39 protein-coding genes and 2 pseudogenes (1 of these 41 running past the window's edge) are annotated in these 57671 nt (G+C 33.2%); 32 read left to right on the top strand and 9 right to left on the bottom strand.

The window, feature by feature from the left end; all coding sequences use genetic code 11:
* The 6 genes from ACXAGJ_RS23075 to ACXAGJ_RS23050 form a co-directional block, all read left to right on the top strand.
* Positions 1-420 carry the 3' portion of an alpha/beta fold hydrolase gene (locus ACXAGJ_RS23075; protein WP_474843353.1) on the top strand. 381 nt of this gene lie to the left of the window's left edge, so the window shows 420 of its 801 coding nt (coding positions 382-801); its start codon lies off the left edge, out of view; the stop codon is at positions 418-420.
* Between the two features lie 168 nt (positions 421-588).
* Complete coding sequence (locus ACXAGJ_RS23070) at positions 589-2334, top strand: N-acyl-D-amino-acid deacylase family protein (protein ID WP_474843351.1); 1746 nt, start codon at positions 589-591, stop codon at positions 2332-2334.
* Between the two features lie 208 nt (positions 2335-2542).
* A complete protein-coding gene (locus ACXAGJ_RS23065; protein WP_474843349.1) occupies positions 2543-3430 on the top strand; it encodes a carboxypeptidase-like regulatory domain-containing protein in 888 nt (295 codons plus the stop codon).
* 276 nt (positions 3431-3706) lie between these two features.
* On the top strand, positions 3707-4111 hold the full coding sequence (locus tag ACXAGJ_RS23060; protein ID WP_474843347.1) for a PaaI family thioesterase: 405 nt from the start codon (positions 3707-3709) through the stop codon (positions 4109-4111).
* 83 nt (positions 4112-4194) lie between these two features.
* Entirely contained in the window at positions 4195-4587 is a 393-nt protein-coding gene (locus ACXAGJ_RS23055; protein WP_474843345.1) for a transposase, read from the top strand.
* A gap of 30 nt (positions 4588-4617) precedes the next feature.
* Complete coding sequence (locus tag ACXAGJ_RS23050) at positions 4618-4878, top strand: hypothetical protein (RefSeq protein WP_474843343.1); 261 nt, start codon at positions 4618-4620, stop codon at positions 4876-4878.
* A gap of 19 nt (positions 4879-4897) precedes the next feature.
* Here the strand turns inward: ACXAGJ_RS23050 and istB are convergent, their stop codons facing one another.
* The 3 genes from istB to ACXAGJ_RS23035 all read right to left on the bottom strand — a co-directional run bounded on the left by istB (position 4898) and on the right by ACXAGJ_RS23035 (position 7212).
* Entirely contained in the window at positions 4898-5617 is a 720-nt protein-coding gene (istB, locus tag ACXAGJ_RS23045) for an IS21-like element helper ATPase IstB (protein WP_474843341.1), read from the bottom strand.
* 92 nt (positions 5618-5709) lie between these two features.
* Entirely contained in the window at positions 5710-6528 is an 819-nt protein-coding gene (locus ACXAGJ_RS23040; protein WP_474843339.1) for a Mu transposase domain-containing protein, read from the bottom strand.
* 126 nt (positions 6529-6654) lie between these two features.
* Positions 6655-7212 (bottom strand): LuxR C-terminal-related transcriptional regulator, encoded by a 558-nt coding sequence (locus ACXAGJ_RS23035; protein ID WP_474843337.1) that lies wholly within the window; start codon positions 7210-7212, stop codon positions 6655-6657.
* A 392-nt stretch (positions 7213-7604) separates the two neighbouring features.
* Here ACXAGJ_RS23035 and ACXAGJ_RS23030 point away from each other — a divergent pair.
* The 11 genes and pseudogenes from ACXAGJ_RS23030 to ACXAGJ_RS22980 all read left to right on the top strand — a co-directional run.
* Positions 7605-7823: pseudogene (locus ACXAGJ_RS23030) on the top strand (IS5/IS1182 family transposase); the annotation flags it as partial.
* A gap of 322 nt (positions 7824-8145) precedes the next feature.
* Complete coding sequence (locus tag ACXAGJ_RS23025; RefSeq protein ID WP_474843335.1) at positions 8146-9429, top strand: hypothetical protein; 1284 nt, start codon at positions 8146-8148, stop codon at positions 9427-9429.
* A gap of 167 nt (positions 9430-9596) precedes the next feature.
* On the top strand, positions 9597-9806 hold the full coding sequence (locus ACXAGJ_RS23020; RefSeq protein WP_474843333.1) for a hypothetical protein: 210 nt from the start codon (positions 9597-9599) through the stop codon (positions 9804-9806).
* 236 nt (positions 9807-10042) lie between these two features.
* Positions 10043-12697 (top strand): LamG-like jellyroll fold domain-containing protein, encoded by a 2655-nt coding sequence (locus tag ACXAGJ_RS23015; protein ID WP_474843331.1) that lies wholly within the window; start codon positions 10043-10045, stop codon positions 12695-12697.
* 276 nt (positions 12698-12973) lie between these two features.
* On the top strand, positions 12974-13282 hold the full coding sequence (locus ACXAGJ_RS23010) for a hypothetical protein (RefSeq protein ID WP_474843329.1): 309 nt from the start codon (positions 12974-12976) through the stop codon (positions 13280-13282).
* 167 nt (positions 13283-13449) lie between these two features.
* Entirely contained in the window at positions 13450-14763 is a 1314-nt protein-coding gene (locus ACXAGJ_RS23005; RefSeq protein WP_474843327.1) for an HlyD family secretion protein, read from the top strand.
* Between the two features lie 42 nt (positions 14764-14805).
* Complete coding sequence (locus ACXAGJ_RS23000) at positions 14806-16200, top strand: TolC family protein (protein WP_474843325.1); 1395 nt, start codon at positions 14806-14808, stop codon at positions 16198-16200.
* Between the two features lie 27 nt (positions 16201-16227).
* Positions 16228-18444 (top strand): peptidase domain-containing ABC transporter, encoded by a 2217-nt coding sequence (locus ACXAGJ_RS22995; protein ID WP_474843323.1) that lies wholly within the window; start codon positions 16228-16230, stop codon positions 18442-18444.
* A 41-nt stretch (positions 18445-18485) separates the two neighbouring features.
* Positions 18486-20312 (top strand): vitamin K epoxide reductase family protein, encoded by a 1827-nt coding sequence (locus tag ACXAGJ_RS22990; protein WP_474843321.1) that lies wholly within the window; start codon positions 18486-18488, stop codon positions 20310-20312.
* 147 nt (positions 20313-20459) lie between these two features.
* Positions 20460-22358, top strand: coding sequence for a tetratricopeptide repeat-containing sensor histidine kinase (locus ACXAGJ_RS22985; protein WP_474843319.1), 1899 nt, complete (start codon positions 20460-20462; stop codon positions 22356-22358).
* Positions 22358-23113 carry a LytR/AlgR family response regulator transcription factor gene (locus tag ACXAGJ_RS22980; protein WP_474843317.1) on the top strand — a complete coding sequence of 252 codons (756 nt, stop codon included), beginning with the start codon at positions 22358-22360 and terminating at the stop codon, positions 23111-23113. Before ACXAGJ_RS22985 ends, ACXAGJ_RS22980 begins: the two co-directional genes overlap by 1 nt.
* A gap of 103 nt (positions 23114-23216) precedes the next feature.
* Here the strand turns inward: ACXAGJ_RS22980 and ACXAGJ_RS22975 are convergent, their stop codons facing one another.
* Positions 23217-24287 carry a matrixin family metalloprotease gene (locus tag ACXAGJ_RS22975; RefSeq protein WP_474843315.1) on the bottom strand — a complete coding sequence of 357 codons (1071 nt, stop codon included), beginning with the start codon at positions 24285-24287 and terminating at the stop codon, positions 23217-23219.
* A gap of 431 nt (positions 24288-24718) precedes the next feature.
* On the opposite strand from ACXAGJ_RS22975, the gene ACXAGJ_RS22970 reads away from it, so the two are divergent.
* The 6 genes and pseudogenes from ACXAGJ_RS22970 (at position 24719) to ACXAGJ_RS22945 (ending at position 32004) form a co-directional block, all read left to right on the top strand.
* Positions 24719-25966 (top strand): hypothetical protein, encoded by a 1248-nt coding sequence (locus ACXAGJ_RS22970; protein WP_474843313.1) that lies wholly within the window; start codon positions 24719-24721, stop codon positions 25964-25966.
* Positions 25967-26142: 176 nt separating this feature from the next.
* Positions 26143-27027, top strand: a pseudogene (locus ACXAGJ_RS22965) (IS982 family transposase).
* Between the two features lie 49 nt (positions 27028-27076).
* A complete protein-coding gene (locus tag ACXAGJ_RS22960; RefSeq protein WP_474843311.1) occupies positions 27077-27550 on the top strand; it encodes a sporulation protein in 474 nt (157 codons plus the stop codon).
* Positions 27551-28101: 551 nt separating this feature from the next.
* Positions 28102-30330 (top strand): GMC oxidoreductase, encoded by a 2229-nt coding sequence (locus ACXAGJ_RS22955; protein WP_474843309.1) that lies wholly within the window; start codon positions 28102-28104, stop codon positions 30328-30330.
* Between the two features lie 349 nt (positions 30331-30679).
* Positions 30680-31174, top strand: a complete 495-nt coding sequence (locus tag ACXAGJ_RS22950; protein ID WP_474843307.1) for a hypothetical protein — start codon at positions 30680-30682, stop codon at positions 31172-31174.
* Positions 31175-31368: 194 nt separating this feature from the next.
* The gene (locus tag ACXAGJ_RS22945) at positions 31369-32004 is read left to right on the top strand and encodes a hypothetical protein (protein WP_474843305.1); all 636 of its coding nucleotides are present in this window, start codon (positions 31369-31371) and stop codon (positions 32002-32004) included.
* A gap of 177 nt (positions 32005-32181) precedes the next feature.
* On the opposite strand, the gene ACXAGJ_RS22940 is transcribed toward ACXAGJ_RS22945, so the two are convergent.
* The gene (locus ACXAGJ_RS22940) at positions 32182-32586 is read right to left on the bottom strand and encodes a hypothetical protein (RefSeq protein WP_474843303.1); all 405 of its coding nucleotides are present in this window, start codon (positions 32584-32586) and stop codon (positions 32182-32184) included.
* A gap of 863 nt (positions 32587-33449) precedes the next feature.
* On the opposite strand from ACXAGJ_RS22940, the gene ACXAGJ_RS22935 reads away from it, so the two are divergent.
* Positions 33450-35246, top strand: coding sequence for a M12 family metallopeptidase (locus tag ACXAGJ_RS22935; RefSeq protein ID WP_474843301.1), 1797 nt, complete (start codon positions 33450-33452; stop codon positions 35244-35246).
* Between the two features lie 254 nt (positions 35247-35500).
* Positions 35501-37069 carry a hypothetical protein gene (locus tag ACXAGJ_RS22930; RefSeq protein ID WP_474843299.1) on the top strand — a complete coding sequence of 523 codons (1569 nt, stop codon included), beginning with the start codon at positions 35501-35503 and terminating at the stop codon, positions 37067-37069.
* A 277-nt stretch (positions 37070-37346) separates the two neighbouring features.
* Here ACXAGJ_RS22930 and ACXAGJ_RS22925 read toward each other — a convergent pair whose 3' ends face one another.
* From ACXAGJ_RS22925 to ACXAGJ_RS22915, 3 genes are all read right to left on the bottom strand, one after another.
* A complete protein-coding gene (locus ACXAGJ_RS22925; protein WP_474843366.1) occupies positions 37347-38219 on the bottom strand; it encodes an IS3 family transposase in 873 nt (290 codons plus the stop codon).
* 9 nt (positions 38220-38228) lie between these two features.
* A complete protein-coding gene (locus ACXAGJ_RS22920) occupies positions 38229-38483 on the bottom strand; it encodes a transposase (RefSeq protein WP_474843297.1) in 255 nt (84 codons plus the stop codon).
* A gap of 164 nt (positions 38484-38647) precedes the next feature.
* On the bottom strand, positions 38648-44131 hold the full coding sequence (locus ACXAGJ_RS22915) for an Ig-like domain-containing protein (RefSeq protein WP_474843295.1): 5484 nt from the start codon (positions 44129-44131) through the stop codon (positions 38648-38650).
* Between the two features lie 1394 nt (positions 44132-45525).
* On the opposite strand from ACXAGJ_RS22915, the gene ACXAGJ_RS22910 reads away from it, so the two are divergent.
* Positions 45526-48702: a chitobiase/beta-hexosaminidase C-terminal domain-containing protein gene (locus ACXAGJ_RS22910; protein WP_474843293.1), complete on the top strand. Its 3177-nt coding sequence runs from the start codon at positions 45526-45528 to the stop codon at positions 48700-48702.
* A gap of 74 nt (positions 48703-48776) precedes the next feature.
* On the opposite strand, the gene ACXAGJ_RS22905 is transcribed toward ACXAGJ_RS22910, so the two are convergent.
* On the bottom strand, positions 48777-49652 hold the full coding sequence (locus tag ACXAGJ_RS22905) for an AraC family transcriptional regulator (protein ID WP_474843291.1): 876 nt from the start codon (positions 49650-49652) through the stop codon (positions 48777-48779).
* A 149-nt stretch (positions 49653-49801) separates the two neighbouring features.
* Here ACXAGJ_RS22905 and ACXAGJ_RS22900 point away from each other — a divergent pair, with 149 nt between their 5' ends.
* The 6 genes from ACXAGJ_RS22900 to ACXAGJ_RS22875 all read left to right on the top strand — a co-directional run bounded on the left by ACXAGJ_RS22900 (position 49802) and on the right by ACXAGJ_RS22875 (position 57468).
* A complete protein-coding gene (locus ACXAGJ_RS22900; RefSeq protein ID WP_474843289.1) occupies positions 49802-50998 on the top strand; it encodes an ABC transporter substrate-binding protein in 1197 nt (398 codons plus the stop codon).
* Between the two features lies 1 nt (position 50999).
* On the top strand, positions 51000-51881 hold the full coding sequence (locus tag ACXAGJ_RS22895) for a carbohydrate ABC transporter permease (protein WP_474843287.1): 882 nt from the start codon (positions 51000-51002) through the stop codon (positions 51879-51881).
* A gap of 8 nt (positions 51882-51889) precedes the next feature.
* Positions 51890-53455, top strand: coding sequence for a glycoside hydrolase family 32 protein (locus ACXAGJ_RS22890; protein ID WP_474843285.1), 1566 nt, complete (start codon positions 51890-51892; stop codon positions 53453-53455).
* Positions 53452-54276: a carbohydrate ABC transporter permease gene (locus ACXAGJ_RS22885; RefSeq protein WP_474843283.1), complete on the top strand. Its 825-nt coding sequence runs from the start codon at positions 53452-53454 to the stop codon at positions 54274-54276. The genes ACXAGJ_RS22890 and ACXAGJ_RS22885 overlap by 4 nt, the downstream gene beginning before the upstream one ends.
* Before the next feature lie 9 nt (positions 54277-54285).
* Complete coding sequence (locus tag ACXAGJ_RS22880) at positions 54286-55398, top strand: ABC transporter ATP-binding protein (protein WP_474843281.1); 1113 nt, start codon at positions 54286-54288, stop codon at positions 55396-55398.
* A 69-nt stretch (positions 55399-55467) separates the two neighbouring features.
* Positions 55468-57468: a glycosyl hydrolase family 95 catalytic domain-containing protein gene (locus ACXAGJ_RS22875; RefSeq protein ID WP_474843279.1), complete on the top strand. Its 2001-nt coding sequence runs from the start codon at positions 55468-55470 to the stop codon at positions 57466-57468.
* Positions 57469-57671: the final 203 nt, after the last annotated feature.

Genomic DNA, 57671 nt, shown 5'->3' with positions numbered 1-57671 from the left:
CATTTTTGGGCCAGAATCTGGAGACGTCCGATTTTAGGAGAAATTTCTAATAGGTTTATGAATAAGTGGTTATTCAGGCGAGAAACCAAAAAAGGAGGTCCTTTGTTAACTGATTCTTTCGTTGATAAAAGTTATCCCCATATCACGCCAAAGATGAAAAATACTGTATTGAAGTTATACAGGGCGATGGATCCCGAAGTCTTTAAAGGGTGGGAAGATCAATACCTCGCGCTTACAGAATCAAAGCCTATTTTAGTGGTTTGGGGAGAAAAGGATACTTATATCCCATTGTCTTTTGGCTATGCCGAGCGCTTTGCAAATGGGCATGATGTCTTTAGACTTCCGGGCTGTGGTCATTGGGTAGCAGCCGAAAAGCCTGAAGAATTAGCGAAACATATGATGTCTTTTTTAAAAAAATAGAAACATATTAAACGATTGAATATTTAAATAAATCCTACTTACTTTTCTGAACATTATTGAGAGGTTCAACTTTTTAAAAGGTTGCTCTAATAGAGTTAAATATTCACAAGGTTATATTTTCAGGTAGGGTTTGTAATTAATTTAAATTAAAGAAAAGTACAATAAGCTATGATATTAATTAAAAACGGTAAGTTATTTGACGGCACACAAAACTCTTCCAGAATAGTTAACATTTTGGTAAAGGAGGGTAAAGTTAAAACAATAAGCAAGCAAGAAATCCCAGTATCTGATAATACAAAAATTATTGATGCCACCGGTAAATGGGTAATGCCTGGGTTTATAGATAACCATACACATTACGATGGCGAGGTCTTGGTAGCACCGGGTTTAAGGGAGTCAGTGAGGCACGGAGTAACGACAGTTATGTTGGGTGGTTGTTCTTTATCCTTTGTCTATTCCGATGTTGAAGATTGTTGCGATATGTTTACAAGGGTTGAAGCATTTCCCAGAGAGATTCTTAATCCTATTTTAATGGAGCAAAAAAACTGGTCTACACCATCAGAATGGAAATCACATATTAATACTTTAGCGTTGGGGCCTAATGTAGCATCTTTTATTGGGCATTCTGATATACGAGCGGCCGTAATGGGGATCGATAGGTCTCTAAATAAGGATGAAAAACCTTCCAAAGAGGAAATCAAACAAATGGAAAACTATTTGGAAGATGCTTTGGATGAGGGGTTCTTAGGAGTTTCTATGCAACATAACCCTTGGGATAAAATGGATGGCAGGCATTGGTCAAAATTATTGCCTGCTACGTATGCTAAAACTAAAGAACGAAATGCGCTTACCAAAATTGTTAGAAGGCGAAGAGCCCATTTACAAGGAGTGCCAAATATTGTTAATAGAATAAATATCTTTTGGTATCTATTTCAAAGTGCTTCTTTTCTTTTTAGAAAGAAACTTAAAACTTCGGTAGTGGCAATGATGGATCTAAAAGGCGATCCCTACATTCGATCTGTACTTAGTGGATTAACAGGTTTCTTCAATAAAGTACTAGGATCCAATTTTCGAATGCAAACATTTCCAGTTCCTTTTAGAGTACTAGCAGAAGGAATGGAGTTAGTGATATTTGAAGAATTCCCAACAGGGCAACTAGCGCGTCATTTGTCGAGAGATACTATAAAACGTAATGAAGCAATTTCGAGTCTGGAATATCGTCGCCAATTCAAAAAGCATTATAAAAATAAATTAGCACCTAAAGTTTGGCAAAAAGATTTTGGAGATGCATATGTCTTAAAATCACCTGATGCATCTATGATAGGAAAGTCTTTTGTCGATATAGCAAATGAACGCAATCAACATCCCGTAGATACTTTTCTTGATCTAGTTATAGAAATGGATAAAGATATTCTTTGGGAAACTACTATTGGTAATCATGACCCGTCTAAGTATAAAAAGCTTTATAATGACGAAAATGGTATTATTGGTTTTGCAGACTCTGGTGCACATATTAATAATATGGCGTTTTATAATAATCCTATTCGTTTTTTACGATATGTGCAAGAATCTCACGAAAAAGGAGATCCAATCATGTCTTACGAAAGGGCTGTCTGGCGTTTAACTAAAGAAAATGCAGATTTCTTTAATATTGATACAGGGCATATTGCAGAAGGAAAGCGAGCTGATATTATTATTTTAGATCCTAATCATTTGTCTGATAAAGTGCATGAATATCATACTACTGAGTTTCTACAAGGATGTGATCGCCTTGTTAATCGTAATGATGAAGTAGTGGATATGGTAATGATTAATGGTAAAATTGCCTGGGAAGGAAATGATTTTTCACCCGATTTTGAAAAAGAAAGATTTGGACAATTTCTAAAGGGAAATCATCTTTCTGCAAATACTTGATAAAATTGTCTTTTGTTAATGTTTGCAGTACTATAAAATAGGGTGTTTCTTGTTCAATCAAAATGTTGATACTCCCGCGTTACTGTCATAGGAAAAGTCAATATTGAATTTATTGTTTGGATAGCTTTTTTAGTTGCAACTTTCTGTAAAACAAAAGATTTTGTAACAAAAAGTTAATTAATGAGACTTATGAATATAAATAATTCGAATGAAAAGTTCTTTATTACTCGTTGCTATATCTTGTTTTGTATTAAGTATATCTGCTCAAGAACATGTGGTAGGATCTGTACAAAACAAATTAGATGAACCTTTGAAGTATGTTAATATTAGTATTTTGGGAACTGATTTGGGCACAGTTTCGGATGAAGAAGGATATTTCAGTTTAGAAATATCAAATATTAACTTACAATACAAGGTTGTGTTTTCGCATATAGGATATCAGGATCGAACTTATGCTCTTGAAGATCTAGTCACACAAAAAAAAGTCGCAATTCAACTTTTTCCAGCTATCAATGACTTAGAAGAGGTTACCATTAATACTACGAAATTGAAAAAGAGATGGGTGGGCTATAAAAAAGGATTAAATTTTGTTCACATAGGATGGAAATTGAATCAAGGAGGTAATGAAATTGCTGTAATGGTCAAAAATCCAAAACGAAAAATGTATATAGATTCATTTGCTTTTCATCTGGCAAAAAATGAACGTGGTTTAATAAAGGCTAGAATCAATGTTTATGAATTTAAGGATGATTCTATTACCAAGAACGTATTGAAAAAGCCTATTTATATAACAATAGACAAACCGAAGTTATACAAGTTTGATTTAACTGAATATGGAATAAAATTGAAGTATGATGCGTTGGTGTCTTTGCAGTTTCTTACTTCTTTTGAGCAGAAAAAAGGTGTTTTTTTCAGTAGAATCCCTTCTTCTATCTTTGTAACTTATGGCTTGCCTATCTATACAAGAACTACTGCAAAACAGTATTGGAAAAAAAGAAGAGGAAGTTCAATTGCTTTTGCCGTTTATAAAAGGGAACCTAAACATTCAGGTGTGGAGAGTAAGGTAAAACGTTCCACCTTACATAAATATAGGTAGCAGTATGCATTTACTTTCTGGTAGGCCATCATGAAGAAATAGCTCGGATTTCTTACTTTTAACCAGTACCTAAATCTGGGAGGAGGTCAGTATAGCTCAGGTTTTATGCTTTTAACCAGTACTTAAATCTGGGCGGGAGTCACGAAGTAAACAGAGAACATACTAAAGTGTCCTTAGGCGTCATATGATGAGGCTATATCATTTAACCTTTTCTCTGAAAGCAGAAAACTAACAATTGAAGGTGTTAGCACCTTTACTATAAAACAACTCACGATAATGAAAGAAATAATAAAAAAGAGTTTTGAAAAACAAGGCTTTATGAAGTTATTGAATGCTAAGATGATTGAAGTTGAAAAAGGTCAAGTTAAAATCATTTGCGAGTTTTCGAAAGCAATGACCCAACAACATGGTTTTTTTCATGCAGGAGTAACCACTAGCATTGCGGATAGCGCTTGCGGATATGCTGCTCTAACAATGATGACTGAGAATATGGAAGTTTTGACTACGGAATTCAAGGTTAATTTTTTAAAGCCTGCTCTAACCAATAAAATTATTGCCATAGGAAAAGTATTACAATCAGGTAGGACTTTAACAGTTTGCGAAGGGTATGTATATGATGATAGTCAGACCAAATTAATTGCAAAAATGACAGCAACTGTTATAGCAGTTTTAAAACATTGAAGTGGTTTAAACTTTTTTGAATTGAATAAAAGGGTTGTAGATATTTGCGTTACCACACGTAAACAATCTAAAACCAACCCTTTATGTATACAGTACTTGACAAAGATATGATAGAATTTGAAATTGTTCCATATATCCCAAAAACAAAAAGAGGTTTTCCACCAAGTGTTCCCTTGGTAGAAATCATTAATGCCATTCTTTACAAGCTTAAAACAGGAGTTCAGTGGAGGCAATTACCAGTAAAAGCACTTTTTGGAATGCGAATATTAAGCTGGCAATCGGTGTATTATCATTACAGAAAATGGTGTTTATCCTCAGTATGGCAAGGATGTTGGATTGAATTATTAAGAAAAAATAAAAATCATTTAGATCCTTCTAGTGTTGACCTAGATGGAAGCCATACTCCGGCAGTTAGAGGTGGTCAAGATGTAGAATATCAAGGAAGAAAAAAACGAAAGACTACTAATGCCCTCTAGCTTAGCGATAGACAGGGATTACCTCTTGCTATGTCAGAACCTGTAGCTGGACATTATAACGACCTTTACATTATTGAAGTGCGGTTCGAAATAGTTACAGCAACTCTTGAAGATGCGGAGACACAAACAGAAGGACTATTCTTAAACGCTGATGCAGGATTTGATTCCAAGGAATTTAGAAAAGCGCGCGATCTAAAACAAATTAACGCTAATGTTTGCTTTAATGGATATAACTATGATGTTGCCCCCCTTTATGGTTATGCTGACCCCTCTGTAGATTTTGGTCTTTAAAAGATAAGTTATGACAAAATTACAGTTTTTTTCTTAGACTTTCTCTTTTGAGTTCTATTCGGTGTGATGTATGTACCAGCCTATCTAAAATTGCATCAGCAATAGTAGCCTCTCCAATTACATCGTACCAGCTGGCTACAGGGAGCTGATTGGATATTATAGTTGAGGATTTACTATGCCTATCCTCGATAATTTCCATTAAATCCATTTGCTGTTTTTTGTCTAAGTTTGCCAATCCAAAATCATCAAGTATTAGGAGACCAGCTTTGGCGATGCGTTCAAATAGTTTGAATATGCTCCCATCAAGCCTTGCCATTTTTGTTTTTATAAACAGTTTTTGAGTATTAAAGTAATAGACCTTTGTTCCTTGAGAGCAAGCCCTATGTCTCAGTGCTGATGCCACAAAACTTTTACCACACCCTGTTGCTCCTGTGATCAGTATAGATTCCCCTTTGGATATATACTCTCCAGTGGCCAGTTCTGTGATTTGTGATTTATTCAATCCCCTTTTAGCTTCGAAGCCCAGTTCTTCTATAGTAGCACTATATCTAAATTTAGCAGTCCTTTTTAAGCGTTCAAACCCCCTATTGGCGCGGTCTTCTTCTTCAGCTTGCAATAGTATTTCCAACCCTTCACTTAGAGAAAGGCCATGATGTTGCCGGGTTTCCATAAAAGCTTCCCATCTGCTGGACATTCCAAGCAAGCGCAATTGTTTAAAATGGGCTTCAATAGTTGTCATTTGTTATCTGATTTTATACCTGCTTAGTTTTTGCAGGTGGGTTAATGAATCTGTTTTTATATTATTTATAAGAAGAAGCTCCTCTAATATTTTTATGTTTGGGCAGTGGATCGTCCGGGACTTTTTGTTTGACCCGGGTCATTTTGTTTTCTAAAAACCCTTTTTAAGAATATGTAGGAGTAATTGCTATGTTCCAATGCAATTTCAAGAGCTAGTATAAATTTTTTCTTTTCCGTTTTCTTGGCAAGGTTCAATATCCCCTCACAAGTCCTGTAGAGCTGTTCAGGATATTTATCTTGTTTGAACAGGTTGTTGATATACTGGTACAATGTTTCCGAGTGATCGTAGCCCCTTTGTATGTAATAGGTAGGGCTACGTTTCTTGTAATATTGGTGGTGTGAGCACAGATGTTCCTTTTGGGTAGTATATCCTGATTTTTTGAAGCTTCTGGGATGAATAGCTATTTGTTTTCCTTCTTCTGCAAAAATCCTTACTAGACTCCTAGTGTAAATGACTTTTGTTTGTTTTCCAATATAGGTAAAAGGAACGCTGTAGTGATGTTTATCAGTACTGAGATAGATATGGTTGTTGTGGGCTACTTTAAGACTTTTATAATACTTTATCTCAAAATCATCTTTTACCAGGGGTTGTAGTGTGTGCTTTTCATCTGCAAGAAATTTCTCTTCTCTAGAATAGTTCTTGCGCTGCATTCTTGTTTGATTATGAGCTTTCATTTTTTCTTTGATAGCCTGGTTTAAAGTGGGCAGGTCAAAAAATGTTTGTTTGCGAAGTTTTGCATATACCCGACTATAGTCAAGTTTTACATGGTTTTCCACAAGTGCTTTGTCTTGTGGCTTTCGAACCCTTGCAGGGGTTACAGTAGTTTGGTAATGATTTGCAAAATCCTCCAAACCCCCCTGTTGATACTTGGTTCATACCTACTAGCTTTGACTATTGCGGATTTAAGATTGTCTGTAACTAATGTTTGTGGTACCCCACCCAGATCTTTCAAGCAAGCTTGTAATGCAGCTATAAAATCATCTGTTTTTTTGGGTGGGTACAGCCACAGCAAAACCATAATCAGAATAAGGAAGACAAGCCACAAAAACCTGAACTGGTACTTCTTCCACTGTTTCCTTATCAATATAGGATAAAGGTTTTCCAGCAAAATCTATATATAATTTATCCCCTGGATGGTGGTCCAATATCAAGGAAGGTTTACTGGCAATACGGTGCTGGCGGATCACTACACAAAACTGACTGTCACTATAATGGGATGTGGGGTTTTCAGCCTTGTACTCCTCCCATAGGACTACACGGTTGCCCCCCGTTTTTTCAAGTTCTTTGATATAATAAAGCAACTTCTGTTTCAACGGACCATAACGTGCATCTCTGTAAGCAGGGTTACCTGTTATCAACGCAGCTTCCAACTCCGGATCTTCCAAAGCAAGGAGTGAGGCGATAGGAATACGGCTTACAGTAACTTTGCCCAAATAGCTCTTTACCGTGTTTTTACTTATACCAAGGGTCCTGGCAATTGTTTTGATCGCCTTTCCTTGATGATGCATCCTTAATATTTGTTTTACAAGACTCATACGTTTTGGTTTTCCTGCCATGGATTATCTTTTGACGGTTAAAAACCACCAAGTAAAACCAAAATCTTACATCCAATAAATAACCAATTTAGGGGTCAGCTTGATCAAGAATACTAAACACAACTTTATCAAAGGGGGCAGTATGATCAAGAATCTTTTTATATTTTCCTAACTAAAGGGGTCAACATGCTTAACAATCTCAACAACAACCCTATAACAGGGGTCAGATTGGTCAAGAATAATTGACGCCAAACAAGTTGAAAAATCAATTGCAAACTAAAATTGGTTATCTTTTTTGAACAGAGGGGTCAGCATCAGCCAGAACGTCAGTAAAACGACGAGTAATTTTATGATCTTTTAAAGGGGTCAGTTTAATCAAGTGTATCCACTTTAACAAACGTAACGGTAATACGAATAAAGATGAATATTTCGATCAAAAACTATATGATCAAAGGTATGCTATTGAAAGAACCAATGCCTGGATCGATAGCTTTAGATCACTGCTCAATAGATTTGATACCACTGCTGAAAGCTGGAAAGGGTTTAACTATCTAGTGTTTATGGTGATAGAAATTAGAAAATTCAAAAAGAAAGAAAAACATAAAGTTTAAACCACTTCTATGTAACTTTATGTTATTAGCAAGTTCATTATAAATACTTTTCATCATTTGAATTACATTAAGAGAAAAGATCAGTTTCAAATTAAATACAAGTTGGCGTTCTGCTTTGTTATTATTCCAAAGGTTATATTATTTAACTCATGAAAAGTCTTAAATTGTAATTAATAAACTCTAAAATGCTATCTATTTGCCTTTAAGGTTACTTGTGAATCTGTTCTAATCTTGAGTGAGTTGTTTCTGTACATTTGCACCCCATTTAGAAGAAGTAATAATCATGTAAAAGGCTTTTTGCCTTTTAAAATCAAGTATTAAGATGAAAAGATTAAACCTTATTTGGAAGACATGTCTAATGTTAGCTTTTGTTGGATGTGAAACAGAAAACATATCAGATGTTTCGTCAGAAAACATAGCTACTCAAAAGAGTACTACCTTAAATAAATTTCCTCAAAACGTATTTGGGAGTAATGAGTGGACTTCAGGAACCCTTCCAAATACCGGAGATTATAATAAAAGAATTGTAAGTCCAGAAGGATTAAAGTTTCTTCGATTTGATAAAGAACATGGAGCTCCATTGGTAGTAAGTAATAACCCTGAAGCTGTACATTCTGACGGGTGGTTAATGCAAACATCAGATAAAGGAAGAGGAAGCAAAAAACATACTTTCTCTAATGAAAAGACAAGAGTATACATTTTTCATTATAATAGAGCTTGGGACAAAAAAGGTTTATATGTTCACTTGCTGGTAAGTAACCCAAGTGCGAACCCATTACAAGTAAGCTCTAAGGGTAAAATGTATTCAAAAGACACACCTCCTGGGGTTGCTGGTTCTGGACCTAGTTATGCGGTTTCAGAAGACTGGATTAAAGGAAATCTGGATATTAAAAATTCTCCAGAAATATCGCAGTTCAAAATGCATGAAGTAGCAAAAATATTTGTGCCCTACAACAAATTTGTTGATGGTTTATTTGAATTAGATATAAAAGGGGATGGTTTAGTATACATTGTTGCTACAAAGGATGGAAAAACCGATACAGCAATTCGTTTGTCCCAAACCAAGCAAGCTCCTGGTAAAATTGTGAAACCTAGTGCAAATGAATTTGGAAGGTCAGCGGGTGTATATATCGCATCAGAGCATAAAGGAACTACTACTTTTTTGTTACCTGAAGGGAAAGCCTATATAGGGGCATGTTTTAATACGACTAATAAGTTTGATAAAAACTTACAAGAATTAAGTCCTGGAGCATGGATGACATTATTCGATTCATCACCGTTATTGTATGGAATGTATGGGATGCACTTTGATCAAAATTATATACTTAGTAATAGAACCAATAGAGCTAGAACAGTGAAACTATATATTGCTTCGAATAATCATGTGGATAACTCTGGAGTAAGAAGAAATCAGTTGACCTATAATGGGGAGATTAAGCTAAACGGAGTAGCTTTTAAAACAGTGGCACTAAGAGGAGATAATCCAAAACAAGAATTGGCACATTGGACCATACCTGCTAACAAGGATTTTCATGCCAGAATTGAAGGGTATTTCCCAGGGTTATTAACTGCTGGACAACAAATCATTATCGAAACTACCAATTAATGATTGACCTCACAATAGAAGCCATTAAATAATTTAATATAAACTAATAAGAGTGTTCTTTTAGGGAATGCTCTTATTTGTAAATAGAATATTCGATGTATTCAGAATCACGGTTGTTTACAAACCCATTTATACAGAAGATAAAGTTTTTTATTATTTGAATAGGTGTGTGGGGAGGAAATCAGTTGACCTATAATGGGGAGATTAAGCTAAACGGAGTAGCTTTTAAGACAGTGGCACTAAGAGGAGATAATCCAAAACAAGAATTGGCACATTGGACCATATCTGCTAACAAGGATTTTCATGCCAGAATTGAAGGGTATTTCCCAAGGTTATTAACTGCTGGACAACTAATCATTATCGAAACTACCAATTAATGATTGACCTCACAATAGAAGCCATTAAATAATTTAATATGAAATAACAAGAGTGTTCTTTTTAGGGAATGCTCTTATTTGTAAATAGAATAAAAAACAGAGAAGTCTTCAATTCGATGTATTCAGAATCACGGTTGTTTACAAACCCATCTATACAGGTGGTAAAGTTTTTTATTATTTGAATAGGTGTGGGGTGTAATTTTACATTCAATTCCCAATTGTATTAAGAAATGGTAATGACTAATAATTATAGAAGATTTCTCGTGTATTTACATAACCTAAGATTAAGAAAACAATTATCAGTAATATTTATTTTTATTCCACTATATGTAGTTGCTCAACCAGAGTTTAAGGAAATTACAGCGACATTTTCAGAACCTCTATCGTATTCTGACCAATCAAATTTTGTTATAGAAGGTAAACGAATTACTACGTTTTCTGGTTCAGGTATCGGTATTTTGCTCAATAACTGTCATAATGTTATTATTAGAAACTGTATAATTGGGCCAACAGCTCAAGAAGGTATTTTTATTTCCAACAGTTCTAATATCAGAATTGAGAATTGCAGTTTTGAAGGAAATATTACTGGTGTTTATGCTTTTCAAAGCAATGCAATTGGTATTTCTAACAATCAATTTTCAAATCCAAAAGGAGATCATAAAGGAGGGCCTCAAGGCCAAATTAAAGGAGCCTTCGTTCAATTCAACGGAGTTACGGGAGCAAATAATTACATTGCCCATAATGTCGGAGAATCCATATTAGGAATTAGTTATCCTCAGGATTTAGTTAATATGTTCCATTCTGGAGGTACAGAAGACAGTCCGTTGTTAATTTTTAATAACAAATTTAGAGGAGGTGGTACTTCGAGTTCGGGAGGAGGTATTCTTGTGGGAGATGGAGGAGAAGGAAATTACATTACGGTGCAAAATAATATTTTGATAAATCCAGGACAGTATGGATTAGGAATTGTAGGAGGTCATCACAATAAATTAATCCATAACATAGTCTTTGGAGAGGAACAATGTTTTACAAATGTTGGGCTTTATGTAGCAGATTTTTACAACAATAATAACTGTGAATTCAACGAAATAAAAGACAATCAGATATATTTTATCAATGGTATATGTGATTATACTTCCAATGGGACTAGTAGTGGAAGATGGATTCCTTCTGACCCTCAAAGTTCTTTTTCTTGTTCAAACCTGATCGTTGAAAATAACAATTGGGAAGCTTCTTACCTTAATGATAGCATTTTACCAGAAAATCTATTGATACCTGATAATATGTTATACTTATCATTAGATGATAATATTTTGGACAGTAGTGGAAATCAAATGCAAGGTAGAGTGAGAAATGTAGTATATGAAAGTACAGGTAAAGGATTATCTGCTTTTTTCAATGGAATAAATTCTTCTATTCAAATGGGTAATCGTCATTTGTTGACTCCTGGAAATAATAAAATTTCAGTTTCTGCATGGGTTAAGCCAGAGAACTTTGATCGTATGCAAGGCATTGCTCGTTCTGCAAACGCAGATGGTTTTAACAGTGGGTGGCGATTATTGATTGATGATTTGGGAAGATTTATGCCAAGAATAATTACTGAAGATATCCATATTTTCGATTACAGAGATGAGATTGTAACCGATGATGGGGAAATAGTATGTAATACTATAGCCTGTGATTATATAATACCTGGCAGTGCAAAAACTATTAATGGTGGTCATTTGCAAAAAGGACGATGGAACAATGTTGTTCTGACCTATGACGGAAAGAAAGCTAAAGTGTATGTAAATGGAGAATTAAGAAATCAAAGCGACTTAACAGGTGAAATTAAATATAATTTAAATACCCCAATGATTATAGGGCATGCAGGTGGGGCGCATTTTTTTGATGGAAATATAGATGAATTTAAATTATACAGAGGAGTGCTCAATGAGGAAGTAATACAAGAAAGCTATGAAAAGGATTTGGCATATTTTAACGGGGTCGTATTGAATTATGAATTTGATGGAGATGCCTCGGATTCTAGTATAAATGGTATTAATGGAGTTAAGGTAGGGGGAAATATCACTAGTACTAGTTTTAATACAATAGGTGGTGGGTATATTTCCTCGCCTAAGAATGAGAAATTGGAATTAAAAAAGAACTTTACAGTATCGGCAATTATAAAACCAGAGTCCTATTCTGAAGCTTCGGCAATTATTAGATCTCAAAATTCTCATGGCTATAGGGATGGATGGCGGATGATTTTGAATAATCAAAATTTAGTGCCAAGAATTACTACAGAAAATGGTTCAGCAGTAGTACATTGTGATGGAATAAAATTAAATGATTGGAATCATGTAGCTTTTTCCTATGATGGAAACGAACTAAAAGGATACGTGAATGGTGTTTTAAAATCGTCTGCATTAATAGAAGGAAAAGTCATCTATCCCAAAATAGAGAATATGTTGATCGCCAACGCAAATGGTGCAACTTTGTTTAATGGTGAAATTAATGATATAAGTATTTTTGATTTTGTGTGCACTGATCAGGAGATTAGTATACTTGCAGAAGAAGTTGAAAATTTACAATTTAAGAAAAGTAAGCCACAAGTCAACATTACAAAAAGTAGTGGAGGTAAATCGTTGAAAATATTCCCTAACCCTGTTTCTGGAGGGTTATTGCAATACTATTTACAAGATAATACCATCAAGAATGATAATGCTTCTGCCACTATCCAAATTTTTGACATAACTGGAAAAGTAGTGGTACGATTTTCCAATGTAAAATTGCAAAATGGTTTTAATAAACTTACTCACTTAAATTTGAAAAATGGAATATATTATTTAATGGTTAATACAGATGGGATTAAACATCTTAAAAATTTTGTAGTTAAAAACCATTTCTAACTATAGCGGATTTTAGGGATACTTACATTGCCACTTGTCTATTTTTAGAGTCTTTAGCAAAAAATCATATCGTCATTTTATCAACTAAAAAGGGCTTTTCTATATTACATGTTTATTTGATAGAGAGGAAGTAACTTAAAATTGTGCAGGAATTATTAGTAAGAATAAAATCTCTATATAAAATATATTCTCTGGCCAGAGGACAGACTTTGTATAGTCCTGAAGTCTATAAATATCCAGGAGTATAAACTAATATTAATTTTTAAATATCAAATCATGAATCGATTATCAAAATTTAAAGAAACAGCATTAGCAATAGAAGACCAGTCTGTATTGCTTTCTATGGAAGAAATGGATCAAACAGAAGGAGGAGGACTTATAGTAATTCCTATTGTGGTGTCTGTTGTGCTGTTTGGATTGACCATTTGGTCAAGAGTAGAAACAATTCAAATTAATGAGGGAACCGATCAGCGAGAAGCAGATACGTTTTGCCTTCAAACATGTCACGTCCGAGCTTTACAAAACGGAAGAACGTATTCTGGACATTCTTATTCTAATGGAAACTGTAGATGTAACGTTAGGTAAAAAATCTCTTAAGGATTTTCTGAAAAAGTTAATTTAAATTAAAAAAGATCCTCGGGGGCGTTAGTTCCTCCGGGGTATCTATTTGCTGCTATACCGCAAAAACATTTTATGGTAATTTATTGAATAAATTGCCAACAAAACTTTCTTAATCCTAAAAAAACAAAATAATGCAAAAGTATCAAGTTGAAGACCTTGAAGAACAAGTGTTGAGTGATGAGGCCAAAGAAGTCTTGGGAGTTGCTCCAGGTATTTTAATTCGATATGGTATAAGTATTGTGTTTATTACAGTTGTTATTTTGATTGCATTGAGTTATTTGATAAGATTTCCAGACAAGGTAACAGCCGAAGTATTGGTCATTTCCAAAAAGCCCCGGGCTTCTATCAAAGCAAAAAAGGATGGAGTAATAGAAAGACTTCAAGTTATAGATGGGGAAAGTATTTGTGAAGGGCAGGTACTGGGAGTTTTAGAGAGTACAGCACAATATGATGATATAGTAGAGTTTAAAGATTGGTTTTATACGATTAGGAGTCAATTTATAAAAGATAGTGTGGTTCCCTCAACAGTATCGATAAGAAGAACAAATTGGGATTTGGGAGGGCTTTCAGAAAGTTTTCAAGATCTATATAATAACATTCTTCAGTATCATATTTCAGAAAGAAAAAATCAGATTAGATTTAAAGAAATTGCACAAATTAAACAACGAATTTTGGTGCAACAACAATTGGATAAAGTTTTTTTTAAAAAACAACAATTGGAAAAAGAAAAGTTTGAACTGTTGCAGAAGCATTACAATGCAAATAAAGTTTTGACGGATAAGGAAATATTGACATCATTTGATTTTGACAAGGCAAAAGAGACTTACATAGCTGCACAATTAAATATGGCTAATCTAGAAGAGACAAGTGTCTTGAATACCTTAAAAAAGGAAGAACTTACACATGAGTTGGTAAAATTACATCAGCTAATAGAAGAAGAGATACTTGGTTCTTATAAGACTTTGATGAGTAGTATAATCAGTGTAGATAAATCTATAGATATTTGGAATAATGAAAACCTATTGATCTCGACGATCGACGGGATTGTGGAGTTTGATGGGTATTTGTCCCAAAAAGAACAGCTTTTAAACACTCAAACGGTTTTTACCGTGGTTCCACCAAAGGGAACAGGCTTCTATATATCTGCTCGACTGCCAGAAGCTAATTCATCTGAAGTTTCCGAAGGACAAACATTATTTATTGATTTTGCTAAATACCCTTCACATGAATATGGTAGGCTTCAAGGTGTAGTAACTCAAAAATCTGAAATAGTAAACGAAGATGGGTATTTTATTAAAATAGCATTAACCGACGAGAATGTTTCAGATTATGGTTACACACTTAAACTTACATCAGGAATGAAGGGCACTGCCACCATATATACGGATAACAAAAATTTATTTCAGCGATTGTTATCTATCTCGCAAACTATACTATCTGAATAAGAGAACTTTAAGAAAAACTATGTGATTTTAATCATCTCTATAATGAATGTTTATCAAAAAACAATTAAGAAAATACTGCTAGGGGTCTTCTTTCTAATTTATAACTTCTCTTTTATTTATGGTCAAAATCCAGCTTGGAGTTTTGAAAAATGTTTGTCATATACATTACAAGAAAATAATACAATTGCATTGGCTAATTTAAACCAAGAGCGCACACAACTTGCATACAAAGAATCTAAATTAGATTTTTTACCATCCGTTAGTGCATCTGGAGGATATAATATTGCAATAGGTAGATCGATTGACCCTTTGACTAATGACTTTACGACAGAGACTATATCCTCTTTAAATCTAGGGAGTTCGATCAATTTGAATGTGTTTAATGGATTTAGAGCTTACAAAAATTTGAAAATAAGAAAATTGAATTTAAAAAGAGCCGAACTACATTCAACAAGTCAAAAAGGAATAATTAGTATCGAGCTCCTCGAACAATTTATAAATACCTTGTTTTTGAAGGAGCAAATACATATAAATAAACAACTTCTACAAAACTCTAAACAACATGAATCTTTGATTAAGAATCAGATAGAAACGGGGGTGTTTTCTGGAGGAACTTCAAATAAGGAAGTGATTTTGAATAGTAAAGCTGATGTTGCAGATAGCGAAGCTAAACTTCGAAATAGCATTGTTTACTATAATACAGCAATACGGAATCTTAAATTGATGATGAATTATCCTATCGAAAGCAAATTGCAAATCAAAGATATCTTGATACAAAACCCTGATAGCACGCAACTTCCAACCTTTGATTATGTCTGGAGCCAAATCTTACAAAATCATCCTGAAATGAAAGCAGATGTTATAGAAATGGAGACAAAAAAACTTGAAATAAGCTTAGCGCAATCTAATAATTACCCTAGTTTAACAGCTTCTTACGCTATAGGGAGTGGATATAGTAGTGCACTTCAAAATTCTATTATCAGCCCTACTGGAGAGGTGTCTTTTGAAAATGTTCCTTTTAATGAACAAATAACTAATAACTTAAATCAATCTATCGGTTTGAGTCTTAATATACCTTTGGAGAGGCTGTATAAAAACAAATCACAATATAAGGAAGCTCAGATAGCTTACCAAGAGGAAATAATTAATCAAAAGTATGAAAAACATCGCTTGTTTAATGATACTCAAGAACTTTATTTGTCTATTATGGATGCTTATCATACATATGAAATTGAAGGAATCAAAGAGTTAGCGGCCAAAGAATCTTTCAGAGTTATCAACGAAAAAAGGATATTAGGTCTGGTAAATTATGTTGTGTTTTTTGAAGTCAAAGATCAATTACATCAAGCGATTATTCGCAAAAACAAAGCTAAATATGAATATTGGTTGAGAGTGAATAGGTTGCGCATATTTACAGGGCAAAAAATTGAGTTTTAAACAATACTTATTAATAGAAAAAATCTAATGATGATAAGAAATAATAATTTTCCTTTTTACAAGCAATTGGATATGATGGATTGTGGACCAACTTGTATCCGAATGATTGCCAAATATTATGGAAAGAGTTATTCTCTGCAATATCTGAGAGAGATTACGAATAAAAGTAAGACAGGAGTTACTTTAATGGCATTAAGTGATGCATCTGAAAAAATAGGGTTAAAAACACTCGGTGTTAGATCTACATTAGAACTTATTCAAAAAGAAAATACGGTTCCTTTTGTTGCTTTTTGGAATCAAAACCATTTTATAGTAGTATATAAAATTACCAAAAACAAAGTTTACCTAGCAGATCCAATGCAAGGAAGGTTGGTAATGAATAAAGAGGAATTCAAGAAAAATTGGTACAGGAATCAAGGAGACTCAAATCATCAAAATGGTATAGCATTACTAATAGAGCCTACTCCATTGTTCTATGAGCTTGATATGGACATCAAGAACGCTGATATCTCCCGAAAAATTAATTTTACTTTTTTTGCTAAATATTTTTTGCCCTACAAGAATTTGATATTTCAAATATTGTTGGGGATGGTTTTAGGTAATATTTTTACATTGATCGCTCCTTTTTTAACACAATCCCTTGTTGATGATGGTATTGGTAGTAAACAAATGAATTTTGTTTACATGATTTTAATTGCTCAATTGATGGTGTTTTTTGGACAGACCAGCGTATCTATAATAAGAAGTTGGTTAGTACTTCATTTATCTACTCGAATCAACATAGCAATCATTTCTAGTTTTTTGATGAAATTAATGAAACTACCATTAGGTTTTTTTGATCGTAAAAATCTGGGGGATATTTTGCAACGTATATATGATCACAAAAGAATTGAATCTTTTATTTCGGGACAATCACTAGAGATACTCTTTGCGATGTTTAATCTAATTGTTTACAGCTTTATAATTCTTAAGTATAGTAATCAATTATTTTTTGTATTTGTTGGATTTAGTATTGCAAATATTGCGTGGGTACTTTTGTTTCTAAAGCAAAGAAAGAATCTGGATTATAGTAGGTTTAATGCTTCTTCGGCCAATCAAAACTCTGAAGTAGAGTTGATACAGGCTATGCAGGAGATAAAATTAAATACTTCTGAAAAATACAAAAGATGGCAATGGGAACGTATACAAATAAGATTGTTTAATGTAGCAAAGAAAACATTGGGGTTAGAACAACTACAAAATAATGGAGCTCTTTTAATTTCAAGATTGCAAGATATTGTAGTAACCATTTGGGCAGCAAAAGAAGTAATAGAAGGAGATATGACTTTAGGAATGATGATGGCAGTAACTCAAATTTTGGGTCAATTAAATGCTCCCATATCTCAATTTGTAAGTTTTATACAACAAGGCCAGGATGCCAAAATAAGTTTAGAAAGATTAGGGGAAGTTCATAACCTCCCTGAAGAAGAGAAATCTGAGAACCTTATAACGAATATACCAGATAGACAAGATATCGTTTTAAAGAACTTATCTTTTAGTTATGATAATGCTAAGACATGGGTTTTGGATAATGTTAATATAAGAATTCCTTATGGAAAAACTACCGCTATTGTAGGAGAAAGTGGTAGTGGTAAAACTACACTTTTAAAATTATTATTAAAGTTCTACACACCTCAAAAAGGAGATATTTTCTTAGGAGATGTTCCTTTAGAATTGATTAACCCTAGTTCCTGGAGAAAAAAATGTGGTGTTGTGATGCAAGAGGGGTATATCTTTTCAGATACTATTGCTAATAATATTGCTATCGGAATTGTGACTCCAAAAACAGAAAACCTTTTAGAAGCTATTGAGATAGCTAATGCAAGTAATTTTGTAAAAAGTTTACCTCTTGGCTATCACACAAAAATAGGATCTGAAGGTAAGCAACTTAGTACTGGGCAAAAGCAAAGGTTAATGATTGCAAGAGCTGCATACAAAAAACCAGATTTTTTATTTTTTGACGAAGCTACAAGTTCTCTGGATGCAAAAAATGAAAGAGAGATAAGTGAGAAATTGAATGTCTTTAACAAAAATAGAACTGCGATTATAATTGCTCATCGTCTTAGTACCGTAAAAAAAGCTGATCAAATTATTGTACTTGATAAAGGAAAAGTAGCAGAACTAGGAACCCATGAAGAACTTTCTTTACAAAAAGGAATTTATTATAATCTAGTAAAAAATCAATTAGAATTATCTAATTCGTAATGAAGGTATTTTTTTTGACCTAAATGAATTAAATGAAACCTATGAAATCGAAAGCAACGAGAATACATTGGACAAAAGAAGGTAATATAATATCAAATCCAGTAGCTACTTTACATAATTTCATAAAAGCACTTGATTTACCTGTAACCTTAACAACTGTTAGAGATAAAGTCACAAATAAAAGACAAGTTCCGATAACTGAACTTACAAATGCATTAAGTAGCTGGCATGTAGAGAATATAGTTGTCCGTTTTGAAAAGACGCAAACCGAATTTAAAAAAACTGAGTTTCCTGCAATAGCACTTACAAAATCATCATTAAATGGAATAAAGCTTTCTAAATATGTTCTTGTTCTGGAGATGGATAAAAATAATGTAATAACTTTGGTAGATTCACTTAAGGGAGTAGTACGAATGTCTTATGATGATTTTTCAAAAATTTGGACAGGTGTATTGTTAATGGCAGCTACTAATCCAGTATCTGGCGAATATAATTATAAAGAAAACAGGTTAAACGAAAATTTAATAAAAATCCGAAGAGGTTTGAATACAAGTATTATATTTTTACTATTCTCGGTTTATATTTGGTTATCAATTCAGGCTCAAGATTTCCCTTCTTGGATTTCTATTTTGACCTTTGTTTTTAAAATTATTGGATTAGGATTTTCTCTACTTATTTTCCTTAAACTAGTTGGAAAAGGTTCGGATGCGTTAAATAAGTTGTGCAACTTAAATGGAAAAACAAGTTGTGATGAAGTGCTCAATTCTAAAGGAAGTACAATATTTGGGATTAAAATTGTCGAAATAATATTGGTTTATTTTACTACCACCCTCATAACACTTTTTATTGGTTTATTTTCCGTAGAGCCATATGGTATATTTTCTTTGCTTAGTATATTAGGGGTAATTCCTGCTATATTTTCCTTGTATACATTATTTCTTCAGATTTTTGTTATCAAGCGATTATGTATACTTTGCTTAGGAATTTCAATTTCAATTTATCTTGATTTAATTCCATTGCTTAGTTTCTATCAATATTTATCAATGCCAGATATTATTGATGGAATAATATTATTGTTTAGTGGTGGGCTTACTGCTGTTGTTTGGTTTAATTCAAGGCAGGGTATTGGTCAAAGAGAAAAAATATTTCACTTACAAGATAAGATAGAAAAAATTTATAGTGAACCTTATTATGTTGAACATATACTAAATAATGGAAGAGAAGTAAAAGGATCTCAAATGAAAGGAGATTTGATTTTGGGAAATCCAGATGCTTCTAATACTATATTGATGATAAGTAGCACTTTTTGCGTGTATTGTGCAGAAAGATATCATCAGATAACCTCTTTAATGTATCATTTGAAAGACGATATCCAAATCAGAATACGATTAATACCATCTACATTGATACAGGTAGATGAAGAATTGAATCATCTCTCTGATGTTTTTAATAATGGTACACAAAAAGAAAAACAACATATTCGAGAGAACTTAGGGAATACAGAAAACGATTGGAAGCGAAGGTTGTTAGAAAGGAATAATGAAATTACATTAAAAAATATGGTTACAAAAACTATCGTTAATATGGTTTTGAATGAAGGTAAGAATTTTGAGGCGCATATAGCATTAAGTGATTGGTATACAAAGGGAAGAGTAAAAGAAGAAGATATAAAAGAATGGATTTCAAAATATCCTATTTCTGGTTCTGTTAAATATGATGACGAACAAATAATGATTGAAAATTTGGAATGGCTAAAAAATAATGATATAACAGCCACTCCAACTATGATCATTAATGATAGGATATTTGAAAATTACGAGATGGATTATGGAGACATTATTTATTATTTAAGAACACTTAATTTTTAAAGTTTATCCTTAAGGTTTATGATAATGACAATATCAAATTTTGTATTTTTCAGGTAAGAATAACCCTGTATTAATATTACCGATTTGCATAGAATTGCATTTAACATAGTTCTTTTTAGTCTTTTCTCGTATTCCATACACTATTCAATGAATTACGAAAATAACCTATTGACTAATGCCATTCAAGAGGTAAAAACCCAAGAGCAGGTAGACACCATAGGAAAATCTTATATCAATCTAGCAAAGCAATATTTAAATTCAAATCCGGATAGTACTTTACATTACGCTCAAAAGGCTTTAAACATTGGGCTTACAAATAAAGATAGTTCTCTTATAGGGTATGGTAATTATTATTTAGGAAAGTCCTATTTCTACCAGAGAAAGTTTCAAGACGGGTTCAAGTTTTTAAGAGAATCCTATCAAATTGCAGCCAAGGCTTCAGATAGTTTATTAATCATAAAATCTGGAATCAACCTGATCAATTACTCAAACATAGCTGGAGATTTTAACGAAGCGCAGAAAGTTTTTAACGAAACCATCAACGTAGCAATAGCATATAATGATCCTGAATATATACTGATTCTTAATGCTAATATGGGAATATTATATGACGCTATAGACGAGTACGATTTAGCCTTACATTATTATACAGAAGCTTTAAAAATTGCTTTGAGTGCAGATTATAGAAAACAAAGAAGTGCTCTATTTAATAATATCGGAACAACATTTATCAGCAAACAGGATTATAATAGTGCGATAGAATACCTCAAAAAAGCCTTAAAGATTCATATAGAAGACAATAATTGGAATAAACTAGCAATGGTTTATAATAACTTTTCTGATATCTATTTAAAAAAGAAAGAATATGATTCTGCCTTATATTATAGTAAGCAAGTTCTCACTATTGCAAAGAAAGAAGAAGTATCGACAGGAACATTGAATTCTAACTATTGTAATCTAGGAGAAATATATCTTAGAAAAAATGAAGCTGAGCTTGCTCGAATGTATTTAGACACTTCAGAGCAAAGAGCCATAAAGTTTAATGACATTGATGTTTACCCGGAAACTTTATTGCTGAAATCACAGTGGAATGAAAAATATGGGAATTTGGAAAAAGCTATCCTATTACTAAAAAAACATTTTCAATATAAAGACAGCACATATAAGAGCAACAGAATTATTAATACGTTAAACAAAGAATACGAAACAAATCTAGAAAGCCAAAAAGAAAAAATCTTTGATTTAGAAGTCTTATATGACAAGCAAAAAATCAAGACTAAATCTCTTGGCTTATGGATATGGGTAGCTTCTTTTATCATTTTAACCTTTATAATTTGGGGTTATATTTTTTACATACGAAGCAAATCAAAAGAATTGGCCATTTTAAAAGAAGCTGCAGAAAACAAATTAGAAGCTTTACAAAATCAAATGAATCCTCATTTTGTTTTCAATTCTTTTAACGCCATTCAACATCATATAATCACTTCTAACAAAAAAAAGGCCAGTGAATACCTCGTTAAAATATCGAAACTCATAAGAAATATATTAAGTAATTCTTCAAAAATGGAAATTGATTTTGAAGAAGAAATCGAGCTTCTTAAAAATTATGTAGAATTAGAGGCAATGCGGTTTCAAGGGAAGTTCACCTATGATTTTAATATTAGCGATGAATTATTAGAAGAAAACCCAACTATCCCCTCTATGCTTCTACAACCAATTATAGAAAATGCGATTATTCACGGATTAGCCAATAAGCATACAGATGATGGCAAACTGATCATATCAGCAGAAACCACAGAAATTAATTCTATCTTGTTTACCATTACAGACAATGGAATTGGGAGAAAAAAAGCCCAAGCAATCAAGAAGGCTAAAGCGTCTTTGATGCATCATGCCTCTATAGCCGAAAATAATATCAAAACCAGATTACAGATTTTAAAAAAAATAGGATATCCCAATAACAAAATCACTACCGAAGATCTTTATACAGATCAGAATATTCCTTCTGGAACCAGAGTTTTGTTAGAAATTAATAAAATTACGTAATGACACACCTTATAAATGCTCTAATTATAGACGATGAACCTAGCGGAAGAGATATTTTGGCATTTTTGCTGAAAGAAAACTTTCCTGAAATTCAACTTATAGGAACAGCTTCTAATCTAGTTGAAGGAAAAGCCCTTTTGTTAAATGAGAAACCCTCTATTGTTTTTTTGGACATAGAAATAGGTTCACAAACAATTTTTGAACTTTTAAATGAAATTGAAACCATTGATTTCCAAATCATATTCGTAACAGCATATGAAAATTATGCTATTCAAGCTATAAAATTTATGGCAATAGATTATATTTTAAAACCCATAGATGAAACCTTATTTGTAGAATCAGTTAACCGAGCTCTTAAAAATGTAGCAACTCACCAAACACATTTGATGTATAAGGGGCTCATAGAAAATTATCACCAAACTGAATTTGATAAACAAAAAATTGCTTTGATAACTTCGACCGGATATGAATTAATTTTGATTAAAGACATATTGTATTGTCAAGCAGAAGGCAGTTATACCACCTTCTATATAGATTCTTTAGAAAAAAAAATGGTATCGAGAAATTTGAAACACTATGAAAATTTACTAATTAAATTTGATTTTTTCCGAGTTCATTCTTCATATCTAGTCAATCTAAGAAGAGTAAAAAAGATTCTTCATATAGATGGAGGGACTTTGGAGATGGAAAATGGTGCTAAATTTCCTATCTCAAGGAATAAGAAAAAGGAATTATTAGAAAGGTTGAAAATATAATTTGATTAAAATGACAAAGGCACTCTCTTTGTCAAGAGAATGCCTTTTTGAATTAGCCCCAATGACAACCTTCTAATCTATAAAAGGCTAAACAAAGTTCTTATTACCAATTGGGCCAAGCACTAAATTGTTCACAATAAATAGCATTATCATCGCCCTGAAGCTGTGAATTAGTTTGACCTATATAAGCAGCATTCATAACATTTTTTGGAGTAAAAAATAGTTGAGGATCATCCCCATTGTCAAATTGTTCTAATAATAATGTTCCTGTATGACCAAGTCCAAAAGCATGTCCAATCTCATGAACCGCAACATGAGCGATATCAGCAGTTCCATTACGAAGTTCTTCTAAGGAAACAGGAGTTTCTATTACCCAGTTAAATCCGGCATTAAACCAAATCTCTACAGAGTTAGTGTCTATTTTACCATCATTGTTAATATCGGTAGGTTGTCCGTTTTCATCAAAAAATGCCAACGTAAGAGCTACTCCCAATGTACGCTCGGGATCGCTTCCTATAACTGGAAACAGTCTTGATTGAACAAAACCAAGTACATTTATATCTGTTTGTGCTCCTCTGGGAGGCCCTCCTATACCCAAGAACCTACTAGGCAATCCAACCTCTGCAAAATTGAGAGGAACCTTATCTACTACAACATTGTTACAATCTGTAGTCTGTTCCCATATATCAAAAGCTATGTCAAATACAAAATCATAATCTATACCATTATCCACATTAAAAGGTACGGTGCCATATGTTATATTTTCTCGACCATCTCTTCTGGGATCTCTCGGCACAAATCTAAATCCATTTCTAGCTAAATTTTGTGAAAGTGCAGGATTGATAAAAATTCTACTTTGATCAACATGTCCTGTTTGATTAGTTATATCTTCGGGGGTTACTGCATTAAAAAATTCTATTTGACCAATTCTGGCTCCACCAAAATCTATTTCGAATAATTCTTCTAAACTGTTTACATTTTGAATAGCCCATTGTACACCTTCTGGATTAAGTTGGTGTCTAGCAATTGACTGTTTTGCACCATTAGATTCAATAGCTTCAACAAAATCACTAGAACAAGATACAAACAAACTAATAAGGAGAGATAAACTAATTATCCATAAAATAGAGATAAGACTATTTAAACTAACTATAAGCTGATTTTGTGTTTTCATAATAAACAAAAATTAATTAATTATAAATTTGTGTGAATGTAAGTGGTGAATTACCGAATAATTAGATCTGTATACAACCACAAATTGATTATTTGTAGTGCCGATTTCTTGATTGGTGGTTTTGATTTGAAATAGGTCTGCAACTCTATCTAAACGAATTTGTTTACAAACTCAACCGAAGATATTTTGAGTGAAAACTAATTTGATAGACTGGTACTAGCAAAAATAGGGAAGCCTTCAGAATTATACGATTGTTAGTAAAAAGGATATTCGATTTTCTTGATTTTTTATAGCGCAGTAATTTAGGTTTAAAATGCATTTTGTTCTTTCAGAAGGTTGTTCACAAACCAAAAATGGCTTTTTGCAAATCGAGAAGATCCATAACACTTGCAAGTTGTAATTTTGCGGTCGAATTTTTAAAACCTGAAATAATGAAAAAATTAATTTTAATTACTATGCTTTTGGCAGCACTGGTTGGATGTCAAAATGATGATGCTAATTTTTTTGAAGAGAAATCAAGACAAAATAATTTACTTCAAATTGAAGAGACTTTTCCTAAACCAAATGTGAAAATTTTATCTTCCGAAGTAATAAGAATGAAAAAAAGAAGCGAAAATGAATTTCCATACTTAACTGTAGCAGAGGTGGGTACGCCAAATGGTCAATTGCCAACATTGACAGAATATACACCTTATACTACTATGGATTTTTTTTTCGAAACAGAAGTTGGGAGCACCGTTCAAGACTGGCGTAATTCATCAATTGAAAAAAAAGTTTTAACCGAAGGACTTATCGATTATAGAGGAGCGGCAGAAGATAATTTTGCTTATTTAATGGAAATTACAAGTGGGTATAACCAATCTACTGTAGAAATTACAAGTGAAATAGATTTAGGAACATATCAAATCATTGCGGTAGTTTATTACTGGGATTTTGAAGAATCTGATTGGGTAATGGTATCGAGAGAAGTCAATTCTTTGGATACATCAACTAATAGTAATATCACTTCTTTTGTTTTTGAAGGAGATGAAAGGGATCGAATATACACTATAGTTTCCAGATTAAGAGTTAAAAGTACAGCTCCAGATTCAAATACATCACCTTATGAAACCTTATTAGATATTCACTCAAACCCTATCTTAATTGAGGGAACAGGAGACACATATATTCCTACAACAAAATCAGTTAATCCTTTCATAAATCCATCAACAAGCGTACAGTCAATATTCGACTATGTTAGTTCGGAAATAAATTATGAAACTGAATTAGGTGATTTCACAACTTATGATAAGCTTACCAAAGACAGAATCATTTCTACCAAAGGAATCTATTCTCTGGATATTTTAGGAAATAGACCAACACCATTTAGCAATGAAATACGCATATCAAATAGAGCAAATCAGGCAAACATAGATGTTGAGTTTTTTATTCAAGAAGCAGGGGAGTTTTGCAATTGCTTTGCAGAAACCTATATATATAATATTGATGAAAATCAAAATTTAGAATTGATACAATCTGATACATCTACTTTTAATAAAAGTGATCGTTATCGTTACTCATATAAAATAGATGATAATGATAGAAATCAAAAATTTCATGTAGTAACACGAATTGTGAATCAACAAAGTGATGCGATGGTTAGAACACAGAGTGGTACTATATTTATTGAAGGAATATAACTATTGAATTGGGAACTACGATATGTAATTTATTTATTGATAAAGAACAAATTCTTTTTCGAATACTAGATTTATATATCAAGCTCATATTTACTATTAAAACTCATAGTGTATTTAGAAAAAGTTATGCATATTGCTGAATACCAGTAAATTGTTTTGACCATAAAACAAGCCAAATGCACAACTTTGGAACAAAGTACAAGGAAATTTTAAAGTTTTCAATATTGTAGAGCCTAAAATGAACTATTTGTATCAAATTCGTACTTCCAAATTATCTGATAAAGAGTTGATAGTTTTTAATTTAATTGAAGAGTATATGAGTATTGGCATCGAATATCAGCTTTTCAGCATATTGCCGGAGAGTTTGAGTTCTAAAATAGAACGCGAAGTGTCTATAACCTAAGAACGCTAAAACTATTTGCTTTTTTGGAGCATATTAGAGCGCAGTTATTCAATGAGTTTGAAAACTACTTTATTGTTGATAGCATGCCTTTAGAGGTGCGGTGTTTAAATTATCCAAAAGTTCACGATCGAAATTTGTAAAGAAGTATAGTGTCCATACATAAGTCCGGACAAAGGGTATTGCGCCTCACATTTCTAATTATTATTGATCTAAATTACACGCAGTATGTTCAGTAAATGGAGTATTTAGGAGTTTAGATATAAGTCCAGTTTCTGTACATGCACATGCTGTCAACTATTTAAAAGATGTTCACCATCAACTCAGCAATTGAACACCAATTGGTGACAGAGGGTATACCTCTGCAGAGATACAACTCGATTTATTTGAGACTTGTAAGATCAATCTAGACACTCCTATGAGAGCAGATCGAATTATCTATAAAAAACAATCGTACGTTTTTTGAAAAGCTAGAAAACGAATTGAAACTCTTTTTTTACAACTATGCGACCAATTTATGATACGAAGAAATTATGCCAAATCATTCGAAGGGTTTAAAACCAGAATATTGATTAAGGTAACTACAATGACCGTTATACAATACATTAACAAATTTGTATTCAATCGAAATATTGACAATTTAAAAGTTAACCTAAACTAAATGCATTACGGGTTATTAAAATTTAAATAATAAATAAACACTAAACACAATGAGTTTTTTTGAGAAAATCAAAAACAGATTAAGTATTGGCGGGGTTAAATTATCGATAACAATACCTGAAGAAGTTAAAAAAAGTGACTATGTAATTAATGGGAAGATTCATTTTACGACGAAAAGTGATCAAGATGTTGTTTCTTATTCTGTAAAGTTAGTAGAAGAATTAACTATAGGAAGAGGAAATAAAAAGAAAACGCATAAGTTAGAAATCGGAAAGATTGAACAGCGCAATAGTTTCATAATTAAAACCGGTGAACAAAGGGAAATTTCCTTTGATTTACCTTTTGAGCTGTTAAAATCTAATAATGAAGAATTAAAAGAAAAAGGAGGAGCTTTAGGCGTATTTGGTCAATTAGGATCTTTTGTAAGTAATGAGCAATCAAAATATTTTGTTGTAGTAGATGTGGTTGTAAATAGTGCTTTTTTAGATCCTATGGAAGAAAAGCGAGAAATAAGACTTGTTTAATAGAATTATTAAGGATGCCTTAATTGAAAACTAATAATCAGAAGATAGGTATGTAGGTTAAACCCTGGATGAAGTCCCACTTTCTTGGAAGCTCTCTAATTTAAACTTAACCATATCTAATTATGGAAAGCGCTTTAAAATGTTAAATATAGATCATGAATTTTAAAAATGACTTAGATGATTACATTCTTATTATGATAAAGAATGTAATCAAAATATTTTACCCTATCTCCTTAGATGATAAAATGAGCTTAGAATTCTCTATAGAGCTTTTTCTGAATTATTAAAAATAGTTAAATACTCAGATTAAATGTTAATTTTTTTAACAATACATTATGGCAATAACCTTACTCTAATCTTTTTATTTAGTATTTAGTCAGTGGTTAAACTACACTTTAAAAATGTAATCAATTGTTGTTAAGGGCTATGTTAATTAGTAAGCTACAATTGATTGATGATTGATGGTGTCCAATGCTTTAAAATGAAATTGATTAATTTAAAATTTCTTACACAGTATTCTTGTGTTATAATAACCTTAAAACCTAAATGTTATGAACAAAAAAAAGATTTCGCGCCGTCAATTCGCAAAAAAAACGTCGATAGCAGGAGTTTCAATGGCGGTTCTGCCACACGTTATGAAATCAGAAACTAATTCAAACAAGAATCAAGGATATGATTATATAGTGGTAGGGTCAGGAGCTGGAGGAGGGCCTTTGGCCTCAAATTTGGCAAGACACGGGTTTAAAGTACTTGTATTAGAAGCTGGTTCCAAAGATCCTAAAACAGATACCTATAGAATTCCTGCTTATCATACTTTTGCTTCAGAGGATAAAGATTTATCTTGGAGTTATTATGTAAAACATTATTCGGGAGAGCGAGCTACTTTAGATAGCAAATATGTTCCTAATAAAGGAATTTTATATCCTAGAGGAGCTACTATTGGTGGATCTACTGCGGTTAATGCTCTTATCACAGTATATCCACATGCAAGTGATTTTGAATATATAGCAGATCTAACGGGTGATCATTCCTGGAGAGCACCTAACATGAGGAAGTATCTTACTTATCTCGAAAACTGTGAATATTTGAGAGAAGATGAAGCACTTGCAGAAGGCCATGGAGTTGACGGTTGGTTACCAACAAATTATAATAATTTTAATATTAATACTTTATTAGATAATGCCGCTACTGGTGGTGTTATTTTGTCCAATCTAGCAAAGCATGGGCGTAATATTACGGATTTATTATTTAATGAAAAGTCATTTGATGTTAATCAACGTTCTTTCGAACAAGGTGCAGAAGGAGCAATACTTGTTCCCCAATGTATGGATCAAAAATCTCAGCGACATGCAGTAAGAGAGTTTTTATTGGATACAGCAGAAAAGTATCCTGAGAACCTTACGATAATTACCGATGCATTGGTTCAAAAGGTAGTTTTCAATGAAAACAATGAAGCAATCGGTGTGGAATATATCAAAGGTAAAGGACTATATGAGGCCGATCCTGATTTTAATGAAGATAAACCGGTTAATGATCCTGTTTTTGTTCAAGCCAGTAGAGAAATTATCCTTTCTGCAGGAGCATTTAACACTCCACAAATTTTACAATTATCTGGGATAGGAGATACCGATTTTTTAAGTAAAAATGGCATAGATACAGTAGTGGATTTACCTGGAGTAGGTAAAAATCTTCAAGATAGATATGAACTAGGAGTAGTATATGAACTTAAGGGAAGAATACTTAGTGACTGTACTTTTTCTCAAGACGAAAGCGATCAATGTCTTAATGACTATAATAATGATGCCTCTGGAGCCTATACGGGTAATGGAGCAATTTCTGCAAATATTATTCGTAGCAATCCTGATTTACCAGATCCGGACTTGTTTAATTTTTGTTTAACTACCGATTTTAGAGGATATGCTCCTGGATATAGTAATGCTATAGTAACTTCAAAAGATAAACTTACTTGGGCAATTCTGAAAGGGCATACCAATAATACAGGAGAAGTAAACATTAAAAACAAAGATCCAAGGTCTACTCCTGATATTAATTTTAAATATTTTTCGGACGGCGAAAATATTAAAGATGGCGACATGGATGCATTATTGGCAGGGGTTGATCATGTTAGAGATATTATGAGTTCGCCCTTAGTAAATCTTACTATAGAAGAAGAAGTTTGGCCAGGAGAAGGGTTAACGGATAAAAATGAATTAACAGAATTTATTGCAAATGAAGTTTGGGGGCATCATGCATCTTGTACTTGTAAGATAGGAAATGGAGATGATAAATATGATGTTTTGGATAGTAATTTCAAAGTGAGAGGAGTCGATAAACTTAGAGTTGTAGATGCATCGGTTTTTCCTAAGATCCCTGGTTTTTTTATTGTTACACCTATATATTTAATTAGTGAAAAAGCTACAGATGCAATACTTGCCGATGCTGGGGTTGAGAGAAAAGATAATTTGCTTAGAAGTGGAATTCGTAGTTTCGTAAGGAAGCGAAATGACAATAAACTTCAAAATATAGAAGCAGTAGCTTTCCCTAATCCTTTTACTGATAATCTGGAATTTAAAATAGGTAAAGAGCTATATGAAAACGAAAGTGTAGATGTAAGTATAATTAATCTTTCTGGTCAGATTGTAAAGAAAAAAACAATAACTAATCTAAAGCAAAACAAAATATCTTTAGATGTATCAAATTTATCTTCTGGGAACTACATTTACTCTCTTTTATTTAGTGGAGGTGTTTCTAAAACAGGTAAAATCAATAAGAGTATATAAAATAATTAAATTTAAAATCTTGAGATAAATCAAAATTAAGGGTCAATTAATAATTACAAATTCCTTTTTAAAGAACTTTTTACAAAAACTTTCAAAACCTATTTACAATTATGAAATATTTTTTTTAAGCATAATCATCCTGTTTTTATATTCTTGCAAAGACGAAGATAGCGATGAATACATAAATTTAGAAACCAAAAACGATACTGATATCACGGATGAAGGTCTGCTGGCTTTTAGAAAACAAGGGGTAATTGACGAAGGAGCTGCTTGTGCTAATTGTCATGCTCCTGATGGTTTAGATTTGGCTTATATTAATTTTACAGATAATGATTTACGAAGAGTTGCTATGCCTCATTTACAAAATGAAGAAGATGTTGAAAACATTGTAATTTTAATTAATAGACTTAGGACTCAATACAACATTACCCCCAAAGATCCTTTTGAATTCAGGCCTTTTCAACCTGGGGGAATTGTACTCCCAGGTAATTCACCTATGGAAAGGGATTTAAACTTTGGGAATCAACTTGTCGATAAAGGGTTTAGATTTGCTACAGTTCCAATAACTACTATCGAAGAGGCACTTGCACAGAGAGATGAGTGGTTAAATTTAATCGTAAAAAGTCTTCCGATCGGTATTCCGTTGAATAGGTGGAGTGAAGACCCTCACCATGGAGAAGAGCATCGAACCATTGCAGAATGGCTTCCTTTTGCTCCAGTTTTACCAATAGATAAAGAAAAAGAAAAAGAGTGGTATTTAATTCAGGATGAGTATATTAAAAACTATAATTTTCTTAACTTTTTTACTCTTTTTAATATGTTCACCTTTAAAAGCCCCCTTTAAACTTTCTATAAACGAATTACAAACTCATCAGAGTGTTTTAAGAATTTGCACTAACCACTTATAAATTTTAATCAACAAGGATTTACAAAGACATATAAATTTATGAAAAAGTTCAAAAGCATCATTTTAATGAGCTACATCCGAATAGTTAGTTATTAAATAAGCGTTTAATCGAAACAAACAAAATTATTATTATGAAAAACTCATTTTTTGTGTTACTAATAGGTTATTTTTTAGTAGCCTCCTGTCAAAGAGACAATATTGAAGATACCGTTTCTATAAATGAACAAATTGATCCACCATCTGTTGAAAACATAACTTCAAAATCATCTCAACTAATTAAATATGTTTACGTGGAAGATGTAGACATTAAAAGTGGAGAATTATCCCTGGATTGGCATGAAGTTAATGACCTTATTTTTGCAGACTTTAGATTAAATGGAATACTTTATGATAGCTGGATATCAGAACAAGAAAAAGAAATTATTCTTGACCCTTCAACAAATTTAATAGCTTATTTGTACCCTTTAACCGATTATGGACAACGTGCTATTGATCATCATCCATATGTTACTGGGGCTATGGGTAATCAGGAAGACAAATTAAGACCTAAATTTTTATGGGGCATAAATAGTAGTTTTATTCCGCATGGGAATCCCTGGATAAGCTCTTTTGTTGTCATGAAAGAATGGTGGGATGATAAATATTATGATAGTTCTAAACCAAGTACCCACTCGTCAAGACAAAATTTTGCACGTACCTTGGGCCCGGCTTTTTTTAAAGAAAATTATTATTTAAAATTAGTATATGAAGGACCTAAGGTTAGATAAGATAATTTAAAATTCTATATGTTAAATATTCTTTCTTTACCTTTTTTTATATCAAAGGATAAAGAAAGAATATTCACACTTTTTGTTTTACAGAGTATTGCTACTAAAACAGCTACTCCAAACAATGAGTTCAGTGTTGACTTTTTCTATGATATTAGTGTAATCAACTCGTGGATATCAAAGTAAAGATTGTATCCAGGATATTGCATTTTCAAAATCATTAAATCTTTTAAAAGGTTTTTTTACAAATATTTCTTCTACGGCTGCATTAGTATCACTTAAAGGTCTATAGGTAACTACCGCAAAACCAGCAAAATTATTCATAAAACTCCCTTTACATGCTAAATGATCTAAAGGACTTATCGAATACGAATTTACCCTGTTGGAAATATACCCAAATCTTTTTGATCCATATATTTCTGTACCCAAATCTAGAATTTCTTCAAAATCTTCTAATTGTACATTAACCCCTTCTTTCATTTCTCCAATAATAAAACCTTCGTAAAAATAAAATGTTCCAATCCCTTTTAAGAATTGGTCTATAAAATTGTACTTTTTATGTAATTGTAAATATGTTTCCATTTGGCTAAACTAATCCTTATGTTTTTGTATTAAAAAGATAATCAATGTGTTATAGTGTAAAACTAAATGCTTCTACCCACTTTTACCCTACCCTCCAATATCTTATGAATAACTAAAAATAAGATGTGCCTTAAAAAAGGAGAGAATCAGAGAGTAATAGTTTTTGATTAAACTAATTAATTAATACTATTCCAATTAAGTATTTATTAAACTTTATGAATGAATCATAGTAACCATACTAAAAATACAGCTTATAAATAACTTTACTTTCTAATTTTATCTATTAGATAGAAAAAAATCCAACACTCGAACTAAAAAAGTAATAATATACGACTCTTTTGTGAAAATACTTTTTTTTTAAACAAAAATCACTTAAATACTTGGTTTTAAGCAATTTTTATCAGAATTAAAATGACTATTATTTCGTTTAGATCATAATACGTTACTTCCATTTATTTTAATTTTCCTTAATTCATCGATTAAATTCTTTGCTCCCGATTTTTCTGATTGTAATTCCTTTATAGTACTCCCCATTTTTAAGACAGCCAGTGACCTCCTCCCAGATTTACAAGCGAAGAATAATAAAAAAGATGGTTCAACTTTAAATCTTGTTTTTTTTTATAACAGATTCTGTTTTTTTCACCACAGCATGTAAGTTATTTTACAAAACACACCATCTAAAAATCCAAATTAACAATTTACAAAGTTCAAGATATCTATCATTTTCACTCTACATAATTTTGCACCCGATTTAGAACTCAAAAACAGCATAACCAACTCACAAACAATAAAATACACTTTTGAAAATTGCATTTAAGTCTATATAAAAGTGAACTAAATTACTCTTTAAAAAAACAAAAAAAATGATACGTTTATTTTTAAAATCGTTTCTTCTACTTATTACTTTTGGAATATTACAAAGCTGTCAAAATGATACCGGAGAACAATTTGAAGAACTGGAAAACTTGAATACAGAGGAGAAACAAACTCCAGAATTAGCATACCCTAATATGTTAGGAGAGATTACAACGGTATTATACGAAGAACAGGAATTCATCGTTGAAAAAATTAATGATGATTATGTTTTTGAAGGAGATATTCTTATCCCTAGCGAAAGCTTACAAAAAAGTGCGGGTCGCTCCAATAAAGTAAGACGGTGGATCAATGGAATAGTTCCTTATGTAATTGATCCAGCATTACCCAATCAACAACGTGTTACGGACGCAATAGCACATTGGGAAGAAAAAACAACTTTACGTTTTGTATTAAGAACAAATGAAAGTGACTATGTAAACTTTCGACCTGGCAACGGATGCTCTTCTTTTGTAGGTCGCATAGGAGGTATTCAAAATATCACTCTAGATACGGGTTGTACAACAGGTACTACTATTCATGAAATTGGTCATGCCGTTGGTCTATGGCATGAACAATCCAGAGCAGACAGAAACCAACATATCATTATCAACTTTAATAATATCCCTCCACATAATCAATTTAACTTTCAAACATATGTGCAACAAGGGACTGATGGCCAGGAATATACTACAGATTTTGACTTTAACAGCATTATGATGTACGGACCATTTTTCTTTTCTGCTAATGGACAACCTACGATTACAAAACTAGACGGTTCTACTTATCAATTTCAACGAGATGGCCTTTCTGAAGGTGATATTAAAGGTATTGAAGCCATGTACGACAATATTTGGCTTAAAGAATATGCTATTGGTGCCGGTGGTTGGAAAGTAGAAAGAAACCCTAGAGTAACGGGAGATGTAAATGGTGATGGACTAGACGATGTTGTTGGGTTTGGAGAAAACAGTGTGCTCGTTTCATTATCAAATGGAGGTGTATTTTCTCCTTCACAAGAATGGAGTAAAAGCTTTACGTTTTCCAGTGGTTGGACTCAACAACACCCAAGAACCGTAGCTGATGTAAATGGAGATGGGAAAGCTGATATCGTCGGATTTTTCAAAGATGCTGTATATGTTTCTTTGTCCACAGGTAATGGGTTTTCTTCTGCAACCAAATGGAGCCAAAGCTATACCTACAATAGTGGATGGAGAATAGCAAAGCACGTAAGAAGACTAGCCGATGTAAATGGAGATGGAAATGCAGATATTGTAGGATTCTTCAAAGATGCTGTATACGTTTCTTTATCCAACGGAAGTAGTTTTTTACCCGCAAAAGTTTGGACCAATAATTATACAGTAAATCATGGGTGGGAAGTAGATAAGCACCCCAGAGTTCTGGCAGACGTAAATGGAGACAATAATGCGGATATTGTAGCATTTGGACAAAACTCCGTATTTGTGTCTTTATCCGACGGAATTACTTTTAAGTCTGGACAAGTATGGTCTACCAATTACACCTATGCCAACGGTTGGAGAACAGATAAACATGTTCTTACTGTTGCCGATAATGACGGTGATGGAAATGCAGATATTATCGCCTTTGGGCAAAACAGAGTAGAGATTGCAGAATCTAATGGCTCCAGCTTCGGAAATCCATTAATATGGATAAGTAATGATTATACATATGAAAAAGGAGGATGGAGAGTTAAAGATCATATTAGAGCAACTGGAGATTTTGATGGAGATAATAATGGGGATATAATTGGTTTTGGCCAGGGAGCTGTATATGTATCCTTGGGCAATTAATACAGAACTCGGATATCTAATAACAAGATATCAATATTTCACATCGCAATTAAATAAAAAGGCGGTATCCTTATCGGGATGTCGTCTTTAATTTAATTCATAAACAAAAAAATGCACTTCAAAAACTCAAAATCACCAATTATAAATTCAAAAGAACACTTCATCAATTACAACTTCTCGTTACAAATAATTAATCGGTTATTGAGTTCTGTTTTTAAATGCTAATTATTAACATTAACCCATATCAACTACCGATGAAAAAATTATTTCCCTTATTAATCGTAGCAATATGCTTAATTTCCTGTAGCAATGAGTCTTTTGACGAATATGTTGATGTTTCACAAACGGATACGATTGTAGGAGAAATAAGTTCAGGTTTGGCAGCATTCAGAAAACCTGGAATAATAGACGAAAATTCAGCTTGTGCAAACTGTCACGCTCCAGATGGGATGGATTTGGCCTATTTAAACTTTACCGATGAAGATATCATACGGGTTGCAATGCCACATCTTGAAAACGAGGAAGAGGCTCAAAGCATAGTGGATATGATCCATGAGATAAGAGAAAAGTATAATATCGTTCCAAAAGACCCTTTAACATTTAGACCTTTTCAACCTGGAGGTTATGTCTTACCTGGAAATACTCCAATGGAAAGAGATCTCAGTTTTGGAAAACAACTGGTAAATCTGGGGTTTAGATTTGCTACAACACCGGTGTTAACATTGGAAGAAGCTAAGAAACAAAGAGATGAAATCAAAGATATTAATGTAAAAAAACTACCGATAGGTATCCCTTTCAATTTATGGAGTGAAGATCCTCATCATGGTGAAGAACACAGAAGCGTTGCTGAATGGCTCCCTTTTGCTCCTACTCTAATATTAGAAGGTAAAGAAAATGAATGGTATGGGATACAGGATAATTATATAGAAAACCCTACTGATCATGCATTTTTGGAAATGTATGAAAAAGCCGAGGAACTATTAAAAGTAACTGGGGAACACTCACAAACCAATCAAACTCCACGTTTTAACAAATTAAAATTTTTGTCCGTTTTAATAGCACAGCATTTTTTTAGAAGAGAAGTGATTCATGGTGAAATGTTTGATGACCGACCGAATGTTGCTTTTTTCCCTTCTAGAGGTGATTGGTCTGATTCTCAAAAGAGAACATATAGTCCCCCCGCAGTTTGGGAAATAGGAACAATGGCTACAAGAAAAGCCCATGTAATGGAAATCCCAACAGTTGAACTGAAAGCCGGTCAAACGGTTAAAGAAGAGATGAAAAATATTTCTGCACAATGGTTTTACAATGGATGGATGTTTGAAAGCACCTTACAAAGAACTGATCAAAGTAATTCAACAAAGAATGCCGAGTATTTTACGAGAACTTTACAATGGCATGAAAATGAAAACAAAAATCCAAGCTACGCCATTCATGGTTTGTTTGCAGCTCTTAAGAAAACCATTGATCAAAATTATTCAACAGTTATCAAGAAGGTGAATCCTGAGAGCCGATGGTACGAACCTTACCCTAGATTTACTATGGGAGTAATTTCAGGATATGGAAACGACTGGAATAACAGACCAAAAGAAAATGAAAGAGAAGAAATATATCTAAAAATCTTTGAGAATGTATATCGCATGCAATTGTTTTTGGTCGAAGAACAATTACAAATAAATCCCTTCCCTATAAGTGACGGTATTTTAAGACATTATAAAAGCATGATAGCGTATACCAAATTGTTCTTTTCTAAATATAACAATTCGGAATTCTATGAAACTAATATGGAATTGGTTCATCGAGTAGAACAACTTTTATTGTAAGCAATACTTTGAAATACCCCTATTATTTTGATATGAATTCAACCGAACTAACCCCTTGGATTAAATTTAATACTATTCTTATTAATTCACTCAAATAAAATAAATAAAACAATAACTTGATTGATTATTATTCCATAATATTTTATCCCTCTAGTTTTAACAATTACATATACAAAATATAGATTCTTGAACCACTTTGTTTTACCTAACATTTACTAATATTAATAGATTATGACTAGACTCTAAAAAATGTAAGTACCCCTAAAACAGCTACGGTCTAATTTATACAAATTTCATTATTCTTTAAGTTTTCAAATAAGGAAAAGCTAGCTTTTCCATATTTGGCCGAAAATTCTATGGGTGTCAGATCACCCAGAGCCTCGTGAGGTCTTTTATTGTTGTAATGTTCTATCCATTCTTCGGTTAAAATATTCACTTGTTCCAAGGAAGAAAAAAGATAGGCATTGAGTATTTCTTCTCTATAACTTCGATTGAATCGCTCTATAAAACTATTCTGCACCGGTTTTCCTGGTTGGAGATACCGTATTTTGATATCATTTTGCTCACACCAATCTTGGAAATGAATACTGGTAAACTCTGGTCTGTTATCCACTCGTACCCATTCTGGTTTTCCACGATAATCAATAAGCTTATCCAACTCTCTGGTAACTCTTGATGAGGCAATAGATACATCCGCAGTAATCCAAAGACACTCTCGGTTAAAATCATCTATAATGTTAAGTGTTCTAAAGCTTTTATCATTTAAAAAACTATCCTGCATAAAATCAATACTCCATATGATATTGGTATTTATGGGAAGTGTCAATGGTTCTTTAACTCTCTTTGGAATGCGTCGTTTACGTTTTCTTCTTATGTTTAATCCCATTTGTTTGTATACTCTGTAAACACACTTATGATTATAAATATATCCTTGTTTTCGTATCATTTTAAAAAGCTTCCTAAATCCATAAGTAGGATGTGATTCGGCCAACTGATCCAGTAAATCTATAAGTTCACTATCGTCAGTGTGCTTGGTGCGGTAGTAATATACCGAAGTACTTAAACGTAAAAGTTTGCGAGAGATCCGTGCACTGAGCTTATGCTTACTGATCAGGTAACTTACACTCTCTCGCTTGTCAGTTGACCTTATAGCTTTTTTTCAATCAAATCTTTTAGAGCATAATTTTGATGGGCTAATTCTGCATACATCTGGCTTGTACCGGGAAAGTTCTGATTCCATTTCTTTGAGCTTTTTAAGTTGAGAAGCATCCATACCTCCATATTTACTCTTCCAGTTGTAAAAAGTGGCTGCACTTACTCCATACTCTTTACAGAGTTCTTTAACTGAAACTCCCAATTCATGTTGCTTTAAAACTTTGACGATTTGTACTTCGCTTAATCTACTTTTTCTCATATCCTAAATTTACAGTTATTTTCTAATTCTAACTGTAGCAGATTTTAGGGATACTTACAGAGATCCGCTCAGAATTATTGTCCCTTTTCAAAGTAAGAAAACAGCAAGAGCTTACTTGATGATGTAACAATAGAGTATCGGAATTTTCACTATTTAGAATTCAATTAACGAATAAGTAACTTTCGAATTAAGGTTTCTTTATTTTTCATTTTAATTTTTATCAAATACATTCCTGAATTTACAGTAGACAGATCAATATAAGTAGTTCGATCACTAACTTCTTTTATTGTCTTTATTAGTCTTCCTGTAATTGAATAAATTGATATACGAATTATACCATCACCGATTATGTTTACCTGATTTTCTACTGGATTAGGGTATAGAACAACCTGCTTACTTCTATTTATATTTCGTTCAAACAAACGATTTGAACCATCAACTTGGACCTCTATTTCTAACAGATCCAGATTGGGTCCACCAGCATCGCTATTTGCTACAACACGAATTGTATTTACACCCTCAACAAAATTTACATCTTCAACCGTGTAAATCTGCCAATTAGCCCAATCTCCATTAGTGGCGAATGGTAGATCATTAACAAACTGCCCATTTACCAGTACTGTTCCTGGGCGTGCCGATACATCTCCATTACCATAAATAATATTAATATTCCCTAAACCAGCTTCAGTACTGGTAAATTGCCACTCTCCATAACTACCATTACCACCATAATCAAAGAATCCCGTGCCACTAAATCCACTTATATGAGTTCCTATAAAACCGCCATTTTGCTGAGTAAATTCTTCTCCTTCTAAACTGTATGTAAGAATAGTCTCTACATTTTTATAGCTAGCTGTTAAATTAATGTCATTTGTGGTAATAGCAACGGTAGTATTGGGCTCGTTTACATTTGCAACTGTACTAATGTCTCCAACCCATCGATCAAATATTTGCCCTTCGGATGGAGCTTCAGCTGTAATTGTCACGACCTCTCCTTCAGCATAATCTCCACTCCCAGAGCCATTAGTAACTGTTAGAGTATAGGTTTCTGAATTTGTAGCTTCAGAATCAACTATAACATTAAGAATATCTATATTTGGTCCTCCATTAGTACTATTAGCGGTTATAGTAATAGTATTTGTGCCTTCAACAAAATTGACTCCATCTACAGAATATATCTGCCAATTCTCCCAATTCCCATTTGAAGAAAATGGTATATCCTCTATGACTTGACCATTTATTTCAATAGTTGCTGACCGGTCAACATCGCTACCGTTACCAAAAACAATCTCAATAGAGCCTGATCCAGAAGCTGGATTATCAAACTGCCATTCACCAAAACTACCATCCCCACCATAATCTAAAAATCCTGTACCACTAAATCCACTTATATGCGTTCCTATGAAACAACCATTTTGTTGTACAAATTCCTCTCCTTCAAGACTAAATTCTCTAGTATTAATATTTGGCAAAGCTATTTCAATATAATCAATATCAACACCTCCAAAAACCGAACTAGTTCTTATCCTTATGGTATTTATACCAGATCTAATATCGATATTATCTATTTGTACAGATTGCCAACCATAACAATTGCCTTGGCTGTTAAAAGAAATCTCCTGAATAAATGTCCCGTTGAGTATCAGATCTGCAGAACGACTACTAGCAAAAGCATTATTATAGATAATATTTAACGAACCTGAGCCATTACCTTCGCTTTCAAATTGCCACTCACCAAAACTATTATTACCTCCCATATCTAGAAACCCAGTTCCTGTAAAGCCTAGAATATAATTACCAAAAGTACCATCTTGAACATCACTAAAATCTTCACCCTGCAAAGTAAGTAACAATTCATTTGAGTCCGATTCATCATTACCTGATGCTACAATAGATAATGTTTGATCTTTACTTATCGTTGCCATGCCATCATGCAAGGCTTTAACAAAAACACAATAGTTATTTACTTCTTGAGGAATAAAATTAACTGTAAATGGGGCAGTAGTAGCACTTCCTATAACCTGATCGTCTACATAATATATTACTTCTGTAATATTAGGAATGTCTGTTGAAACAGATAGAGAAATAGTTTCTCCTAATGTTGATTGAGAAGCTACCTGAAGTTCGAAGGATATTCCATTGGCAGCAATTGGTTCGGAACCATCTAATTGGAGTAGATATTCTTCTAATTGCTGTAGTTGTTCTTGTGACAAATTAGAAGCTATCTCGTGTCTAGAAATAGCGCGCTGGATTGAAGCTTCACTTCCATCGTGTAAATATGGAGGTGTAGCCCATACATCCAAGAGGGTAGGAACATCCAAACCGTGTAGAGTTCTTCCCATACGTTGTCCACTACCCGTTGTAAGGGTTCCGATATCGTGTAAAAGTCCAGTTTTCGAGTTTGTAAAAGAAGCACCACTATGACAGTTCGCACATTGTAGTGAATTAAATAAATTACGACCTTGAATGGCTTGAGGTGTCAAAGAACCATTGTTTTTATTAGGACTTTCGTCAAAAGTGTCTAATGATTCTATATAAGCAGCTAATGCATCAAGTTCTGCTGATTGCCCTGCTTTCTGATTTCCCAGAGGGATATCCCTGTTTTCTGAATAAAAAGCTTGATCGGTCATGAATCCCTTACCTCCAAAGGAAAATCGTATATCATTCTCAAAATCATGTATTTCATCAAAATTACCAGTCCAATGTATATTTCCATGACCAGTTCCTGCTCTACCTCTTAGCGATATGGTGTTTCGAAGCCCTTCACCACGTTGCGTAAAATCCCAGACTTGGCCATCCTGAGTTCCATCAATGTGACACGAAGCACAACTAATATAACCAGCATCTGAGTTCTCAAGATTAGTCATTCTTGAATCACGTGCGTTGTAAAATATTTGTTTCCCCAAAAGAACTTGCGGGTTTAATAACTCTGAGGATACAGTACTAACTTCTGCAATCAATGGTAATGATTGAGTACCTGTTGTAATCAATTGATTAGCATCAAATATATGAACACTTCTACTTAAAAAATTCTTTACAAACAAACGATTAGTAGCGGTATCGATTACTAAACCACTAGGCGCAAAACCAACATCTGCACGAGCCACCTCTAATCCAGTATTTACATCAATAACCACTACTCTGTTATTAGTCAACATAGTAACAAAGGCAAAGTTTCCTAATGGATCAATTGTTATCCCTGTAGGTAGATTATGATTATCTATATCCACTCTTACATCTAAATTCTCTTGACCAGTATTGATGTTGAAACTAGAAATAATTGTTCTGATAGTGGACTCAAAAGTCAAATCCTCACCAGAAATAAATGATCCTCCAAAAACATTATCTTTTTTACCACCAAACCAAGCTATTTCGTTATTAGGATGTATAGCAATACCTCCTAAGTAATTTGCAATACCTCGACCTGCTGAGCCAGAATTAGGCGAAGTAGTGTCTGCAGCAATTTCTACATTTGAGTCAAGAGTAAAAGTATCAAGATTAATTCTAGCAATCTTGCCAGTATTGTTCTCAGTAATAAACTGAGTCACAAATAATTTTGATCCATCTGAAGTAATAGCCATTGCTCTTGGATTTGCAAAGACATCCAATTGATTTACGATGTTTTTTGTTGTTGTACTTATCTTAACTACATTTCCTGAAGCAAATAGTGAAGCATAGATGAATTCTCCTTCAGGGTCACTTACCAGCGCATATGGTTGTGAACCTCGTCCAAGGTCTATCGTTGATAAAATATCTCCACTAGTCTCATTTAATACAGTTATGTTTCCTGCGTCCCGTGAAGCTACCCAAATATTACCTTCAGCATCTTGTGCAATACCTACGGGGTCATTTCCAACAGTAAATTCTCCTATTACATTCAAATTGTCGGCATCTATAGCGGTTACAGAGTTATTGTCTGGGTTTGCAATCCAGACTTTTCTATTTTCTTCATCAACCACAATAGGACCACTTTGAGTCGGTCTATTATCTGGGAAGTCTGTTACTACTACTATGTTTAATACATCAGCAACCAATTCTTCTGCATTATCTCTTACTTGTACTTGTACCAAATAATTTCCTGGTGTGTCATAGATATGTCCTGCTGAATTTGCAATAGACCAAGTGGTTTGAGTACTTCCATCTCCAAAATCAAACCTATATTCCAAAACATCATCCTCATCAGGATCACTTGCGTCTGCGGTAAAAGTGACTTCTGTACCAGTTATAATAGGGGATATAGGGTTTGAAAGTATTGAGTCAATTGAAGGTAATTGATTTTCTGGAGTTGTATCCGATTCGCAGGCAAGATCTACTGTACTTCCTGTTGAGAAAGAAAAACTATATTCTTCCATAGGATTACCGGCTACATCTAGAATACCAGAAGTTACCGTAACTACATAAGTAGTGTTTTCTTCTAATGGTTGATCAGGAACCCATTGAATAACGTTCATTTGTGAACTTTGTACAGTTCCCGAAATTGGATCTCCATTACATGGCACAACTGTAATAGTTTGATCATTGATTAAATGGTCTTGTAAGGTCTCATTAATTACAATTCCAATTTTGGTCAATACATGCTGATTAGTTGAATTATTCAAAGGGAAGTGATGACCAACAGTTGGTGCTCTAGTATCTAATTCATCTTGATGCGAAAAGAAGAAAGTGTTTTGACCATTTGCTTCTCCTGAGCTTACTTGTAGTATATGACCTAAGGGAATCCATTGAAAATCTCCCATAAACAAACCATTACCTCCTGCATTACTAAAAGTTTGCACAACTTCTCTGGTCTCCATATTAATTTTTCGCCCCTCGGTAAAACGTCCACAAAAGGCAAACTCATCCTGAAAAAACACATAGCGACCACGAGCTGGACCATCAGGTAGGCCCCAAGCAAACTTTAAATTTGTTGGGTCACTAATGTCCAAAACCACCATATTATTACCTCCTAAATTATTGCTGTTACCAGTCATGAAGACTAAATTGTTCCTCCAAACAGCCATAAAAGTGGTGTATTGAAGTATTCCAGGAAAAACATCAAGTAAAATTGGATTCTCTGGATCAGAAATGTCATAAGAGGCAACACCAGATTGTCCTCCATCTCCAGGAGTATTAAAAAGATAATTCCCTATTGTTATTGAATTTAGAGCTGTTATTCCATCATCAGGAAGACCTCCACTGTAAAATTGACCACTTCTAACATCCCTAAGCCCACTATTTTCTATCCTATAAGGAAACGTTTCAAGACCGTTATCAAATTGATCGAAAAAAGCAGAAGGAGCTGCAGAAGGATTGACGGGATCACTTAAATCAACCCATGATGTACCAACTCCCATATTTGAGGCATATTCCCGATTGTAGACATCCCCAAATTTCCACCATCGATGGCCATTACCGCTTTCATTTATAAGTCGTACTCTATTCAAATCAGGAAGATTTGAAATATCATAAATAGTTGTAGTGTTGCCTGTTTCTCCATTGAGTATCAGATGACCTCGATGAAAAGTTGATATTCTACCACCGTCATTCATAGTAGTAATTAATGTGCCCGCAGGCCAAGTATTATTGGGTAAGCCTTGTGCAGCTATTTTGCTTTGTAATAGCACACCTGTAAGTGTCAACAGGATGTACTTAAGAATTTGTGATTTCATTATAATGTTGAGTTTGCTTGCTTTGTTAAGTTTTAATCATATGATTAAGAATGTTTTAATATAAACATGTTAAACTTATACTTTTTCTGCTGCTATTTTAAAACTGAATTTGTAACTCAAACGTTTGAGTTTGTGATCAACAAGAATTTTTTATATGTTCAAAAAACAAACGACACTTATTTACTCACATTCTCTACATGTAATCTTGCAGTACTGATCATTTCTAAGACAGCTAGTTAGTTAGGTTATAACTTTAATATCAGTTTGTCTAAAAAACTAGTTTTTATTTGCAATTTGATGAAATTTAAGACGATATTATGGTTTTTTATAGCAATAATTTCAACTGTTTTAAGATGTTTCTACATCTTAAAACTGCTTATTTTGGTGTTGTTTTGATAGATTATGCTCAAAACAAGTTGTACTGTTTTGAAGTATTTAGTTAAGTTTTTTTCCTGGAATAGAGAACAGTAGTCTGAAATTATAAACTATGAAGATGAGTCCCACATCAGCACTTGCTCTTTTTTGTGTTTTTTAGTGATAATATAATCAAAACCCCACTGTTTTCTGATGCTTCCATAGGGGGTGACAATAGCTTATTCTTTTCTAAATTGTTACTTATTCTGATGGATTCTTTATTGGCTTTTCTGGATATACCACTAGCATTCAATTCGTTGCATTCCTTTTACACATTTGGTTTTGGTACAAGTCATTGTTTACAATCTTTGGTTGTGTGTATCTTTTAAAGCGTTAGTTTTTAGCCCTATAACACTTCCCAATAGTTGTAAATGTATTTCCTTGTGCGCCTAAATAATGATCTTCTTTCGTGTTGTATTAAAACTTTTCTACAATATAGACTGGGTTCGGAGCTTGATCAGGTATTACTGGTATGCCTACCATCACTTCTACACCCACATTTAGTAGGAGGTCAGGAGGAGGTCAACATTTAGATCTTCAAAAATTGCAATGTTACTTTCTAATTTAGAAGTCTACAAATTCATCTTCTTAATTTATCAAGTCAACGCAACGACCCATAAAAACAACATATCAATTCGAACTGGTTAATCTTAATTTTAAAAAAGTTTAAAGTTTTATAAAGCGTAATTATGGCTGAATTAATAATCCTATTACTTTAATAAACAAATGGTTTTTACCTATTAATCTTTATTTAATTTTGATGATAAGCCTGCATCATTCTTTTAGTACTACAGTAATGTTCTTGAATTATAGAGCAACTATTATCATTTTAAAATATCGTTTAAAAACAGATCTCAATTTAGGAATAAATTAACTCCTGATTATATGCTAAGAAAGGTCCTTTACACAGCCCCTAGACTACAACTGTATTAATAAAAAGTTACAAATAGTTTAGTATTAAAATTAAAACCTATTACATTATGAAAAAACTTATTTTAGCACTTGGTATTTTAATAACCATTGGAGCAAATGCCCAATATAAATGGAATAATGTTAGAATTGGAGGTGGGGGATATATTCTGGGAGTTTATATTCACCCTAATAATCCAGATTTAATTTATGCCCGCACCGATGTTGGGGGTTGTTACCGCTATGATCCTTCTTCAAACAAACTCATACCTTTGTTGGATTGGATACCTTTTGAAAAAGATAATTTATATGGGGTAAATGGTATTGCTCTTGATCCTAATGATCAAAATATTGTCTACGCTTCTTTGGGCAAATATTATGGAAGGGAAGGGGACGTTTACAAAAGTACCGATAAAGGAAAAACATGGTTTCCTATGAACTTAAACAAGGGTTTTGGAGGAAATAACCATCCGAGTCGTCAGGGAACAACTATGGATATAAATCCACATACTGGAGATTTATGGGTAGGTACCCCAGCTGATGGTTTATGGAAGTTTAACGGAAACAATTGGAGTCAGGTTTCCGGAGTTCCTAAAACCAATGCTGTTCGCTCTATCGCGTTTGACCCCAATAATTCAAATTATATATATGTTGCCTCTAGCTATTCTAAATATTACAATTCCACCATCGTTGGTAATGAATCTGAGAATGGAATTTACAGAAGTACTAATGGAGGAGCTTCTTTCTCAAAAATTTCCATTTCTTATCAGGATAACAACCAATTCAGCGAAATTTCATTATCGAAAAATTCCGATAAGATGTATGTCAGCTGTATGCAACATGATGGTTCTGCAGCAGGACTTTTTGTGATTAACAGCCCTCGTACTTCTAATAATTGGAGCAATATTACACCAGAATCCGGTAGCTATAGAACAGTTACCGCTAGCCCACATGATAACAATGTGGTAATTACTGCAAAAGCTGTTTATGGAGGTATAAACAAAGTTTATTATTCTACTAGTAGCGGTTCGAGTTGGGATAGAAAAAATAACAATTCGGTAAATAATATTGTTCCTTGGCATCCAAATGGGTATCCAGGTTCAGCTATTTCTTGTTTTGAGTGGGATCCTAGTAATGCCAACAAAATTTATTTTAGCGATTGGTATAGTTTATACAAAACAAATAATATTAATGCTTCGACGGTTCAATGGTCAAATGACCTTTCTCGAGGCCATGAAGAAATTGTTCCGGCACTTGTGATTGGTGCTGGACCAGGAAATTCGGCAAATGCTATTCTTTATGCAGGTGGTGCTGATGTTAGTGGTATAACTCAAGTGGATTTAGATGAATATTCTAGTATTCCAAATTACAGAAAGCAGGTAGATAGTGATTTGATGCAAGAATGCTCTGGAATTGATTTTTCTGTTAGTGATGTTGATGTAGTAGTTGCTATGGGAGGCGAAGGTTGGCAGATGTCCTCTGGAGGTATTGTTGTTTCTACCGACGGCGGAAAAACATTTTCGCTTAAAAACGGATATTCGCCTTCTTGGGGAGGTGGTCGTGTTGCCATTTCTGCAACTGATAAGAACAATATTTTAGCACTAGGAAATAGAGGGGGAGTAAAGTACTCTACCGATCAAGGAGGCTCATTTAAAAGTTCTGACGGTACTTCTGGTACGTATGGTATTGGAAGTATTTTTAATTTGGTACATCCTATTGCTTCAGATAGAGTTAATGGTGATTTTTATATTTACGACCCTTCAACCGGAGATATACTTAGAAGTACCGACAAAGGAGCTAGTTTTAGCAAAAGAGGTAATGCAGGTCCCAAATCAGGAAATCATGTTACTATTGTAGCTGCACCAGCAAAAGCTGGTCATATTTGGGTAGCCAATGGAAAAACTCTTAAATATTCTACCAATGGAGGTGCCTCTTTTAACAATGCAGGACAATTGACTAGTTGTCTCATGGTAGCATTAGGAAAAGAAAAACCTGGAACTAATTATCCTGCTATCTATGCTTTTGCAAAAAAATCAGGAGACAGTAATTATAAATATTACGCTTCAGTAGATGGTGGTTCTACTTGGGTAGAAACCCACACAAACCCTGTTGCAGGAAATGAACCTAAAACAATGGGAGCTGATTTAAATACCTATGGAACATTTTATGTAGCTACTGGCGGAAGAGGAGTCTTTTATTGCCAGTTAGAAGAACCGGTTGCAGATCTTCCAAACGTAGCAAAACCAATCGTTTCTCCTAATGGAGGAACCTTTACCTCGACGCGAATAGTATCTATCTCTACCAATACCCCTGGAGCTACAATAAGGTATACTACAGATGGATCAACCCCAACGGCTAGTTCTCCCAAATATACATCTACAATTTCTATTTCTGAAACTACAACTATCAAAGCAAAAGGTTTCAAAAATGGATTTGATGCTAGTGAAACCGCTACTGCAGTTTTCACAAAAGACAATGATAATCAAGACCAATTGTTGCCGCTACCTTTCTTGGTTGATTTTTCTTCTTCTACTGGTCCTTGGACAACAACTTCTACAGGAAAAGGTACTTTTGGCGTATCAGATAATAGATTTGTAGTTCGAGGAAATGGAGGAAAAAACGATACTCCTGTCGGTATTTGGAGATCAAAAGCTATTGATATATCAGGAAAGAAAGTTAAAATTTCTGTTTCTGCTAGTGGAGATGCTTCCGGATTAGAATCACGACCAAACAACTATGCCGATTACATTGATGTATTCTTTTCTATTGATGAAGGAAACGAACAACTAGTTGGTTTTCATGACGGAAACTTCTCAAATGGAGAAATTACAATTGAAAAAGATAATATAGGAAATGGGAATTCCCTTCAAGTTATTATCAAAGCAAAAACTACAGGTGAATTCTTTTATTTTGACAATATTATGGTCAAAGAAGACGAATCTTTGAAAAATAACGTGTCTGTTAATAACAATCCATCGATTAACAATATTTCTTCTATAAAAATATTTCCCAACCCTATATCTACTGGTACAATCCTAAAAATCATTTTACCAATAGTTCCTAAAGAAAAAAAGATTAAAAACAACAACATTTATATTTATGATATCATGGGTAAAGTTGTTGCCTCAAAAACAATTAAACATAGTGAAAATTTCGTTGAGATTGATTCTCCATCTACAGCTGGAATTTATATACTAAAAGTAGAACAAGGAACTAAAACTTATAATCACAAACTTATTATAAAATAAAAGTTGTTTTAGCCATATATAAATTTTCTCCTCTTATATGTTAGTTAAATAGGTCATTAACTTATGAGAGGAATTTATTTATACTCAATACTTTTGAACGATCGTTGATATTCTTTAGGTGTTTTTCTTGTCATTTTTTTAAATTGTTTATTAAAATGCGAAATATTCGAAAAACCTGAATCATAAGCAATTTTATATATCGGTTCTTCTGATTCTACCAGCATCTGACAAGCAAAGGAAACTCTCAACTCATTTACATACTCTACCACAGTTTTTCCAAGGGATTTCTTAAAAAATCGACAAAAAGAAGAAGTATTCATAGAGATCATTTGAGCAATACTTTCTATAGAAATATGGTTCCGAAAGTTATTGTGAATATAGGTACATACTTTTGTAATTCTATTTTCTTGATGCTTTTTATAATTTGCTTTTAAACTTCCGGTATTCAAAACCCTTTTATAATGAGTAGTCCCGAATTGCTCCAAAAGTCCAAGTAAAGTCAATAATTTTTGAAGACCTTTTTTTTCGGAAATTGTTAACAGTTCTGCAGCAAAGTTTTTCTTTTCAATATTTTCTAATTGTATACAACCACCTTGTAAACTTTCCATAAGTCTTTTTATATTGGAACATTCGGGCATTTGCATAAAACCTTCCAAAATTTCAATATTAAATTGTACAACATAGACTTCTACCTTTTTGTCTGAAAGATTAAAATGTTCATCAGTAATCCAAGTATGAGGGATATTTGGTCCTACAACTGTCAAATCTCCTTCTTTAAAATCCTCCACACAATTTCCTATTATTTTTTTCCCTTTTCCAGATTTCACATAACATATCTCAATCTCTGGGTGATAATGCCAATGAAAACCAAAAACATCAGCAACTACCCAAAAGTCTTTAAAAGAATTTTGATAAGATTGTGATATAAGTTTTTGAAAATCCGGTTTCATGTGATTTTAAATTATCCATTAAAGATAATAAAATATTAAAAAATGCAAAAATTGCATCATATTTGGCAAAAATCTATTAATCTTTTCTTAATGAAGAAAAATAAATTTGTAAAAGAACTCTTAAAAAAATGAAAAAAGTTGTCCTTATTATGTTAACAGTTTTTTTTTCTTGTAAAAAAGAACGTCCTTATCCAAGATATACAACATGGCAATCTAGTCCTGTAGAGGAAACGATTATTCGAAAAACCTTAGACGAACTTAAGAAAGCGCAACCAGAATTAAATTGGAATTTTCAGCCGATTCCTGGAAATTACCCAGAAAAAATACAGTTAATGTTAGGTACGGGCAACGCTCCAGACATTTTTTGGCTAAAGGGTAATACGGCGCCAGCATATATGAGCTTTGAAGTTCTGGAACCTTTGGATAATTTTATTGCTAACGACAATACATTTGATTATGATGATTTCTTTCCTGTATTTAAAAATTCATTCATGTATAATGGCAAAAACTATGGAATAGCCAAGGATTTTAATTCATATGTACTCTTTTACAACAAAGAGATGTTTGAGCAGGCAGGCCTTTATCATCCACCAAGAAATTGGGATGAATTTCGAGAATACACCCAAAAACTGACTAGAGATGTTGATAATGATGGTAAAATTGATCAATTTGGTTTTGTAATGGAACCTTCTATAGATGTTATTCTTCCTTTTGTGTTTCAAAATAAGGGAGAATTAATTTCTGAGTCCGGTGAGATCAAAGTAGATCAACCAGAATTTATTGAAGCCTTAAGCTTTGTTCATTCGATGTATACCGACAACATAGCAACAATTCCGGCAGATCAAGGAGCAGGTTGGATGGGAGATGTATTTTCTAGAAAACAATGCGCTATGGTAATTTCGGGAGCATGGATCATTCCCTATCTTCATGATAATGCTCCTGACTTGAAATACGGAGTTTCAGAACTTCCTAAAGGAAAAACCAAAGGTACTTTGGCTTTTACTGTTGGAATGGTTATCCCTGCTCAAAGTAACCACAAAAAAGACTCCTGGAAAATATTATCCTTTCTAACTGGAAAAAAAGGGATGAAGACCTGGACCGAATCAGGAATTGCATTACCTACCAGAAAAAGTGTAGCTTTAAAAACCGGAGTATACAAAGACTCTGTTCTAAATACTTTCATGAAAAGTGTAGCATATGCAAAACTATACAAAATTCCTTTAAAAGGCAGATGGTTTGATGAGAGCCAGGCCGCCATGCAAGGTATTTTTTATAAAAAAAAGAATATTGAACAAGCTATGAAAGAACTAGCAATTACGCTAAGAAAATATAAATTAAAAAAGTAAAATGAAATTTAAAATTCAAAAAAGAGAACAATTTTTTTGGGCATACACATTTTTGGCTTTTCCTCTACTATTGATATTTCTATTTGTTTTTTTTCCAATAGGTTTTGCTTTCGTAGTTAGTTTTTTTGATTGGAATCTTTTAATTCCTGATAAGGCTTTCGTAGGGTTCCAAAACTATTTTGAACTATTGAAAGACCCTGTGTTTTTAAAAGCTGTAAAAAACACCATTATTTACACAATTGGAGTGGTACCTACACAAACGTTCTTATCCTTGTTTTTGGCTTTTGTCATGAATCAAAAACTAAGAGGTCGTACTTTTTTTAGAACAGCTTTTTATATCCCATCAATAACCTCCTCTGTAGTGACTTCAATCATCTTTGTATGGATTTATTCAAAGCCAGGTTTGCTAAATTACGCATTAAGTACTATCGGAGTCAATTCTAATATTGATTGGCTTACTAATCCGAAAACGGTTTTACCTTCTATAATGTTATTGAATGTATGGACAACTTCTGGATATTTTATGGTATCCTTTTTGGCAGGTTTACAGAACATTTCTACGAGCTTATATGAGGCTGCCAGGATTGACGGAGCAAATCAATGGCAACAATTTTGGAAAATAACGGTACCAATGGTAAGACCTGTTACATATTTTGTAGTAATCATGAGTTTAATTGGATGTTTTCAAGTGTTTGATCAAATTTTTATAATGAGTAGTGGTGGGCCTGATAATGCTTCTACTACCATGTCATATTTTGTATATCAAAATTCCTTTAAATACTTCAGATTTGGTTTTGGGGCCGCATCTGCTCTTGTTTTGGCATTGCTAATTTTTGCAGTGACTATGATTCAAAAAAGATATTTCCCATCAGAAGTTTATTAAAAACGACTATGGATAAAAAAGTTATAATTTTATTAGTATTGGGTATGGTTATCAACCAATTTAGTTGCACTACAGAACGTAAAAAAGAAAAGAATGAAGATCCTACTGAGACTACAGTAGCTACTACTATATATAATGAAAAATATAGACCACAGTTTCATTTCTCAACAAAGAAAAACTGGATTAATGACCCAAATGGTTTAATCAAGATTGATGATACTTTCCATATGTATTACCAATATAATCCGCAAGGAACACAATGGGGGCATATGAGTTGGGGACATGCTACAAGTAAAGACTTAATTCATTGGCAAGAACATCCTGTTGCCATTCCGGAGAATAAGTATATGATATTTTCGGGAACCACGGCTCTCGATTATCAATCACCAAATAAAAATAAAATTATTGCCGCATACACCTCTTTTGAATACAAGTATGAACCAGACAGCACGATTACCGCAATTGCGCAACATCAAAGTATAGCTGTTAGTGAAGATAGAGGATTTTCTTTCCAACCTATATCCCAAAACCCCATATTAGATATAGGATCAAAAGAATTCAGAGATCCAAAAATATTTTATGACGAGCGTACCCAAAAATGGAATATGCTGGTGAGTCTGGCAGATAAACATCAAATTGTTTTCTATCAATCCAATGACTTGATTCAATGGTCAGAGATGAGTCGGTTTGGTCCTTTAGGTAATACAGAAGGTGTCTGGGAATGTCCTGATTTATTTCGCCTTCAGGTTAAAGGAACCAACATTTATAAATGGGTATTGACTTTATCTGCGGGACATCCACAAAAAGGTTTTCTAGGTATGCAATACTTTATTGGAGAATTTGATGGAATCCGATTTCTTGCTGATGACAATGAATACCCCCTTTATCTAGATTATGGAAAAGATTTTTATGCCGGAATTACTTTCTCCAACATGCAACACGACAACTATTCAACCATGATAGGGTGGCTGGGGTGTCATTTATATAGTAAAGATATGCCAACAAAACCATGGCGAGGAGCGATGTCTCTTCCTCGTGACCTCTATCTTGACAACATCAATCAAAAAATTCTTTTAAAGAGCACACCTCCTACAACTTATCTAAAAGAAAAACTAGGGGATTCGTGCATGAGAAAAGAAATTTGTCTCGAGAATAATGATTATAAAGTTCCGTTAAATTCTAAATCATTTGTAGCTTCTTTTTCTATTCAAAGAAATAATCAAGAAACTTCAGGAATCAAGGTTTTTAAGTCAGGAGTATATCAAACAATTATTGGAGTAGATTTTACAAAAAATGAAGTTTTTATAGATAGAAGAAATGCTGCATCTTACGTATTTAATGAAAAGTTTCCTTCAATAGATAGTGCCCCTATATCAAGTGAAGAGGATATGGTTACCTTAAATGTTTATGTGGATCATTCTATCATTGAAGTTTTTATTCAAGATGGAGAAAAAGTAATCACAAGCTTGGTATATCCCGAAATATCTGGAGATATCATTGAGTTGTTTTCTGTAAATGGAATTGGCTGTTTTAAAGAAGTTCAAATAAACCCAGTAGAAACTATTTGGAAATGAGAAAAATAAGGATTAACAAAATACTTTTCTATTTAGTACTGGGTATTGCTACTTTTATTTATTTGGGTCCATTTTTGTTTTCGATTTCTATAAGTTTAAATGCAGATAAAAATGTGTTTCAATGGCCAGTAAAATTATTGCCAGATATCTTTACGTTAGATAACTATTACAATGTATGGAATGAACTTCCCTTTGGCAAATGGCTATTCAATAGTTTGTTAGTTACTACAATACAGACAATATCCAATGTTTTTTTCTCAGCATTAGCCGGTTTTGCGTTTGCCAGATTACGATTTAAAGGACGTAATATGATATTTAATATACTATTAAGTAGTTTAATGGTACCTGGAATTATTTTGCTTGTTCCAAAGTTTATCATACTCAATCAATTTGCGCTAATTAATAGTTATGCAGGATTAATTGTTCCCGGATTAGTAGGCGTGACTAATATTTTTTTGATGAAACAGTTTTTTGAGACTATTCCAAAAGATATTGAGCAAGCTGCACTTATTGATGGTTGCTCTTACTTCAGAATTTTTTGGCAAATATTTTTACCTATTTCTAAACCTGCATTGGCTGCAGTTGCTATTTATACTTTCCAAGGATCTTGGAACGAGTTTCTATGGCCAGTAATTGTTACTTATACTGATGATATGTATACACTGCCTTTAGGTATGGCAAGTTTAAAAACAGAATTACTAACAGATTGGCCATTATTAATGGCTGGTACTATCATGATATCACTACCTACATTGTTGATATTTATCATATTTCAGCGATATTTTGTACAAGGTGTTGCTAGTTCAGGACTAAAAGGATGATTTTATAAGATGGCTTCAATTACATTAAAAGAAATAAAAAAGGTATATAAAGGTTCTAAAGTTGCTACTGTTAAAGGAGTACATTTAGATATAAAAGACAAAGAATTTGTGGTTCTGGTAGGACCATCTGGTTGTGGTAAATCTACACTTTTACGGATGATCGCAGGATTAGAAGATATCACAAGTGGTGAATTGACTATTGACAATATATTGGTAAACGATTTGTCACCAAAGGATAGAGATATTGCTATGGTCTTTCAAAATTATGCTTTATACCCACATATGACCGTAAAAGAAAATATGGCTTTTAGCTTAAAATTAAAAAAAATCGACACCAAGATTATCAATCAAAGGGTAACAAGTACTGCAGAAATATTGGGAATCAAGCATCTTTTAGACAAAAGGCCAAAAGATATGTCTGGCGGACAGCGACAGCGGGTCGCCATTGGAAGAGCAATTGTTAGAGATCCCAAAGTTTTTTTGTTTGATGAACCACTATCTAACCTTGATGCCAAGCTTAGGGTACAAATGAGAGCAGAAATAAAAAGATTGCATAGGGAGTTAAATGCTACAACAATTTATGTAACCCATGATCAAGTTGAAGCGATGACAATGGGAGATCGAATTGTAGTTCTCAAAGATGGATTGGTACAACAATGTGATACTCCAATTAATCTTTTTAATAATCCCGAAAATAAATTCGTAGCAGGTTTTATAGGAAGTCCTTCTATGAATTTTATAACAGGAGAAGTTTTAAAAGAAGAAGGTATGACTTTTAATTCTAATGATTTAGCATTCTCAATCCCAACAAAGATGTCAACAGGATTAGAATCTTATATAGGCAAAAAGGTAATCTTTGGATTTAGACCAGAGTATGTTTATGATAAAAAGCATGAGCAAACTAAGAGACTTTCTACGGATATGGAAGTTATCATTGAAGCCATTGAACCGATTGGAAGTGAAAGTTTTATCTATTTTCGTTTTACTGGTTCTCCAGAAAAAACATTTTGTTTCAGAAGTGATTCTCAATATGATTATCAGGTTGGTGATCAAATAAATATAGGTGTCGATATTAATCGCTTACGATTTTTTGATTTTGAAACAGAAATAAGAGTGTCTTAAGATAGGCATTCTTTTAGTAAAAGAAAAAAAAGTTTAGACCACTTCATAGTTTAGTTTATAATTAATTACATGGAAAACAAAGAAAAAGGGTGGATTATTACATCCCAAAAAACAGAAGAATACACAGGTATTGTAGTTGCAAATGGAAGAATAGGAATTTTACCAGAAAATCTACCATTTAAAACAAAATCATTGATAGTTAATAATGTATATGAAACAGAGTTTGCAGGAGGAGTTAGTAAAATAGTATCTGCGATGAATTTTGCTAACCTTAATATGGAAATAGATGGAGTATTGATTTCTAAAGATAATATATCTGAGTTTGAGCAGACTCTTTATATGAAAGAAGCTTGTTTTACGACATCTTTTACTTTTGAGGATAAAGCAAAAGTTACTTATACGATTTATGCCTTGAGAAATGTTCAATACTCAGGGTATATCGATATTGAAGTAGAAGCTTTAAAAGATGTTGTAGTAAAGACAACTGGGTTGATTTTGACACCCACAGATTTTTTAAGTCCTACACTATCATTTGATGTATTAGAGGACCTTGAGACAACAATGCCGATATTGCGAACTGTTGCAAAAACAACTTTCGAAAAACATACGGTAAGCTCATCTGCTACATTTATATGGCATAACATAAACTCTACGAGAAAAAATCAACGTCCAGAACTATCACATGTCAAAATATCTGATCATGATCATGGGTTATATTTTGAAAAAGAATTGCAAACTGGAAATACAATGAGTTTTGCCTGGACAGGAGCAATATGCACCACTCAGGATTTTCAAGATCCAAAAAATGAATCTGAGAGATTTACTATTTTTAATTTGCTAACACCAAAAGATATTTTATTGAATAATCATAAAAAATTATGGGCCGAACTATGGGAAAGTGATATTGAAATAGAGGGTAATTATACTGATCAGTTGGATATTAGATTAGCTTTATATCATTTATATGCTTTTTCAAGAGGAGATTCAGATTTAAGTATAGCTCCAATGGGACTTTCTTCTCAGAATTATAACGGACATATTTTCTGGGATACAGAATTATGGATGTACCCTCCTTTATTGTTATTAAATCAACAAATTGCGAGATCGCTGATCAATTATAGAACGAAGCGTTTGGATAAAGCAAAACAAAAAGCTATTAATTATGGGTTTAAAGGAGCTATGTTCCCTTGGGAAAGTGATGACACAGGAGAAGAAGCTACCCCTTCTTGGGCACTAACAGGTACTTTTGAACATCATATTACAGCGGATATAGCTATTGCATTTTGGAATTATTATCGGGTGACAAAAGATATTAATTGGTTGAGAAAAGAAGGGTTTGAAGTAATTAAAGAGATTGCAGATTTTTGGGTGAGTAGAGTATCACAAAATAAGGATGGAAGCTACAGTATTTTTAATGTTGTAGGCGCCAATGAATTTGCTGCCAATGTAAATGATAATGCATTTACCAATGGCGCAGCTATAAAAGCATTACAATATGCGTCCAAAGCTGCAAAAGCATTGGATTTATCTCCTGATCCTAAATGGGATGAAATTGCTACAGGGATTAGAATACATTGTTTTTCAGATGGAACTACCAGAGAACATGAATCTTATGAAGGTGACATCATTAAACAGGCAGATGCTAATTTACTTACATATCCTCTGAATATTATAAATGATAAAGAAACCATTTTAAAAGATTTACACTATTATGAACCCAGAATAGCCGAAGAAGGACCTGCAATGGGATTAGCTATATTTTCAATTATACATGCCAGATTAGGCAATGTAGATGAAGCATATAAACTATACAAAAAAAGCTATGAACCAAATAAAAGACCACCTTTTGGAGCACTGGCAGAAACGGCTTTGATTGACAACCCCTACTTTGCTACAGGAGCCGGAGGAATGCTACAGGCAATCTTATTTGGCTTTGCTGGATTGGAAATTACTGATGAAGGAATCGTTCAAAGAGAGGTAAACTTGCCTGATGCATGGGAATCAATAACTGTAAAGGGAATAGGCTTGGCCAAAAAAAAATATACAGTTTTAAAGAAGGTCCAATTTTGATTTTTTTGGATTAATTGTTTTTCCTTTAATTTTGTTTCGAAGGGTAGGAGTCTGTGATGTCCTCTTGATATTTTAATCATGTCTCCTACCCTATTTTAGCTTACTTTATAGCTATTGTGCCTGTTGCACAAGTTAACAAAAATGTAAGATAGATTTGTTATTGATTTTGGATTGGTATGTTATCTTTAAGTATGCAAGGCAAG

It is taken from the genome of Aquimarina sp. AWH4_224 (genome assembly GCF_056160245.1).
Note: the sequence above shows the minus strand (reverse complement) of the source record. Positions and strands in the feature narration are given on the sequence as shown.

Excerpts from the sequence above, each read along its gene's own strand:
- ACXAGJ_RS22975 (WP_474843315.1), bottom strand. The coding sequence starts at position 24,287 with ATGAAAACACAAAATCAGCTTATAGTTAGTTTAAATAGTCTTATCTCT.
- ACXAGJ_RS23015 (WP_474843331.1), top strand. The coding sequence starts at position 10,043 with ATGACTAATAATTATAGAAGATTTCTCGTGTATTTACATAACCTAAGA.
- ACXAGJ_RS23050 (WP_474843343.1), top strand. The coding sequence starts at position 4,618 with ATGTCAGAACCTGTAGCTGGACATTATAACGACCTTTACATTATTGAA.
- ACXAGJ_RS22990 (WP_474843321.1), top strand. The coding sequence starts at position 18,486 with ATGAAATCGAAAGCAACGAGAATACATTGGACAAAAGAAGGTAATATA.
- ACXAGJ_RS22970 (WP_474843313.1), top strand. The coding sequence starts at position 24,719 with ATGAAAAAATTAATTTTAATTACTATGCTTTTGGCAGCACTGGTTGGA.
- ACXAGJ_RS22880 (WP_474843281.1), top strand. The coding sequence starts at position 54,286 with ATGGCTTCAATTACATTAAAAGAAATAAAAAAGGTATATAAAGGTTCT.
- ACXAGJ_RS22955 (WP_474843309.1), top strand. The coding sequence starts at position 28,102 with ATGAACAAAAAAAAGATTTCGCGCCGTCAATTCGCAAAAAAAACGTCG.
- ACXAGJ_RS22895 (WP_474843287.1), top strand. The coding sequence starts at position 51,000 with ATGAAATTTAAAATTCAAAAAAGAGAACAATTTTTTTGGGCATACACA.
- ACXAGJ_RS23025 (WP_474843335.1), top strand. The coding sequence starts at position 8,146 with ATGAAAAGATTAAACCTTATTTGGAAGACATGTCTAATGTTAGCTTTT.
- ACXAGJ_RS22995 (WP_474843323.1), top strand. The coding sequence starts at position 16,228 with ATGATGATAAGAAATAATAATTTTCCTTTTTACAAGCAATTGGATATG.
- ACXAGJ_RS23065 (WP_474843349.1), top strand. The coding sequence starts at position 2,543 with ATGAAAAGTTCTTTATTACTCGTTGCTATATCTTGTTTTGTATTAAGT.
- ACXAGJ_RS22950 (WP_474843307.1), top strand. The coding sequence starts at position 30,680 with ATGCCTCATTTACAAAATGAAGAAGATGTTGAAAACATTGTAATTTTA.
- ACXAGJ_RS23035 (WP_474843337.1), bottom strand. The coding sequence starts at position 7,212 with ATGAGTCTTGTAAAACAAATATTAAGGATGCATCATCAAGGAAAGGCG.
- ACXAGJ_RS22960 (WP_474843311.1), top strand. The coding sequence starts at position 27,077 with ATGAGTTTTTTTGAGAAAATCAAAAACAGATTAAGTATTGGCGGGGTT.
- ACXAGJ_RS22910 (WP_474843293.1), top strand. The coding sequence starts at position 45,526 with ATGAAAAAACTTATTTTAGCACTTGGTATTTTAATAACCATTGGAGCA.
- ACXAGJ_RS22920 (WP_474843297.1), bottom strand. The coding sequence starts at position 38,483 with ATGAGAAAAAGTAGATTAAGCGAAGTACAAATCGTCAAAGTTTTAAAG.
- ACXAGJ_RS23010 (WP_474843329.1), top strand. The coding sequence starts at position 12,974 with ATGAATCGATTATCAAAATTTAAAGAAACAGCATTAGCAATAGAAGAC.
- ACXAGJ_RS23005 (WP_474843327.1), top strand. The coding sequence starts at position 13,450 with ATGCAAAAGTATCAAGTTGAAGACCTTGAAGAACAAGTGTTGAGTGAT.
- ACXAGJ_RS22945 (WP_474843305.1), top strand. The coding sequence starts at position 31,369 with ATGAAAAACTCATTTTTTGTGTTACTAATAGGTTATTTTTTAGTAGCC.
- ACXAGJ_RS22940 (WP_474843303.1), bottom strand. The coding sequence starts at position 32,586 with ATGGAAACATATTTACAATTACATAAAAAGTACAATTTTATAGACCAA.
- ACXAGJ_RS22885 (WP_474843283.1), top strand. The coding sequence starts at position 53,452 with ATGAGAAAAATAAGGATTAACAAAATACTTTTCTATTTAGTACTGGGT.
- ACXAGJ_RS22890 (WP_474843285.1), top strand. The coding sequence starts at position 51,890 with ATGGATAAAAAAGTTATAATTTTATTAGTATTGGGTATGGTTATCAAC.
- ACXAGJ_RS23070 (WP_474843351.1), top strand. The coding sequence starts at position 589 with ATGATATTAATTAAAAACGGTAAGTTATTTGACGGCACACAAAACTCT.
- ACXAGJ_RS22900 (WP_474843289.1), top strand. The coding sequence starts at position 49,802 with ATGTTAACAGTTTTTTTTTCTTGTAAAAAAGAACGTCCTTATCCAAGA.
- ACXAGJ_RS22985 (WP_474843319.1), top strand. The coding sequence starts at position 20,460 with ATGAATTACGAAAATAACCTATTGACTAATGCCATTCAAGAGGTAAAA.
- ACXAGJ_RS22875 (WP_474843279.1), top strand. The coding sequence starts at position 55,468 with ATGGAAAACAAAGAAAAAGGGTGGATTATTACATCCCAAAAAACAGAA.
- ACXAGJ_RS23055 (WP_474843345.1), top strand. The coding sequence starts at position 4,195 with ATGTATACAGTACTTGACAAAGATATGATAGAATTTGAAATTGTTCCA.
- ACXAGJ_RS22905 (WP_474843291.1), bottom strand. The coding sequence starts at position 49,652 with ATGAAACCGGATTTTCAAAAACTTATATCACAATCTTATCAAAATTCT.
- ACXAGJ_RS23000 (WP_474843325.1), top strand. The coding sequence starts at position 14,806 with ATGAATGTTTATCAAAAAACAATTAAGAAAATACTGCTAGGGGTCTTC.
- istB (WP_474843341.1), bottom strand. The coding sequence starts at position 5,617 with ATGACAACTATTGAAGCCCATTTTAAACAATTGCGCTTGCTTGGAATG.
- ACXAGJ_RS22930 (WP_474843299.1), top strand. The coding sequence starts at position 35,501 with ATGAAAAAATTATTTCCCTTATTAATCGTAGCAATATGCTTAATTTCC.
- ACXAGJ_RS22915 (WP_474843295.1), bottom strand. The coding sequence starts at position 44,131 with ATGAAATCACAAATTCTTAAGTACATCCTGTTGACACTTACAGGTGTG.
- ACXAGJ_RS22980 (WP_474843317.1), top strand. The coding sequence starts at position 22,358 with ATGACACACCTTATAAATGCTCTAATTATAGACGATGAACCTAGCGGA.
- ACXAGJ_RS22935 (WP_474843301.1), top strand. The coding sequence starts at position 33,450 with ATGATACGTTTATTTTTAAAATCGTTTCTTCTACTTATTACTTTTGGA.
- ACXAGJ_RS23060 (WP_474843347.1), top strand. The coding sequence starts at position 3,707 with ATGAAAGAAATAATAAAAAAGAGTTTTGAAAAACAAGGCTTTATGAAG.